General features: G+C 75.1%; 47 protein-coding genes and 1 pseudogene (1 of these 48 running past the window's edge). 28 read left to right on the top strand and 20 right to left on the bottom strand.

Features of this window, described 5'->3' with window-relative positions:
• Positions 1–264: the 5' end (the start) of an O-methyltransferase gene (locus ACFYUY_RS26975; RefSeq protein ID WP_360213813.1), read on the bottom strand. It extends 345 nt beyond the left edge of the window; the window shows 264 of its 609 coding nt (coding positions 1–264); its start codon is at positions 262–264; its stop codon lies off the left edge, out of view.
• Positions 265–576: 312 nt separating this feature from the next.
• On the opposite strand from ACFYUY_RS26975, the gene sigE reads away from it, so the two are divergent.
• The 4 genes from sigE (at position 577) to ACFYUY_RS26955 (ending at position 3,803) form a co-directional block, all read left to right on the top strand.
• Complete coding sequence (sigE, locus tag ACFYUY_RS26970) at positions 577–1,308, top strand: RNA polymerase sigma factor SigE (protein ID WP_387904530.1); 732 nt, start codon at positions 577–579, stop codon at positions 1,306–1,308.
• Complete coding sequence (locus tag ACFYUY_RS26965; protein ID WP_360213815.1) at positions 1,305–2,330, top strand: zf-HC2 domain-containing protein; 1,026 nt, start codon at positions 1,305–1,307, stop codon at positions 2,328–2,330. Before sigE ends, ACFYUY_RS26965 begins: the two co-directional genes overlap by 4 nt.
• A 156-nt stretch (positions 2,331–2,486) precedes the next feature.
• Complete coding sequence (locus tag ACFYUY_RS26960) at positions 2,487–2,924, top strand: sec-independent translocase (protein WP_387904409.1); 438 nt, start codon at positions 2,487–2,489, stop codon at positions 2,922–2,924.
• Positions 2,925–3,125: 201 nt separating this feature from the next.
• A complete protein-coding gene (locus ACFYUY_RS26955; RefSeq protein WP_360213819.1) occupies positions 3,126–3,803 on the top strand; it encodes a hypothetical protein in 678 nt (225 codons plus the stop codon).
• Between the two features lie 148 nt (positions 3,804–3,951).
• On the opposite strand, the gene ACFYUY_RS26950 is transcribed toward ACFYUY_RS26955, so the two are convergent.
• The 4 genes from ACFYUY_RS26950 to ACFYUY_RS26935 form a co-directional block, all read right to left on the bottom strand.
• Positions 3,952–5,112: an Mrp/NBP35 family ATP-binding protein gene (locus ACFYUY_RS26950; RefSeq protein WP_360213821.1), complete on the bottom strand. Its 1,161-nt coding sequence runs from the start codon at positions 5,110–5,112 to the stop codon at positions 3,952–3,954.
• A 56-nt stretch (positions 5,113–5,168) separates the two neighbouring features.
• Entirely contained in the window at positions 5,169–5,735 is a 567-nt protein-coding gene (locus tag ACFYUY_RS26945; RefSeq protein WP_360213901.1) for a DUF1003 domain-containing protein, read from the bottom strand.
• Positions 5,736–5,802: 67 nt separating this feature from the next.
• Positions 5,803–7,104 (bottom strand): magnesium transporter MgtE N-terminal domain-containing protein, encoded by a 1,302-nt coding sequence (locus ACFYUY_RS26940; RefSeq protein ID WP_360213823.1) that lies wholly within the window; start codon positions 7,102–7,104, stop codon positions 5,803–5,805.
• A gap of 130 nt (positions 7,105–7,234) precedes the next feature.
• Positions 7,235–7,774 (bottom strand): hypothetical protein, encoded by a 540-nt coding sequence (locus ACFYUY_RS26935; protein ID WP_387904406.1) that lies wholly within the window; start codon positions 7,772–7,774, stop codon positions 7,235–7,237.
• A gap of 132 nt (positions 7,775–7,906) precedes the next feature.
• Between ACFYUY_RS26935 and ACFYUY_RS26930 the strand changes: the two genes are divergently transcribed.
• Positions 7,907–8,845, top strand: a complete 939-nt coding sequence (locus ACFYUY_RS26930) for a DMT family transporter (RefSeq protein WP_387904403.1) — start codon at positions 7,907–7,909, stop codon at positions 8,843–8,845.
• Between the two features lie 62 nt (positions 8,846–8,907).
• Here the strand turns inward: ACFYUY_RS26930 and corA are convergent, their stop codons facing one another.
• Positions 8,908–10,029 carry a magnesium/cobalt transporter CorA gene (gene corA / locus ACFYUY_RS26925; protein ID WP_387904400.1) on the bottom strand — a complete coding sequence of 374 codons (1,122 nt, stop codon included), beginning with the start codon at positions 10,027–10,029 and terminating at the stop codon, positions 8,908–8,910.
• A 429-nt stretch (positions 10,030–10,458) separates the two neighbouring features.
• Here corA and ACFYUY_RS26920 point away from each other — a divergent pair, with 429 nt between their 5' ends.
• Positions 10,459–11,100, top strand: coding sequence for a suppressor of fused domain protein (locus ACFYUY_RS26920; RefSeq protein ID WP_387904397.1), 642 nt, complete (start codon positions 10,459–10,461; stop codon positions 11,098–11,100).
• Positions 11,101–11,176: 76 nt separating this feature from the next.
• On the opposite strand, the gene ACFYUY_RS26915 is transcribed toward ACFYUY_RS26920, so the two are convergent.
• From ACFYUY_RS26915 to ACFYUY_RS26895, 5 genes and pseudogenes are all read right to left on the bottom strand, one after another.
• Complete coding sequence (locus tag ACFYUY_RS26915; RefSeq protein WP_360213831.1) at positions 11,177–12,037, bottom strand: PHP domain-containing protein; 861 nt, start codon at positions 12,035–12,037, stop codon at positions 11,177–11,179.
• Between the two features lie 46 nt (positions 12,038–12,083).
• On the bottom strand, positions 12,084–12,722 hold the full coding sequence (locus ACFYUY_RS26910) for a DUF6758 family protein (protein WP_360213833.1): 639 nt from the start codon (positions 12,720–12,722) through the stop codon (positions 12,084–12,086).
• 307 nt (positions 12,723–13,029) lie between these two features.
• Complete coding sequence (locus ACFYUY_RS26905; RefSeq protein ID WP_360213911.1) at positions 13,030–13,188, bottom strand: hypothetical protein; 159 nt, start codon at positions 13,186–13,188, stop codon at positions 13,030–13,032.
• A gap of 366 nt (positions 13,189–13,554) precedes the next feature.
• A complete protein-coding gene (locus ACFYUY_RS26900) occupies positions 13,555–14,430 on the bottom strand; it encodes an alpha/beta fold hydrolase (RefSeq protein ID WP_387904394.1) in 876 nt (291 codons plus the stop codon).
• Positions 14,427–16,800: pseudogene (locus tag ACFYUY_RS26895) on the bottom strand (DEAD/DEAH box helicase). Before ACFYUY_RS26895 ends, ACFYUY_RS26900 begins: the two are co-directional and overlap by 4 nt.
• 374 nt (positions 16,801–17,174) lie before the next feature.
• Between ACFYUY_RS26895 and ACFYUY_RS26890 the strand changes: the two are divergent.
• The gene (locus ACFYUY_RS26890) at positions 17,175–17,903 is read left to right on the top strand and encodes a ferritin-like fold-containing protein (RefSeq protein WP_387904392.1); all 729 of its coding nucleotides are present in this window, start codon (positions 17,175–17,177) and stop codon (positions 17,901–17,903) included.
• A 15-nt stretch (positions 17,904–17,918) separates the two neighbouring features.
• On the opposite strand, the gene ACFYUY_RS26885 is transcribed toward ACFYUY_RS26890, so the two are convergent.
• From ACFYUY_RS26885 to ACFYUY_RS26875, 3 genes are all read right to left on the bottom strand, one after another.
• The gene (locus tag ACFYUY_RS26885) at positions 17,919–18,245 is read right to left on the bottom strand and encodes a hypothetical protein (RefSeq protein WP_360213841.1); all 327 of its coding nucleotides are present in this window, start codon (positions 18,243–18,245) and stop codon (positions 17,919–17,921) included.
• A 137-nt stretch (positions 18,246–18,382) separates the two neighbouring features.
• Positions 18,383–18,610, bottom strand: a complete 228-nt coding sequence (locus tag ACFYUY_RS26880; protein ID WP_360213843.1) for a DUF3107 domain-containing protein — start codon at positions 18,608–18,610, stop codon at positions 18,383–18,385.
• Between the two features lie 130 nt (positions 18,611–18,740).
• A complete protein-coding gene (locus ACFYUY_RS26875) occupies positions 18,741–19,400 on the bottom strand; it encodes a TetR/AcrR family transcriptional regulator (RefSeq protein ID WP_360213845.1) in 660 nt (219 codons plus the stop codon).
• A gap of 217 nt (positions 19,401–19,617) precedes the next feature.
• Between ACFYUY_RS26875 and ACFYUY_RS26870 the strand changes: the two genes are divergently transcribed.
• The 5 genes from ACFYUY_RS26870 to moeZ all read left to right on the top strand — a co-directional run bounded on the left by ACFYUY_RS26870 (position 19,618) and on the right by moeZ (position 26,190).
• Complete coding sequence (locus ACFYUY_RS26870; RefSeq protein WP_360213847.1) at positions 19,618–20,520, top strand: alpha/beta fold hydrolase; 903 nt, start codon at positions 19,618–19,620, stop codon at positions 20,518–20,520.
• Positions 20,521–20,949: 429 nt separating this feature from the next.
• Positions 20,950–22,611, top strand: coding sequence for a DUF3492 domain-containing protein (locus ACFYUY_RS26865; protein WP_387904388.1), 1,662 nt, complete (start codon positions 20,950–20,952; stop codon positions 22,609–22,611).
• Positions 22,611–23,705: a hypothetical protein gene (locus tag ACFYUY_RS26860; protein ID WP_360213851.1), complete on the top strand. Its 1,095-nt coding sequence runs from the start codon at positions 22,611–22,613 to the stop codon at positions 23,703–23,705. Before ACFYUY_RS26865 ends, ACFYUY_RS26860 begins: the two co-directional genes overlap by 1 nt.
• 86 nt (positions 23,706–23,791) lie before the next feature.
• Positions 23,792–24,781 (top strand): NAD-dependent epimerase/dehydratase family protein, encoded by a 990-nt coding sequence (locus tag ACFYUY_RS26855; RefSeq protein ID WP_360213853.1) that lies wholly within the window; start codon positions 23,792–23,794, stop codon positions 24,779–24,781.
• 230 nt (positions 24,782–25,011) lie between these two features.
• On the top strand, positions 25,012–26,190 hold the full coding sequence (gene moeZ, locus ACFYUY_RS26850; protein WP_387904386.1) for an adenylyltransferase/sulfurtransferase MoeZ: 1,179 nt from the start codon (positions 25,012–25,014) through the stop codon (positions 26,188–26,190).
• A 96-nt stretch (positions 26,191–26,286) separates the two neighbouring features.
• Here the strand turns inward: moeZ and ACFYUY_RS26845 are convergent, their stop codons facing one another.
• Positions 26,287–29,067 carry a flippase-like domain-containing protein gene (locus ACFYUY_RS26845; protein WP_387904383.1) on the bottom strand — a complete coding sequence of 927 codons (2,781 nt, stop codon included), beginning with the start codon at positions 29,065–29,067 and terminating at the stop codon, positions 26,287–26,289.
• Positions 29,068–29,201: 134 nt separating this feature from the next.
• Between ACFYUY_RS26845 and ACFYUY_RS26840 the strand changes: the two genes are divergently transcribed.
• From ACFYUY_RS26840 to ACFYUY_RS26825, 4 genes are all read left to right on the top strand, one after another.
• The gene (locus tag ACFYUY_RS26840) at positions 29,202–29,612 is read left to right on the top strand and encodes an MGMT family protein (RefSeq protein ID WP_387904380.1); all 411 of its coding nucleotides are present in this window, start codon (positions 29,202–29,204) and stop codon (positions 29,610–29,612) included.
• A 69-nt stretch (positions 29,613–29,681) separates the two neighbouring features.
• Positions 29,682–32,996 (top strand): ATP-dependent DNA helicase, encoded by a 3,315-nt coding sequence (locus ACFYUY_RS26835; protein ID WP_360213861.1) that lies wholly within the window; start codon positions 29,682–29,684, stop codon positions 32,994–32,996.
• A 121-nt stretch (positions 32,997–33,117) separates the two neighbouring features.
• Positions 33,118–36,366 (top strand): ATP-dependent DNA helicase, encoded by a 3,249-nt coding sequence (locus tag ACFYUY_RS26830; RefSeq protein ID WP_360213863.1) that lies wholly within the window; start codon positions 33,118–33,120, stop codon positions 36,364–36,366.
• A gap of 194 nt (positions 36,367–36,560) precedes the next feature.
• On the top strand, positions 36,561–37,748 hold the full coding sequence (locus tag ACFYUY_RS26825; RefSeq protein ID WP_360213865.1) for a PP2C family protein-serine/threonine phosphatase: 1,188 nt from the start codon (positions 36,561–36,563) through the stop codon (positions 37,746–37,748).
• A 14-nt stretch (positions 37,749–37,762) separates the two neighbouring features.
• Here the strand turns inward: ACFYUY_RS26825 and ACFYUY_RS26820 are convergent, their stop codons facing one another.
• Positions 37,763–38,734, bottom strand: a complete 972-nt coding sequence (locus ACFYUY_RS26820; RefSeq protein ID WP_360213867.1) for an endonuclease/exonuclease/phosphatase family protein — start codon at positions 38,732–38,734, stop codon at positions 37,763–37,765.
• Positions 38,735–38,810: 76 nt separating this feature from the next.
• Between ACFYUY_RS26820 and ACFYUY_RS26815 the strand changes: the two genes are divergently transcribed.
• From ACFYUY_RS26815 to ACFYUY_RS26790, 6 genes are all read left to right on the top strand, one after another.
• On the top strand, positions 38,811–39,461 hold the full coding sequence (locus ACFYUY_RS26815; protein WP_360213869.1) for a PadR family transcriptional regulator: 651 nt from the start codon (positions 38,811–38,813) through the stop codon (positions 39,459–39,461).
• A gap of 65 nt (positions 39,462–39,526) precedes the next feature.
• A complete protein-coding gene (locus ACFYUY_RS26810) occupies positions 39,527–40,291 on the top strand; it encodes an ABC transporter ATP-binding protein (RefSeq protein ID WP_360213871.1) in 765 nt (254 codons plus the stop codon).
• On the top strand, positions 40,288–43,158 hold the full coding sequence (locus ACFYUY_RS26805) for an FtsX-like permease family protein (protein ID WP_387904376.1): 2,871 nt from the start codon (positions 40,288–40,290) through the stop codon (positions 43,156–43,158). The genes ACFYUY_RS26810 and ACFYUY_RS26805 overlap by 4 nt, the downstream gene beginning before the upstream one ends.
• Before the next feature lie 133 nt (positions 43,159–43,291).
• Complete coding sequence (locus tag ACFYUY_RS26800) at positions 43,292–44,695, top strand: dipeptidase (protein ID WP_360213875.1); 1,404 nt, start codon at positions 43,292–43,294, stop codon at positions 44,693–44,695.
• Positions 44,696–44,833: 138 nt separating this feature from the next.
• A complete protein-coding gene (gene nudC / locus ACFYUY_RS26795; protein WP_360213877.1) occupies positions 44,834–45,775 on the top strand; it encodes an NAD(+) diphosphatase in 942 nt (313 codons plus the stop codon).
• Positions 45,776–45,984: 209 nt separating this feature from the next.
• Positions 45,985–46,824 (top strand): GntR family transcriptional regulator, encoded by an 840-nt coding sequence (locus ACFYUY_RS26790; protein ID WP_360213879.1) that lies wholly within the window; start codon positions 45,985–45,987, stop codon positions 46,822–46,824.
• 29 nt (positions 46,825–46,853) lie between these two features.
• On the opposite strand, the gene ACFYUY_RS26785 is transcribed toward ACFYUY_RS26790, so the two are convergent.
• A complete protein-coding gene (locus ACFYUY_RS26785) occupies positions 46,854–47,111 on the bottom strand; it encodes a mycoredoxin (protein WP_360213881.1) in 258 nt (85 codons plus the stop codon).
• A gap of 164 nt (positions 47,112–47,275) precedes the next feature.
• Here ACFYUY_RS26785 and ACFYUY_RS26780 point away from each other — a divergent pair, with 164 nt between their 5' ends.
• The 4 genes from ACFYUY_RS26780 to ACFYUY_RS26765 all read left to right on the top strand — a co-directional run bounded on the left by ACFYUY_RS26780 (position 47,276) and on the right by ACFYUY_RS26765 (position 51,170).
• Positions 47,276–49,543, top strand: coding sequence for an ATP-dependent DNA helicase UvrD2 (locus ACFYUY_RS26780; RefSeq protein WP_387904372.1), 2,268 nt, complete (start codon positions 47,276–47,278; stop codon positions 49,541–49,543).
• 249 nt (positions 49,544–49,792) lie between these two features.
• The gene (locus ACFYUY_RS26775) at positions 49,793–50,239 is read left to right on the top strand and encodes a hypothetical protein (protein ID WP_387904369.1); all 447 of its coding nucleotides are present in this window, start codon (positions 49,793–49,795) and stop codon (positions 50,237–50,239) included.
• 167 nt (positions 50,240–50,406) lie between these two features.
• Positions 50,407–50,775: a WhiB family transcriptional regulator gene (locus ACFYUY_RS26770; protein WP_387904367.1), complete on the top strand. Its 369-nt coding sequence runs from the start codon at positions 50,407–50,409 to the stop codon at positions 50,773–50,775.
• Between the two features lie 149 nt (positions 50,776–50,924).
• Positions 50,925–51,170 (top strand): hypothetical protein, encoded by a 246-nt coding sequence (locus ACFYUY_RS26765; RefSeq protein WP_387904527.1) that lies wholly within the window; start codon positions 50,925–50,927, stop codon positions 51,168–51,170.
• A gap of 150 nt (positions 51,171–51,320) precedes the next feature.
• Here the strand turns inward: ACFYUY_RS26765 and ACFYUY_RS26760 are convergent, their stop codons facing one another.
• The gene (locus ACFYUY_RS26760) at positions 51,321–52,712 is read right to left on the bottom strand and encodes an AarF/ABC1/UbiB kinase family protein (protein WP_360213887.1); all 1,392 of its coding nucleotides are present in this window, start codon (positions 52,710–52,712) and stop codon (positions 51,321–51,323) included.
• Positions 52,713–52,889: 177 nt separating this feature from the next.
• Positions 52,890–53,612, bottom strand: coding sequence for a TetR/AcrR family transcriptional regulator C-terminal domain-containing protein (locus tag ACFYUY_RS26755; protein ID WP_360213889.1), 723 nt, complete (start codon positions 53,610–53,612; stop codon positions 52,890–52,892).
• A 163-nt stretch (positions 53,613–53,775) separates the two neighbouring features.
• On the opposite strand from ACFYUY_RS26755, the gene ACFYUY_RS26750 reads away from it, so the two are divergent.
• A complete protein-coding gene (locus ACFYUY_RS26750; RefSeq protein ID WP_387904362.1) occupies positions 53,776–55,290 on the top strand; it encodes an MFS transporter in 1,515 nt (504 codons plus the stop codon).
• 140 nt (positions 55,291–55,430) lie between these two features.
• Here the strand turns inward: ACFYUY_RS26750 and ACFYUY_RS26745 are convergent, their stop codons facing one another.
• Entirely contained in the window at positions 55,431–56,519 is a 1,089-nt protein-coding gene (locus tag ACFYUY_RS26745) for a ThiF family adenylyltransferase (RefSeq protein ID WP_360213893.1), read from the bottom strand.
• A gap of 323 nt (positions 56,520–56,842) precedes the next feature.
• Here ACFYUY_RS26745 and ACFYUY_RS26740 point away from each other — a divergent pair, with 323 nt between their 5' ends.
• Positions 56,843–57,511: a M48 family metallopeptidase gene (locus tag ACFYUY_RS26740; protein ID WP_387904360.1), complete on the top strand. Its 669-nt coding sequence runs from the start codon at positions 56,843–56,845 to the stop codon at positions 57,509–57,511.
• The last annotated feature ends 160 nt before the right edge of the window (positions 57,512–57,671 follow it).

Genomic DNA, 57,671 nt, shown 5'->3' with positions numbered 1-57,671 from the left:
CTCGCGGGCCAGCTGCTGGTGGACCGGCTCCGAGTCCACCGTGGTGAGCACGCCGTCCGGCCGCATCCCGCGCAGCAGGTAGACGCCGGAGACGCCCGTCCCGGTGCCGATCTCGGCCACCGCCTTGGCGTCCAGCGCGGCCGCCAGCAGCCGCAGGCAGGCCCCGCCGCTGGGGCCGATCGACCGTATCCCGGTGCGCGCGGACTGCGCCCGGGCGTAGGTCAGCACCGCGTCCTCGCCGACGTAGGTGTCGGCGAGGGCCACGCGCGCGGGCCCGAAGTCGCTGATGGCTGCCTCTTTCGGAGCCCCGGGTGACGGCCCGGCGCCGGGGGAAGTCGATATTTCCTGCCACAGATTACTGGCCGACCGGGAACCGCGTACGGCGGCGGGCCGTTGTCAGGGAGGACCGGGTACGGGAGACCTCCCGGGCACTTTTATCCGGGCTTGACGGGTGAGGTGGATATGGTGGTGGCCCTGCTGGGCAGAAGAGCCGACCGAGGAGGTGTGGCCGAGGGCGACGTCCCCGTGCGGCGGCACTCCCGCGGCACCGCGTCGGCCCGTACGCCGAAGCCCGTGATGAACCAGCCTGCGCACTCCGACCTGGACCAGCCGGCCGCCGAAACGCCGGCCGCCGGGACCACCGAGGCCCCCGCCCTCGCGACCTTCACCGAGGGCCCCGACGCGCAGACCTGGACTCCGCCCACGTGGGAGGAGATCGTCGAGGCGCACAGCGCCCGCGTCTACCGCCTGGCCTACCGCCTGACGGGCAACCAGCACGACGCCGAGGACCTCACCCAGGAGGTCTTCGTCCGGGTGTTCCGCTCGCTGTCGACCTACACCCCCGGCACCTTCGAGGGCTGGCTGCACCGGATCACCACCAACCTGTTCCTGGACATGGTCCGCCGACGCCAGCGCATCCGCTTCGACGCGCTCGGCGAGGACGCGGCCGAGCGGCTCGCCTCCCGCGAGCCCAGCCCGGCCCAGCACTTCAGCGACACCCACTTCGACGCCGACGTGCAGCAGGCCCTGGACACCCTCGCCCCGGAGTTCCGGGCCGCCGTGGTGCTCTGCGACATCGAGGGCCTCTCCTACGAGGAGATCGCCGCCACGCTGGGCGTCAAGCTCGGCACCGTCCGCAGCCGCATCCACCGCGGCCGCTCCCACCTGCGCGCCGCGCTCAAGCACCGGGCCCCCGGCTCCGCCCCCGGGCGGGAGCGCCGCGGCGGCTCGGAGGAGCCGGTGCCGGTCGGCGCCGCCGCCGTCGAGGGCGCGGTCGCGCCCGGTGCGCGCGGACGGAGGCGATCGTGAGCGGAACCGGCCGGTCCGGGCCGGGCCAGTCGGACGCGTCCGGCCGGTCCGCCACCCGGCGGAGCTGGGCCCTGCCGGGCCGTCGCGGCCACGACGAGCCCGCCGAGCCGGTACCCCCCGCGGTCGCGCTGCCGGGCGAGACGGCGCTGCGCGCCGTGCCGGTGCGCCCCACCGAGCCCCCCGCCGAGGAACACCACCTCGGTGAGCGCCTCTCCTCGTTCCTGGACGGCGAGCTCGGCCACGACTCGCGCGAGCGCGTCCAGGCCCACCTGGCGACCTGCCCCCAGTGCCTCGCCGAGGCCGACGAGGGCCGCGCCGTCAAGCACCTGCTGACCCGCACCGGCACGCCCGGGCCGTCCACCGGGCTGATGGCCCGGCTGATGGCCGTCGGCGCCCTGCCGGACGGCGACCCGGCGGACACCGACTGGCCGGCCGGCCGCGGGGACGACGACGACCTGCCCGGCGGCGGTACCACGGCCCCCGGCACGCTCGGCGGCAGCCGGCTCAACGGCGGGACCTTCGGCCGCGGCGCCGGTGCCTCCTTCGGCGCGGGCGCGCTCGGCGCCGGAGCCCCGGTGCCCGGGGTCGACCCGCGGGCGTTCGGGCGCGGCGGCGCGGTGCTGCGTCCGCTGATGGGCCGGCGCTCGGCCCGCCCCGACGCCGCCGGCCACCCCGCGAGCCCCGTCCCGGCACGGGCGGCCGCCGCCCAGGTGCGCGCCGCCGCCCCGCGCGGGCGCCGCTTCGTCTTCGCCGCCGCGGGGGCCTTCTCGGTCGCCGCGGTCACGCTCGGCGGTGTCGGCGGCCTCAGCACCCAGGGCGAGGACCAGCACGGCACCTCGGTCAGCCCGGCGGGCAGCAACGGGAGCACCGGCCGCAGCGGCGGGCTGGTCCCGATGACCGGGCAGGTCCCGGTGGACTTCCCCGGCCGCCCCGTCGCGGCGACCCGCAACGCGACCCCGCCCCCGGCCCCGGAACGCCCCCCGGGCGGCCTCGTCGCCCTGCACCAGGAGACGGGCTACTAGGGCCGGACCCCGAGAGCCCGCCCATCGTCCGGACTCCGGCGCGACGGCCCCGGCCACCGGCAGGTCTTTACCACGGCTTCATCACAGCGTGGACCAGGGACCCGCCGGTGGCCATTACCCTGTAGGAACCGTCGTCCGACGAGCTAGGGAGCTTAGGTGTTCAGCGATGTAGGCGGGCTGGAGATCCTGACCCTGATCGTGATGGCGATCATCATCTTCGGCCCCGACAAGCTCCCGAAGCTGATCCAGGACACCATGGGCTTCATCCGGAAGGTCCGGTCCTTCGCGGACAACGCGAAGGAGGACATCCGCAGCGAGCTCGGCCCGGACTTCAAGGACTTCGACTTCGAGGACCTGCACCCCAAGACCTTCGTGCGCAAGCAGCTGCTGGGCGGCAACGAGGACCCGCTGGGCCTCAAGGACATGAAGGACTCGCTCGACATCCGTTCCGTGCTGGACGACAAGCCCGCGGCGCCGGTGAACGGCCGCAGCGGCAGCGTCAGCTTCGACAAGCCCGCGGCCCCGCCCGCGGCCGCCGCGGGCGCCCCGCTGCAGCCCGGCGAGCGGCCCCCGTTCGACCCCGACGCCACCTGAGCACGTACCGACCGCGCCCCGCCCGGCCGCCCGGCTGAGCCGGGCGCCGGCGTGTGCGCCGCTATTGTGCTGATTGCTCCCGATGAGCCGTCCGTCACATTCCGCCCGGTCGCGGGCCAGGAACGGCCCCCGGGAGCGCCGCGGTACGCCACGATGGGAGCGCGCCACGGCAGGCAAACGTGCGGTTGAGGAGGTCCGGGGATGGACGCGACGAGTCAGTCGGTGGGGACGACGGCCACGGCCGGCGGCCCGGTGGTCGGCGGGCAGGCCGGTCCGGCGGACCCCCTGGTGCCCTACCTGTCCGCCGACTTCCCCTGGTACGGCCTGGACGACGGCTGGACCGGCCGCCGCTACCTGATGCAGGCCGGTGCGGGCGGCCCCCGCGCCGGGGCGGCCGGCGGCGTCGACTACGGCACCCTCGGCCACGGCGAGGAGCCGGCCAGACAGTACGAGCCGCGGGACGTGCGCCGCTTCGCCGTCGTGGTCACGGTGGCCCGCCGGGACAGCCGCCGCAGCGCCGACAACACCGGCACCCTGGAGGCGACCTCCGCCTCCTCGGCGGCCTGGCTGGCCGGCTCCGGCCTGCTCGCCTCGACCTGGCCCGGCCAGCTCGACCGGGCGCTGCGCCAGGACTGGCTGGACCAGCAGAGCAGCCTCGCCTGGGACCTCGCCGACGACCTGGCCGGCCCCGGCTGGTCCACCCTGAGCCTGCCGGTCAACGGCCTCCCGCAGCCCTTCCGCTACCGCGAGTCGGAGTACGGCTGGGTGCTCGCGGGCGAGGCCCCCGGCGTCCTGCTCGGTGCGTACGGCCGTGGCGTGAGCGCCTACGGCGCCGGCTTCGCCACCGTCCCGGACCTGGCGGCCTACACCCGCCCGTAGGCCCCGCAGGCCCCGCCGGGCCGGTCCTGCCGGCCGCCCCGGGGCCCGCGCCGGCCCGCCCCGCCGCCGCGGACGCCGGAGGCCGGGTGGTGGGCACCACCCGGCCTCCGGTCCGTCGGTCCGTCAGTTCCGCCCCGTGGGCCCGGGGTCAGAACTTGTTCTTGGGCGTCAGGCCCAGGGAGAGGCCGGACAGGCCGCGCTGGCGGCCGCCGAGCTTGCCGGCGACGGCGCGCAGCGCGGCGCCGGCGGGGGAGTCGGGCGCGGCGAGCACGACCGGGCGGCCGTCGTCGCCGCCCTCGCGCAGGCGGACGTCGATCGGGATCGAGCCGAGCACCGGGACGGTCGCGCCGACGGTGCGGGTGAGCGCCTCCGCGACGACCTGGCCGCCGCCGGTGCCGAAGACGTCGATCATCTCGTCGCAGTGCGGGCACGGCATGCCGGACATGTTCTCGATCACGCCGACGATCTTCTGGTGGGTCTGCACCGCGATGGTGCCGGCCCGCTCGGCCACCTCGGCGGCGGCCATCTGCGGGGTGGTGACGATCAGGATCTCCGCGTTGGGGACCAGCTGCGCCACCGAGATCGCGATGTCGCCGGTGCCGGGCGGCAGGTCCAGCAGCAGCACGTCCAGGTCGCCCCAGTACACGTCGGCGAGGAACTGCTGCAGCGCGCGGTGCAGCATCGGGCCGCGCCAGACGACCGGGGCGTTGCCCGGGGTGAACATGCCGATCGAGATGACCTTCACGCCGTTCGCCTGCGGCGGCATGATCATGTCCTGGACCTGGGTGGGCCGGCCCTCGACGCCGAGCATGCGCGGCACGCTGTGGCCGTAGATGTCGGCGTCCACGACGGCGACCTTCAGCCCGTCGGCGGCCATCGCGGCGGCCAGGTTGACGGTCACCGAGGACTTGCCGACGCCGCCCTTGCCGGAGGCGACGGCGTAGACGCGGGTCAGCGTGCCCGGCTTGGCGAACGGGATCTCCCGCTCGGGGGCGCCGCCGCGCAGCAGCTGGGAGAGCTCCTTGCGCTGCTCGTCGCTCATCACGTCGAGCTCGACCTCGACACCGGTCACGCCCGGGACCTTGCCGACCGCCTCGCGGACCCGGGTGACGATGGTGTCGCGCATCGGGCAGCCGGAGACGGTCAGGTAGACCGCGACGTGCACGGCGCCGTCCTCGGCGATCGCGACCGATTTCACCATCCCGATCTCGGTGATCGGGCGGTTGATCTCCGGGTCGTTGACGGTCGCCAGCGCCTGGCGTACGGAATCCTCCGTGACGCCGGCCGCGACCTCTGTCTCGTTGGCCATGCCTTGATGGTACGGCGCGGGGGGTGCCCCTTAACCAGTCGGTAGCGTGCCGCCGGTCACAGCGCCTCGGCGGACTCCCGGCGCTCGTCGATCTCCTTGAGGAGCGACTGGAGTTCGGTGCGGATGCTGCCCAGCTCGGAGGAGATGAAGGCGCGGGTGGCGACCTCCCCGAGCCCGTGGCGCAGGGCCGCGACCTCGCGGGTCAGGTACTCGGTGTCGGCGATGTTGCGGTCGCTGCGGGCGCGGTCCTGCTCCATGTTGACGCGGTCCCGGTTGTCCTGGCGGTTCTGCGCGAGCAGGATCAGCGGGGCCGCGTAGGAGGCCTGGAGGGACAGGACCAGGGTCAGGAAGATGAACGGGTAGCTGTCGAACCGCACGTCCTCGGGCAGCAGGGTGTTCCAGGCCACCCAGATGATGATCACCACCGTCATCCAGACGATGAACCGGCCGGTGCCCAGGAAGCGCGCGATCCGCTCGGAGAGCTTGCCGAACGCCTCCGGGTCGTACGAGGGCAGGCTGATCAGGCCGGGCCGGGCGGTGCGCGGCTGGTCGAGCCGGCTGCGCGACGGGCCGGTGGAGGAGGTCTCGGTGCGCCGCTCCCGGCCGCCCTCGCGGTTGCGCAGCTCCCGGAGCTGGCGCAGCTCGCTCTGGAGGCGCTGGCGGGGGGACTCCTCCCGCCGTCCCTTGCGGTCAGCGTCCACCACGCACCTCTTCCCTCGTGTCGTCGTCCTGTGCATCGTCGTGGCCGTGCAGGGCGGCCTCGCGCCAGTCCTCGGGCAGCAGGTGGTCGAGCACGTCGTCGACGGTGACCGCGCCGAGCAGGTGGTCCGCCTCGTCGACGACCGGCGCCGAGACCAGGTTGTAGGTCGCCAGGTAGCTGGTGATCAGCGACAGCGGGGTGTCCGGCGGCAGCGGGTCCAGGTCGTCGTCGACGAGGGAGCCGACCAGGACGTACGGGGGTTCGCGCAGCAGCCGCTGGAAGTGCACGGTGCCCAGGTACTTGCCGGTCGGGGTCTCGTTCGGCGGCCGGCACACGTACACCTGCGCGGCCAGCGCGGGCTTGTGGTCGCGGACCCGGATCCGGGCGAGGGCCTCGGCCACCGTGGCGTCCGGCTCCAGGACGACCGGTTCGGTGGTCATCAGACCGCCGGCGGTGTTCTCCTCGTACGACAGCAGGCGGCGGACGGGCTCGGCCTCGTCCGGCTCCATCAGCTGGAGCAGGCGCTCGGCCTCGTCGCCGGGCAGTTCGGAGAGCAGGTCGGCGGCGTCGTCCGGGTCCATCGCCTCGAGGACGTCGGCGGCGCGTTCGTCCTGGAGCTTGCCGATGATCTCGATCTGGTCGTCCTCGGGCAGCTCCTCCAGGACGTCGGCGAGCCGCTCGTCGTCGAGGGCGGCGGCCACCTCGGCCCGGCGCTTGGCGGACAGGTGGTGCATCACGCTGGCGAGGTCGGCGGCGCGCAGCTGCTCGAAGGTGGCCAGCAGGTTGGCGGCGCCCTGGTCCTGTTCGGGCAGCGCGAAGCCGGTGACGTCCTGCCAGTCCAGGGTGAGCCGCTCGCCCTTGCCCTTGCGCAGCCGGCCGGCCCGGCCGATCTGGACGAAGACCTTGCTGATCTCCCACTCGCGCAGCCGGGTCTGCACCATCCCGACGTCCAGGACGGTGACCTCCTCGCCGGTCTTGGACCAGGTGACGGTGCGGTCCAGCAGCTCGGCGAGCACCATCGTCTCGGACGGGCGCTGCTCGAAGCGCCGCAGGTTGATCACGCCGGTGGTGAGCACCTGACCGGACTCCATGCTGGTGACCCTGGTCATCGGCAGGAAGATCCGGCGCCGGCCGACCACCTCGACCACCAGCCCGAGGACCCGCGGGGGGCGGCCGCCGAGCCGCAGCGAGACGACCACGTCCCGGACCCGGCCCACCTGGTCGCCGTTCGGGTCGAACACGGCGAGCGCCGAGAGGTGGGAGATGAAGACCCGGGTACCTGGCCCTGCCATGAACTCCCTCGACTCGCTCGACGCCGGTGCCTGGCACGCCGGGGCGCACCCGGGGCCTAGGCTACCCGCGCGTCGGTGCCCCGGCCCGACGAGGCACCGTACACAGCCGCGGAGGCCCGGGCGTGAACCTTTAGCGGCGCTTGAACAGCAGTTTGGGCAGACCGGCCGGGATCGGCCGGCGGGTGGTGGCCGGGGTGTCCATCGGCCGGGCGGCGTGCGAGCCGTCCGGCATGGCGTCCGGGCGTTCGGTGAGGGCGCCGGCCGGCTCCAGCCGCAGCACCCGGCACTCGCGGGCCCAGCGGTCGCCGATGGTGTCGGTGTCGGGCGCGTTCAGCCGCTTGCCCTTGAGCTCCTCGACGGCGCCCAGCCAGGCCTCGCCGTTCGGGGCGAGCTCGGACACCCGGGCGTTCCAGCCGGTCAGTCGGCCGCCCTTGTCCTTGCTGCGGACGGTCACCACCGCGTCGGAGCCGGCCACCAGGCCGTGCAGCGGCTGCTCGCCGCCGTCGCCGACCACCACCACCGCGCCGTCGTGCCAGGCGTGCCAGAGCGGGCGGGCCTGTTCCTGGCCCTCCGCGCGGACCCAGAGGAGGCTGGACTTCTTCGCGGCCTCCTCCAGCAGGGCCTGGTCGAGGAAGTCGTCGGAGGTCGCGGCGGCAGGCGTACGGTCCATGGCGGACAGCGTACGGCCTCGGGCTCGCCCGCCGTCCACGGAGTGTCTCAGCCCCCGGGCGACAGCTCCGTGCCCGGCTCACGGGCCTTACCGTAGGAGCCCCTCGTCCACGTCACCCAGCAGAGGAGCGCCGTGCCCGCCGCCCGGCCCGCGACCGCCCCCGCACCCGCCGCCGACACCGTCCGGCCGGGCCACCCCCTCCCCACCCTCGACCTGGTGCTGCTCGCCGTCTCGATCGCCGGCATCTCGCTGTCCGGCCCGCTGATCAGCGCCACCGCCGCGCCCGCGCTGGCCATCGCGTTCTGGCGCAACGTCATGTCGGTCGGCGTGCTCGGCCCCTACGCGCTGCTGCGCCACCGCGCCGAGCTGCGCGGGATCGGCCGCCGGGCGCTGCTGCTCGCGACGGCCGCCGGCGCGCTGCTCGCCGTGCACTTCGCGCTCTGGATGCCCAGCCTGCGGATGACCTCGGTGGCCTCGGCGACGGCGCTGGTCACCACCACCCCGCTGTGGACGATCCTGCTGATGCGGCTGTTCGGCGTCCGGGCGCCGCGGCTGGTGTGGCTCGGGATGTGCGTGGCCTTCGCCGGTGTGCTGGTGCTGACCGGCGTCGACCTCTCGCTCTCCTCGCGCGCCCTGCTCGGCGACGCCCTCGCGCTCGGCGCGGGCCTGGCCGCGGCGGGGTACATGCTGCTGGGCGCCGAGGTCCGCAGGACCGTCAGCACCACGGCGTACACGCTGGTCTGCTACGCCACCACGGCGGTGGGCCTGCTGGTGATCTGCCTGGTCGCCGGGACCCCGCTGGCCGGCTGGCCGGCCGGGGTGTGGTGGCAGATCGTGCTGCTGATGGTCGCCGCGCAGCTGCTGGGCCACTCGCTGAGCAACCGCGTGGTGCGCACCCTCGGCCCCTCGATCACGTCCACGGCGATCCTCCTGGAGACCCCGGGCGCGGCCCTGATCGCCGCCCTCTGGCTCGGCCAGTGGCCGCCGGTGGCGGCCTACCCGGCGGTGGTGCTGATCCTGCTCGGCCTGGTGCTGGTCGCCCGGGGCGGCCGGCGCCGGGCCGAGGGGTAGGGCCTACGGCCTGTCTTCAAACCCCCGGCGTCGCCCCGCAGACGCGGGTTCGAAGACAGGTCCTAGAGCCAGCCGTTGCGGCGGAAGCCCCGGTACATGCCGATGCAGATCAGGACGATCGCGCCGAGCACCATCGGGTAGCCGTACTCGTGGTGCAGCTCGGGCATGTAGTCGAAGTTCATGCCGTACACGCCGGTGATCATGGTGGGCACCGCGAAGATCGCCGCCCAGGCGGTGATCTTGCGCATGTCCTCGTTCTGCGCCACCGAGACCTGGGCCAGATTGGCCTGCAGCAGGGAGTTCAGCAGCTCGTCGAAGCCGTGCACCTGCTCGGTGACCCGGGCCAGGTGGTCGGCGACGTCCCGGAAGTACTTCTGGATCTCCGGGTCGACGAGGCGCTGCAGGGGCTCCGACAGCTGCTGCATGGGGCGCAGCAGCGGCACCACGGCGCGCTTGAACTCCAGTACCTCGCGCTTGAGTTGGTAGACGCGGCCGACGTCGGAGCTGCGCCCTCCCTTGGCCGAGAAGACGCCGTACTCGATCTCGTCGACGTCGTTCTGCAGCCGCTCGGCGACCAGCAGGTAGTTGTCCACGACGTGGTCGGCGATCGCGTGCAGCACCGCGGACGGGCCCTTGGCGAGCAGCCCGGACTCGTCCGCGTCGGCCTCCAGCCGGTGCCGCAGCTCCTGCAGCGAACCGTGGCCGCCGTGCCGGACGGTGATGACGAAGTCCCGCCCGGCGAAGACCATCAGCTCGCCGGTCTCCACCACCTCGCTGGTGGGCGTGAGTTGGTCGTGCTCGACGTAGCGGATGGTCTTGAAGACGGCGAACAGCACGTCGTCGTAGCGCTCGACCTTGGGGCGCTGGTGCGCGTGCACCGCGTCCTCGACCGCGAGCGGGTGCAGGCCGAAGCGCTGGGCGATGCCCTCGAACTCGTCCTCGGTCGGCTCGTGCAGCCCGATCCAGCTGAACGACCCCTTGCCCTCGGCGAGTTGGTGCGACGCCTTGACCCGGCGGGCGGCCTCGCGCGGGCTGCAGGTCTCGCCGTTGCGCTTGCCGTGCTGGTAGACCGCGCAGTCGACGACCGCCGAGCCGGCGCCCACCGGGACGGCGTCGTACACGCCGGCCGCGGAACGACGGCGGTTGGTGCGGACGGCGGCGCGCAGGCTGTTGATCATCGACATGGCAGGCTCCCTGGGACAGGAGCCGCCGCACGGCGGCGCGGGATCCCCCCGGGCCTGGGCCGGGGGAGGAACGGGTGGCCGTGGTGCGACGGCGAAGAACACCGGTGAAGGGGATGAGGGGTGCTCTCCCGGCCGGTCCGTCCCGCGTCCGGCCTTGCCCGGGCTACTTCGGCTGGTTCAGCCGGTTCAGCCTGCGTGGCGAGGGGTACGGGGAGTTCGGGGCCGGGTAGAGCTGCCGGTACTGCATGGTCGGCCGGTATCCACCGCAACCACCTCCTTCGCGCCGCCGCCCCGGGAAACGCAGCGTTTCCGGTGGCCAGTCGCTCACCCTAACATCTGACCGGTCATCGATGCCGCGGGGTTTCCCGAGTCTTTGCCCTGGCCCGCCCGCACGCGGTCGGCCGGCCCCCGCGGGTTACGCTCACCGGCATGGCGCACGACTTCCCGCTCTTCGGCGATCCCCACGGCGGCAGCTCCCCGGCGCTCTCCCGGGAGGCGGTGCTGGCGGCCGTCGAGGCCCGGCTGATCGCCACCTTCGGTGAGCCGAGCGGCCGCGCCGCGGTCACCTTCCTCGGCACCGACCGGATCGAGGTGCTGCGCTTCGGCCCCGACGCCGACGGACTGGTCCGCTACGCGACGCTCGGCATGTCCGCCGCGCCGATGGCCGACCCGACGGCGATGGTCGCCGACCAGCTGCGCGGCCCGCGCGCCGAGCTGGTGCTGACCGTCCGCGGCGGGCGCGACAGCGTGCTGCGCAGCCTGGCGACGCTGGCCGCGACGCCGCAGGTCGAGGGCCTGGTGGTGGCCCCGGGCGGCTCGCTGGACCTGGGTGCCCCGCTCTGGGAGGGCGCGCCCTTCACCTCGGTGCTGGCCGCCGAACCGGGCGGTCTGGTGCCGGACCTGGAACTGGACGAACCGGCCGATCCGGTGCGCTTCCTGCCGCTGCTGCCGATGACGCCCAACGAGGCCGGCTGGAAGCGGGTGCACGGTGCGGCCGCGCTCCAGGAGCGCTGGCTGAACCAGGGCACCGACCTGCGCGACCCGCAGCGGCGCGGCGTCCGGCTGGACTGACCGGCCGGGCCGGCCAGCCCGGCCGACGGGTCCGGCCGACGGGCCCGGCCGGCAGCGACGCCGGCCGGGCGGGGCGTCAGCCCGTGATCGGCTTCGCGCCGGTGGCCTGCGCCAGCAGCGCCTCGTACACGTCCGGGTCGGTGGTGTGCTCGCCGAGCCGGACGGTCTTGCGGCTGCCGTGGTAGTCGCTGGAGCCGGTGACCAGCAGTCCGAGCTCGCCGGCCAGTCCGCGCAGCCGCAGCCTGGTCTCCTCGTCGTGGTCGGTGTGGTCGACCTCCAGCCCGGCCAGCCCGGCGGCCGCGAGGTCGGCGATCACCTCGTCCGAGACGGTCCGCCCGCGCTTGACCGCTCCGGGGTGGGCGAAGACCGGGACGCCCCCGGCCGCCCGGACCAGTCGGACCGCCTCGACCGGGTCGGTCTCGTGCTTGCGGACGTCCGCCCGGCCGCCGTTGGCCAGCCAGTCGGCGGTGAAGGCGTCGGAGACGGTGGCCACCACCCCGGCCTCGACCAGCGCGCTGGCGATGTGCGGCCGCCCGACCGAGCCGGCCCCGGCGATCCGCTGCACCTGCTCCCAGCTGATGTCGGCGCCGAGCTCCCGGCAGCGTTCGACGATCGCCCGCCCGCGCCGGAACCGGTCGGTGCGCACCAGCTCCCGCTCGCCGGCGAAGGCCGGCTCGTCCGGGTCGAAGAGGTACGCGAGCAGGTGCATGCTGACGTCGCCCACGACGCAGGACAGTTCGGCGCCGGGGACGACGGTCAGCCGGGTGCCGGCCGGCAGCGCCCGGACGGCCTCCTCGGCCTCCCGGTGGCCCGCGACGGTGTCGTGGTCGGTGAGCGCCACGACGTCGAGCCGCGCGGCCACCGCCGCGGCGACCAGCTCGGCCGGGCTGTCGGTGCCGTCGGAGGCGTTGCTGTGGGCGTGCAGGTCGATGCGCACGGGGCGGGCTCCTGGGGGCTCGTGGGTGCGGCCCAGGATAAGCCGTTCAACCGAGGAGCCGGGGGGAGAGGGCGCCGCAGGGGAGCAGGTCCAGCTCGGCGCCGGCCTCGCGCAGGTCGGTGAGCACCAGTTCGTCGTACATCACCAGGGCGGACTGCTCGGGCCAGGCGATCGCCCAGAGCCAGAGCCCCCTGGCCTCGCCGACGAACACGGCGCGGTCGGCCGGGGCGTCCGGGACGTGGAACATCGGGGTGGGCCGGCCGGCGGCCATCAGCTTGGCGTCGGCGGGCTTGTAGAGGCCGACGGAGTCGCCCGGGTCGGGCCCGGGCATCCCGGCGTAGCGGGCGCCGAGGCCGACGCCCAGCTCCTCGGCGACCAGCACCAGTTCGCCGAAGCCGCCGAGCGGTGCCGGGCCGGCGCAGGCCACGGCGGTGGCCCGGGCGCCGGAGACGTCGTCGCCGACGTGCGAGATGCCGGTGTAGAGCCAGCCGACCGGGAGCGGCCAGGGCAGCCAGACGGGGACCTGGGAACGGGCGACGGCCACGCCGAGGGCCTCCACGCTCGGCGGCAGCACCGGCTGCATCGGGTGCACGGCTCCGTGCCGGTCGCACTGCCAGGTGTCTGAGAACAGACCGGGGGCGCGGACCCGACCGGCGCACCTCGGGCAGCTGGGCTCGCCCCTCATAGCCGACAACGCTCCTCCCTCCGGACCGCCGCGTCAAGGACGATCACCCGTACGGAGGGCTCGGCGGTACCTGTCGGTGGCGGGCCCGTCCGGCGCGCGCGGTGGGCGCGGTGCGGGCGGTTCCCGTTGGGGGATGTCCCGTGGGGGGCGGCGGCAAACGTCGGGGGCGACGGGTCCGAACGCACTGACGCCCCGTCATCGGCGATCGCGGTGACGGGGCGTCAGTCGGGTATCGGTACGTCCGGATCGGACGCTCCGGGCTCGTCGGCGGCGGGTGAGGTCTCCGGGTCGGAGGCGCCGCGCGTGGTCAGACGGTCGGGCACGGGCGGATGAGCAGTCGCTCGCCGGTGCTGGCGGCGGCCTGGACGAGCTCGCGGACGGTGTCGGCGTCGGCGATCACGCGGTCGGTGGCGGAGCCGTTGGCGTCGTCCAGTCGGACGATCTCGAAGCGCATGGTCTTCGTCATGGGCGTCTCCTTTCCTGGCCCCGCGGGGCGGGGCGGTCGCGGCTGAGTCGGTATCAGCCCTTTCGGGGTCGTGCGGGTCCGGCGGTGAGTCCGGACCGTTCGGTTCGTGCGTTCGGCTGCCTGCTGCGGCAAGGGTCCCCCTCTTGCCCGGTGCGTCTGGTGCCTCGTGAACCACGGTGTCGTGGCGGTGCTACCGGGCCGTTGCCCGTCCGTAAAGTCCAGGTTTCGGATGGTTCGCGATGACCTGGAGGCCGGTGATGATTCCCGGACAGAATCAAAGATTACCGTAACTAATGAATTTTGTCCCGTGTTGAGGACGGTCGAACTTCGAAAAGTGGTTCAGACCACTCCCGGGGGTCGGGGCGGTCAGCCCCAGAAGTCGGCCAGCGCCGCGGCCGTGGCGGCCGGACGCTCGGCGTTGGGGGAGTGACCGGCGTCCTCGACGACCACCCGGCGGGCGCCCAGCCGCCGGGCCATCGCGGACTGCTCCGGCACCGGCCAGGCGTAGTCCCGCACCCCGGACAGCACCAGCACCGGCAGGCCGGCGGTGGCCGCGGCCAGCTCTGCCACCCGGTCCGGGGCGGCGACCAGATGGCCCCCGGTGACGGTCAGCGCCAGCGGGACGTTGGCCAGCCAGCGGCGGTGCAGGAACTGCGCGACCGCCTGGTCCGGGCGCTGCCGCTGGTCCCCGGAGCCCTCCTCCATCTGCTGCATGACCTGCCAGATCTCCTCCAGGCTCAGCGCCGGGAGGGCGTCCAGCAGCAGCTTGGTGCGGGCCGCCTCGGCCGGGTCGATCGCCCCCGGGCCGGTGGACATCAGGGTCAGCGAGCGCCACGGCGACGGGCCGTCCGCCGCGGCGGCCAGCACCGCCTCCCGGACCACCTGCCCGCCGAAGGAGTGGCCCAGCAGGTGCGTCGGGACGCCCTCCGCGGCGACGGCCGCGGTGAGGGCCCGGACGTCCGCCCCCAGCGCGCCGACCGCGTAGGCGGCCGGGTCGTCCGGGCCGCCGGTCTCGTACTGGCCGCGCTGGTCCACCGCCGTCACCCGGTAGCCCGCCGCCGCCAGCGGCTCCAGCAGGGCGATGAAGTCCTCCTTGCTGCCGGTGAAGCCCGGTACCAGCAGCGCCGAGCCGCGCACCGGCCCGTCCGGCTCGGCCCGCAGCGCGGCGAACTCCCCGCGCGCGGTCGACAGCCGCAGCGCCCGGGCGCAGCGGGGGAGGGTGAGGAACGGCGGGGTGCTCATGGGCTGCTCTCCTGCGGGCGACTGGCCGGTAACCCGAGCGTATCGGGGAACCCGGGAACGCCGGAGGGGGCGGGCCGGGCCGCGATCGGCCGGGCCCGCCCCCTCCGGGGCGGGGGTGCGTCAGCTCTCCGGGGTCGCCTCCGGGGCGGCGGCGGCCTTGCGGGTGCGGGTGCGCTTGCGCGGGGCCGGAACCTCGGCGACGGCCTCGGCGGCCGGGGCCTCGGCCGCCGCCGGGGCGGTCTCGGCCTGGGCCTTCGGCTTGCGGGTCCGGGTGCGGGCGGGCTTCTTCTCCGCGGCGGCCGGGGCCTCCGCGGCGACGGCCTCGGCGGCCGGGGCCTCGGTGGCGGCCTCGACGGCCTCCGCCTTCGGCTTGCGGGTGCGCGTCCGGGCGGGCTTCTTCTCCGCGGCGGCCGGGGCCTCCGCGGCGACGGCCTCGGCGGCCGGGGCCTCGGTGGCGGCCTCGACGGCCTCCGCCTTCGGCTTGCGGGTCCGGGTGCGGCGCGCGGCCGGCTTCTCCTCGGCGACGGCCTCGGCGGCCGGAGCCTCCGCCACCGGAGCCGCCACGACGGCCTCGACGGTCTCGGTCACGGCGACGGCGGCCTCACCGGCGGCGCCGCGCGAACGGCGGCGACGGCGGCGCGGAGCCGCCTCGCCCTCGGTGCCCTCGACGGCCACGGCCGACGCGGTCTCGACGGCCGTACCGGCCTCGCCCTCGCCGACCACCGAGCCCCGCCGGGTGCGGCGGCGCTCACGGGTGCGGCGCGGCTGCTCCTCGGTCGCCACGGCGGCCTCGACGGCCTCGCGGGCCGGGCCACTGCGCCCGCCGCGGCCGCGGGCGGCGCGCGCACCGCGTCCGCCGGTCTCGCCGAGGTCCTCGACCTCCTCCGCGTTCAGCCCGGCGCGGGTCCGCTCCGAGCGCGGCAGGACGCCCTTGGTGCCCGGCGCGATCTTGAGCAGCTCGTACAGGTGCGCGGAGGTGGAGTAGGTCTCCTCCGGGTCGTTGAACGGCAGCTCGAGCGCCTTGTTGATCAGCTGCCAGCGCGGGATGTCGTCCCAGTCGACCAGCGTGACCGCGGTTCCCGAGGCGCCGGCCCGGCCGGTGCGGCCGATCCGGTGCAGGTAGGTCTTCTCGTCCTCGGGGCACTGGTAGTTGACGACGTGGGTGACGCCCTCGACGTCGATGCCGCGGGCGGCGACGTCGGTGCAGACCAGGACGTCGACCTTGCCGTTGCGGAAGGCGCGCAGCGCCTGCTCGCGGGCGCCCTGGCCGAGGTCGCCGTGGACCGCGCCGGCCGCGAAGCCGCGCTGGGTCAGCTGGTCGGAGACGTCGGCGGCGGTGCGCTTGGTCCGGCAGAAGATCATCGCCAGCCCGCGGCCGTCGGCCTGCAGGATGCGCGAGACGACCTCGACCTTGTCCAGCGAGTGGGCACGGAAGATGTGCTGCTCGATGTTGGCGACGGTGGTGCCGGTGTCGTCCGGGGCGGCGGCCCGGATGTGGGTCGGCTGGCTCATGTACCGGCGGGCGAGGCTGATGACCTGGCCCGGCATGGTGGCCGAGAACAGCAGGGTCTGCCGCTTGGCCGGCAGCATGGTGATGATCTTCTCGACGTCGGGCAGGAAGCCCAGGTCGAGCATCTCGTCGGCCTCGTCCAGGACCAGCGAGCGGACCTTGGACAGGTTCAGCTTCTTCTGGCCGGCGAGGTCCAGCAGACGGCCCGGGGTGCCGACCACGATGTCGACGCCCTTGGCGAGCGCCTCGACCTGCGGCTCGTAGGCGCGGCCGCCGTAGACGGCCAGGACGCGGACGTCACGGACCTTGCCGGCGGTCTGCAGGTCGTTGGTGACCTGGGTGCAGAGCTCGCGGGTCGGGACGACGATCAGCGCCTGCGGGGACTCGGAGAGCTGCTCCTCGGTGGCCCGGCCGGCGTCCACGTCGGCGCGCACGATGACCCGCTCGATCAGCGGGAGGCCGAAACCGAGGGTCTTGCCGGTGCCGGTCTTGGCCTGGCCGATGACGTCGTGGCCGGTCAGCGCGACCGGGAGGGTCATCTCCTGGATGGGGAAGGGATGGACGATGCCGACGGCCTCCAGGGCCTCGGCGGTCTCCGGGAGGATTCCCAGGTCCCGGAAGGTCGTCTTGATGGGTTCAGCGGTGGTGGACAGGGTGCTGCCTCTTCCGTGTGGAGGGGCCGAGAGCGAGCGGCGGGCGGGCAGCCGCGCGGCTGCGTACGGGCCGGGACGGCCCTGAGACAGCTGCGCGGACGCACAACCGCGCCGGTCCCTGCGGCCGGCCGGTGCGCGCGGCCCGGTGCGGGGCGCGTCGCCGGCGGCGTCGGGGAGGATTCCCGTGAGGGACCTGCGCGGGACCATGCGCCAGGGGGCGCGGTCTCGGCGGCCCTCGCTCGGCCACTGATGCGGTGCCAAGGCTTGAAGTCCAAGCCATGGTCGGAGCCGATCGGCTCTCCGACCGGGCATCCGCGTACGTGAGTACCCGTGCCTCCGGTGCGGACGCGTCCGGGTGGACGTCGCCGCTAGGGAGCGGGCTTGCGCGGGGCACCGAGACGGCGGTGACACCGTGCGAGCACGACGGGGCTCCGTACCACCATACAGTCAGGCGACGACTCGAACACGTGACGCGTCTGACATTGCCCCGGGCGACCACGGCCGGAACCGGGATTCCGGCCGGTCACCCGGGTGCGTCCGGTGGTGGGGGAGCCGGGCCGTCGGGACTAAGGTGACGGGTCATGGAGACCCATGGTGAGACGCAGGACGCCGCGGCCGGCTCGATCGGGGACTGGGCCGCGTGCTCGGCCGACCCGGGGTACCGGGCGGCGGTGCTGGATCTGCTCGGCGCGCTCGCGTACGGCGAGCTGAGCGCCTTCGAGCGCCTCGCCGAGGACGCCAAGCTGGCGCCGGGCCTCGCGGACAAGGCTGCCCTGGCCCGGATGGCCTCCGCGGAGTTCCAGCACTACCAGCGGCTGCACGACCGCCTCGCCGAGGTCGGTGCCGACCCGCAGGAGGCGATGCGCCCCTTCGTCGAGCCGCTGGAGCTGTTCCACCGGATGACGGCGCCCTCGGACTGGCTGGAGGGCCTGGTCAAGGCCTACGTGGGCGACGCCATCGCGACCGACTTCTACCGGGAGGTCGCCGTCCGGCTCGACGACGACACCCGCGAGCTGGTGCTCGGCGTCATGTCCGACACGGGCCACGCCCAGTTCGCCGTGGACAAGGTGCGCCAGGCCATCGAGGCCGACCCGCGGGCCGGCGGCCGGCTCGCCCTGTGGGGCCGGCGGCTGATGGGCGAGGCGCTCAGCCAGGCCCAGCGGGTGGTGGCCGAGCGGGACGCGCTGTCCAACCTGCTGGTCGGCGGCGTCCGGGTGCAGGGCTTCGACCTGGTCGAGGTCGGCAAGATGTTCAACCGCATCACCGAGGCGCACACCCGGCGGATGGCCGCCCTGGGCCTGGCCTCCTGACCCACCGGACAGGACCTACGCGGGCCGGTGCCGCCGCGGCGCGCGGTGGGCGCCGGCCCGGTGCGGGTGGTGCCGGTGCGCCGGGGCCCGCCCGGCGGCCAGGTCCGGCCGGGCCAGGGCCGAGGTGAGCACCGCCGAGGCCAGCACCGCGGCCGCCACCGCACCGACCGGGTACCGCCCGTCCAGGCAGAAGTGCGCGACCACCCCGCCCAGCAGGGCCGCCGCCAGCGCGGTGCCCATGGTGAGCGAACGGGCCGCCGGGAAGTACGCGGGCCGGGCCAGCAGCGCGGTCAGGCCCGTGACCAGGCCGACCAGGGCGAAGGCGATCGACTCGACCAGCAAGACTGCCTCCCCGGGGACGGGTGCGCGGCGCCGCCGGCCGCACTGACGCCGTACCCAGGCCCACCGGGCGGTACACGCAGCGGTGCCCCGCTCCCACGGGGGGAACGGGGCACCGGGTGCGCTGCTCGGACGTCGCCTCAGGCGGTGCCGAAACCGACCTTGCGGACGGCCTGCTCGCCGATCTCCACGTACGCCAGGCGCTCGGCCGGGACGATGACGCGGCGGCCGTGCTCGTCGGTCAGCGCGAAGAGCTTGGTGGAGCCCTCCAGCGCCTTCGCGACCGCGCTCTCGACCTCATCGGCAGTCTGCGAGCTCTCGATCACGATCTCGCGCGGCGCGTTCTGCACGCCGATCTTGACCTCCACGACTTCCGTCCCTCCGGGGTTGCAGCCTCCACGCGCGGACGACGCCCGCCTGGAACAAGCGTTCGCGGCGACCGCGCCGTACGGCTTCACCATAGAGCACGGGATCACCGCGGCGGCGAAGGTCGCCGGATCACCCCTGCTGGGAGGGTGCCTCGCCCTCGCCGGTCGGGTGCATCGGGAAGCCCTTCAGGCCGCGCCAGGCCAGGCTGGCGACCAGCCGCACCGCCTCGTCGCGGGGGATCTCCAGGCCCTGCGAGAGCCAGTAGCGGGCGGTGATCTGGGCCAGGCCGCAGACGCCGGCGGCGAGCAGCTTGGACTCCGACTCCGGCAGGTCGGTGTCCTCCTGGATCACCTTGCTGACCAGCGTCGCGCTCGCCTCGGAGGCCCGCTCGACGCGCTCGCGCACGGCCGGCTCGTTGGTCAGGTCCGACTCGAAGACCAGTCGGAACGCGCCGGACTCGCTGGAGACGTAGTTGAAGTACGCCTCCATCGTCGCGGCGACCCGGAGCTTGTTGTCGGTGGTCGTCGACAGCGCGTCCCGGGTCGACTCGACGAGGGCGTCGCAGTGCTTGTCCAGCAGCGCCAGGTAGAGCTCCAGCTTCCCGGGGAAGTGCTGGTACAGCACCGGCTTGCTGACCCCGGCGCGGTCGGCGATGTCGTCCATGGCGGCCGCGTGGTAGCCCTGGGCGACGAACACCTCCTGGGCGGCACCGAGCAGTTGTTCGCGGCGGGCGCTTCGCGGCAGGCGGGCACCGCGCGGGCGCTCCTGCGCCTCCTGGATGGCCGTCACGGCGCTCCTCACTTCGGGTTGTTCCGGGCTGGCAAGAGGGCCGATTCTACTTTTCGGTAACCGCTTCCGCGTTCGGCGGGAACGAGAAAAGGCCTCGGCCTCCTTGTCAGGAGCCCACAATACGGCGCTGACCTCGGCATCGGCAGGGGTGCGACGGGGGAGGGAACGGCCGGACCGCCCCCGCGGCCCCGGCCGGGGCTCACTACCATCGTCCACCATGAGCGGCGCTGAGCAGCAGGTGCGGACGGTCGAGGTTCCCGGCGCGGTGCTCGCGGTGCACCGCCCGGCCGCGGGCGACGGGGCGGACGGCCGGGAGCCGGGCCTGTTCGTGCACGGCCTCGGAGGCTCCGCAGCCAACTGGACGGCCCTGATGGACCGGCTCGGCGACGTGGTCGACGGCGAGGCGGTGGACCTGCCCGGCTTCGGGCGCTCCGGCCCGCCCGCCGACGGCAACCTCAGCGTCTCCGGCCACGTCCGCGCGGTGATCGGCTACCTGGAGGCCGCCGGCCGCGGGCCGGTCCACCTGTTCGGCAACTCCCTCGGGGGCGCGGTCGCCGTCCGGCTGGCGGCACTGCGCCCGGACCTCGTGCGCAGCCTCACCCTGGTCTCGCCGGCCCTGCCCGAGCTGCCGCCGCAGCGCTCCGCCTGGTCGACCGGCCTGCTCGCGCTGCCCGGGCTGCCCGTGCTGCTGCGCCGCCTGCCGGTGAACGCGCGCGGCCCCGAGCAGGCCACCGAGGACCTGCTGCGGCTGGTCTACGGGGACCCGGCCGGACTGTCCGCGGCGGCCCGTGCCGAGGCGGTGGCCGAGTACCGCCGCCGGCTGGAGGTGCCGCACGCGATGCAGGCGCTGACCGGCTCGGCCCGCGGGATCGTCTCGGCCTACACCGAGCGCGGCGACCAGGCACTGTGGCGCCAGGCCGAGAACGTGCCGGCGCCGGTGCTGCTGGTGTACGGGCTGCGCGACAAGCTGGTCGGCTACCGCTCGGCCCGGCGGGCCTGCGCGGCGTTCGCCGACGCCCGGCTGCTGGTCCTGCCGGAGTCCGGCCACGTCGCGATGATGGAGCACCCCGACCAGGTGGCCAGGGCCGTGCGCGAGCTGATCGCGGAGGCCGCCCGGTAACGGCCCCGTTCCGGGCGAGGTCACGCCGGTTCACTCGTTCAGGTGGCAACCAGGCATGTGACCGATGGATTGCCCGGGCCCGGTCCTACCTTTCTGCTGTCGGACCGAACAGGTGTGGGGGAGGCGCGGTCGCCGGAGGAGCCGGAGGACGGCCGCACCCGTCGTCCCGGCGGGTCGGGACCGACCGCCGGAACGGGCGCGGGCCCGGGGAACGGATCGCGGGAGGACCGCGGCCGGGCCGCCGCCCCGACACCACCCGGCCGTGCGGCCGGGGAGCGTCCCGGTGCCGTCGCACCCGGCCGACCGGGCCCTTCGCCCCGGCCGTCCCGCCGCCGCGCGGGGCCGCCCCGGCGACCGCCCGGGCCGCCCGGCCCATCCGTCGATCCGCCCGTGATCCGCCCGTGATCCGCTCTGTCCTGGAGGTCTCCCGTGCGCGTTGCCCTGCTCACCGAGGGTGCCCGTCCGCATCCCCAGCGTGCCGCCGGCGGCTGGTGCGACCGGCTGGCCGAGGGCCTCCCGGAGCACGGGTTCGAGCTCTACCTGCTCGCACCGCCCGGGGGCCGGGCCGCCTCGGGGCGTCCGTCGTCCGTCTGGCGCGGGGTGCACGAGCTGGCGCTGTGGGGGCGCCGGCGGGGCGGCAGAGCCCCCGGCGCGCTGCGCAGACGCCGCTACGCCGGGGCGTACGAGCAGCTCGTCCGGGCGCTGGTGATGCCGGGGGAGCGGGCGGGCTTCGGCGCCGGGTTGTACCGGCTGGCCGCGCTCGCCCGGGAGGACGGCGCGCTGCCCGCCTTCCTCTCCTCGGTGCACGCCCGGCGCACCCTGGAACGGGTCTGGCGGCTGCCGGGCGCGGACACCTCCGCCGGGCAGCCTCTGGTCTGCGACGTGCTGGTCGCGGCGGACCTGCTGGAGCAGTGCCTGCGGCCGCTCTCCGCGCCGTGGTACGGCACCGGGCCCGGCGGCCTGGGCGGTGCCGACCTCTGCCACGTGGTCGGCGGCGGCCCGGCGGCGCTGCCCGCGCTGGTCGCCCGGCAGCTGCACGGGGTGCCGTTCGTGGTCACCGAGCACGGCCTGCACCTGCGCGAGCAGTACCTCGGCTACCGCGAGGCGCCGTACCGCTGGCCGGTCCGGGCGCTGCTGCTGGCGTTCTTCCGGGCGCTCACCGAGGAGACCTACCGGCAGGCCGCCGTACTGACCCCCGGCAGCGTCCACGACCAGCAGTGGCAGCGCCGCTGCGGGGCCGATCCGGCGCGCACCCGGGTGGTGTACGAGGGCACGTCCGCGGTGTCCCGACCGGCGGCCGGGCCCGAGCCGGACGAGCCGACCCTGGTCTGGGCGGGCGCGCTGGAGCCCGGGCGGGACGCCGAACTGATGCTGCACGCCTTCGCGCAGGTGCGGGCCGAGGTGCCGCGGGCCCGGCTGGTGGTCCACGGCGAGGAGGCGGCGCCCGGCTACCGGGCGCACTGCGCGGCCGTCGCCGAGCGGCTCGGGGTGTCGGCGGCGGTCGACTTCGCCGGCCGGCCCGGCTCGCTCGCCGAGGTCTGGGAGGGCGGCACGGTGGCGGTCTTCTCCGGGCTTTCCCAGCGCAGCCCGCGGCTGCTCGCCGACGCGATGCTCAGCGGCCGCGCGGTGGTGTCCACCGACGTCGGGGTGGCCCGGGAGGTGGTCGGGCCGACCGGACTGCTGGTGCCGGCCCGGGACCCGCGCGCCCTGGCCGGCGCCTGCCTGGCGCTGCTGCGCGACGAGGAGCGGCGGGCCAGGCTCGGGCTGGCCGGGCGGCTTCGGGCGCAGGAACGCTTCGCCGTCGAGCCGGTGATAGGTGCCTTCCGGGAGATCTACCTGGAGCTGGTCTCGCAGTACCCGGCCTTCCCGGACGGCGCCGGCGGCGGCACGGCTGGGGAGCCGCCGCGCCCGTTCGCCCGGCCCGCCGAGTACTGGCTGGCCGACGGACGGCGCGGCGCGGACGCCCCGGACGGCGGCCCGCACCGCCCCGCCGACCCGAGGGCCGGCCGGCCCGGCCCGGCCGGTCCGGCCGAGGAGAGCGGTGACGCCGGCGCGCAGGAGCGCCCCGGCGCCCTCGCGGAGGCCGTCTGATGGCCGGCGGCGCGGCGGTCGGCGGCACCGGCCGCCCGGTGGGCGACCCGGTCCGCGAGGTGATGGCCGAGCACCGGACGCTGTGCGAACGGGCCGTCGACCCGCTGGAGATCGCCGCCGGGCTGGAGGAGGCCGGGTTCGGCCCGGACGCCGCCGCGCGCTGCCGGCACGCCGACCTGTTCTCGCTCGCCGAGGAGCTGTACGCCCGGGTGCCCCGGCGGCCCCCGGCCCCCGAGCCGCCGTGCGGCGGCCGGCAACGCGGCGCCGCCCGGGCGAGCCTGACCGCCGCCGGGCTGGCCGCGCTGCCCTGTGCGGCGGCCGCCGCGCTCGGCGGCCGCTGGCCGGTGCTGCTGCCGGCCGCCGTCCCGCTGCTGCTCCTGCCCGCGCTGACCGCGGACCCCGCGGTCGAGCCGGCACCGCCGTCCGGCGGCCCGGTGGGGGCGCTCGGCCCGGCCCGGCCGGTGCGCCGCCCGGCGGGCTCGCGCCGGAACCCGGCCGCGTTCGGGTACGGGCTGGGCCTGGCCGGGCTGCTGCTGCTCCCGCTGGCCGCGGCGGACGGGGACCGGCGGCTCGCGGCCGCCCTGGTGCTCGCGGCGGCGCTGTCCGCCGGGTCGGCCGAGCGGGCCGCCCGCTGGTACCGGCAGGTCGGCCGCGGGCACCTCGGGGCGGCGGGCACGCTCGCCGAGTTCCGGGCCCGGATGCGGCCGGTGCTCCCGGTGGCGGTCGCCCTGCACCTGGCGGTGCTCGCGGTGCTGACCTTCGCCGCGCTGGCCGTGCTGACCGTCGTCGCGCCGCGCCCGGGCCCCGGCCACGGCGGAGGGCTGCTCCACCTGGCGGCCGAGCGGGCCGGCGCCGCGCAGTGGGCGGCGCAGGGCGTGCTGGGACTTCTGCTGGTGCTGCCCGCGCTGCTCGCGCGCTGCGGCCGGGAGCGGGCCGCCGCGCTGGGGGCGGCGGCCGGCCCCGCGGCGACGCTCGTCCTGCTCGTGTCGGGCCGGGCCGTCCCGGTGGCCGTCCTGCTCGGGGGCGGTGCGGTCGCCGCGGTGCTGCTGGTGCACGCCTGGGCGGTGCTCGGCCGTGCGGGGTCGCACCGTTGAGCCCGGCCCGCCGTCTCCCCCGTTCCGTCTGTTGGTTTCAGTCCGCCAGGTCGTCCCCGACCTCGCTTCGTGGAAGGACGCCCCCGATGAGGGTGCTGCTGCTGGGCGCCGACGGCTTCATCGGCCGCCGGGTCACCGATCGTCTGCTGATGGACCACGAGTTGCAGGTGACGGTGCTCGGCCGGCGCGACTCGGCCGACATCCGCTTCGACCTGACCACCGGGAGCCCGGGTGCCCTGGCCCGGTTCCTGGACGCGGTCGCGCCGCAGGTGGTGATCAACTGCGCGGGCGCCACCTACGGCAGCTCGCGCACGCTGATCCGGTCGAACACGCTGGCCGTCGCCACCGTCTGCGAGGCGATCCGGCGCAGCCGGGAGCCGGCCCGGCTGGTGCACGTCGGCTCCGCCGCCGAGTACGGCCCGGTGCCCGGCGGGGTGCCGGTGTCGGAGCAGGCCGAACCGCGGCCGGTCGGCCCGTACGGGGTGTCCAAGCTGGCCGGGACGGAGCTGGTGCTGGCCTCCGGCCTGGACGCGGCGGTGCTGCGGGTGTTCGACGTGGTGGGCCCGGGCGCCCCGACCGCCTCGCTGTTCGGGCGGCTCGCGGAGGGGCTGCGGCGGGCGCTGGAGCGGGACGAGGCGCAGGTCCGGATGCCGGACCTGTCCGGATACCGGGATTTCGTGGACGTGCGGGACGTCGCGCGGGCGATCCAGGCGGCCGCGGTGTCGGCCGCCACCGGGGTGGTCAACATCGGCAGCGGGCACGCCGTCCGGGCCCGGGACGCGGCCCAGCTGCTGGTCCGGGCATCCGGCTTCGAGGGGTCGATCGTGGAGGAGAACCGGCAGGTCCTGCTGCCCGCGCAGGCCGGCGGGCCGGTCGGCGACCACCTGCCCGGCCACCATCTCCCGGGCCACCGCCCGGAGGGCCACCGGCCGGAGGGCCGGGCCGCCGCGGGGGAGCCGGTGCCGTGGCGGCAGGCGGACGTGCGGACGGCCCGGGACCGTCTCGGCTGGCGGACACAGGTGCCGCTGGAGGAGTCGCTCGGCGACGTGTGGCTGGAGACGGCCTGCCGGGTCTGACCGGCGCCCCGGGGCGCTCCGGGCCTGTCATCGCAGGCCCGGAGCGCCCTGCGGGCGGCGGCGGCCGGTTCCACGATCCGACGCCACCCGTCTCGCCCATCGGACGGGCTGTCTCGGAATACCGGAGGGACGTGACACTGTTGGCGTAAGCAGCCACCCGCGTGGCGGAGCAGAAACCCCACCAAGAGGCTGGCCCTGGCCACCTGAACCAGACACCCATCGGAGTCCCCGTGTCGTTGCCACCCCTGGTCGAGCCGGCCGACGAGCTCACCGTTGACGAGGTCCGCAGGTACTCCCGCCACCTGATCATCCCCGACGTGGGCATGGCCGGGCAGAAGCGGCTGAAGAACGCCAAGGTGCTGTGCGTCGGCGCCGGCGGCCTCGGCTCGCCCGCGCTGATGTACCTGGCCGCCGCCGGTGTCGGGACGCTGGGCATCGTCGAGTTCGACGTGGTGGACGAGTCCAACCTGCAGCGCCAGATCATCCACGGCCAGTCGGACGTGGGCCGCTCCAAGGCGGAGTCGGCGCGGGACTCGGTCAAGGAGATCAACCCCTACGTCGACGTGATCCTCCACGAGGAGCGCCTCGACAACTCCAACGTCATGGAGATCTTCTCCGGCTACGACCTGATCGTGGACGGCACGGACAACTTCGCCACCCGCTACCTGGTGAACGACGCCGCGGTGCTGCTGGGCAAGCCGTACGTGTGGGGCTCGATCTACCGCTTCGACGGCCAGGCGAGCGTGTTCTGGGCCGAGCACGGCCCCTGCTACCGCTGCCTCTACCCGGAGGCCCCGCCGCCGGGCATGGTCCCCTCCTGCGCCGAGGGCGGCGTGCTGGGCGTGCTGTGCGCGTCCATCGGCTCGATCCAGGTCACCGAGGCGATCAAGCTGCTGGCCGGCGTGGGCGACCCGCTGGTCGGCCGGCTGATGATCTACGACGCCCTGGAGATGAACTACCGCCAGGTGAAGGTCCGCAAGGACCCGAACTGCGCCGTCTGCAGCGAGAACCCGACGGTCACCGAACTGATCGACTACGAGGCCTTCTGCGGCGTCGTGTCGGAGGAGGCGCAGGCCGCCGCCGCCGGTTCGACCATCACCTCGCACCAGCTGAAGCAGTGGCAGGACGAGAAGGAGGACATCTTCCTGATCGACGTCCGCGAGCCCGGCGAGTACGAGATCGTCAACATCCCCGGCGCGGTGCTGATCCCGAAGAACGAGTTCCTCATGGGCGACGCCCTGGAGAAGCTGCCGCAGGACCGCAAGATCGTGCTGCACTGCAAGTCGGGCGTGCGCTCGGCCGAGGTGCTGGCCGTGGTGAAGGCGGCCGGCTTCGCCAACGCCGTCCACCTGGGCGGCGGCGTGCTCGGCTGGGTCAACCAGGTCGAGCCGCACAAGCCGGTCTACTAGACCCGGGCTCCGGCAGGAGCGACCACGTCTGCGAAGGGCCCGCCCCGGCGGGCCCTTCCGCGTGTCCGGGGCCCGGGCGGCGCGGCTGCGCAGGGGTCAGAGCGCGCCCCGGCGCTGCAGCACGTTGTAGGAGATCCAGCCCGGCAGCACCGGCAGCCAGAAGGTGAGCGCCCGGTAGAGGAAGACCGCCGGGGTGGCGACCGCCGGTGAGACGTCCGCGACCGTCAGGGCGCCGATCAGCGCGACCTCGACCGGGCCGATGCCACCGGGGGTCGGGATCGCCGAGCCGGCCGCGTTGGCGGTCAGGAAGACCACCGCGACCGCCGAGAAGCTGACGTTGCCGCCGAAGGCCTGCACCGAGGCGTCCAGGCAGGCGGTGAACGACAGGGTGAGCAGCAGGATGCCGCCGAAGCCGGTGACCAGCTTGCTGGGCGTCTGCATCAGGTCGAGCATCCGCGGCACGACGCCGAAGAACAGCGAGCGCAGCCGGCCCAGCACGAACCGGCGCAGCGGTGCGACGGCCGCCACCACCAGGGCGAGCACGGCGGCGGTCAGCACGCCGATGATCACCGCGCGGGAGGCCGAGAGGTCGCCGTTGGTCTGGCTGCCGGTGATCAGGCCGAAGCTGAACAGCAGCAGCAGGTGCCCGGCCAGGCCGGCCAGCTGGGAGGCGCCGACCGAGGCCACCGCCTGGCCGGAGCGGATCCCGGCCTTCTGCAGGTACCGGGTGTTGAGCGCGATGCCGCCGATCGCGGCGGGGGCGACCAGCTTCACGAAGGAGCCGGCCAGCTGTGCGGCGACGGTGCGCCGGAACGGGAGCTTCTCCGGCACGAAGCCGGTCAGGCTCATCGCGGCGGCCACGTAGCTGAAGGCCGCCGCGGCCAGCGCCGCCGCCGCCCAGGCCCAGTCCATCTGGGAGAGCTTGAGCTGGGCCGGCTTGATGGTGGTCAGCGCCAGGTAGGCGGCGAAGGTGAGCGCGATCACCATGATCAGGCTCTTCGGCTTCAGCCGTTCCAGCTTGGCCGGCTCCATCGGCGCCTCGGGGGCGATCTGCAGGATCTGTCCGCGGATGCGGCTGAGCAGGTCCTCGCCGGCCGTCGCGATGTCCTCCTCGGCCTGCTGCTGGGTGCGCTCGCCGGCGGCGACCTGCTCCAGGGCCTTCGCGCGGGCGGCGGCCTTGCGCTCCTTGCTCAGCTTGTTGAGGTCGATCCTGGTCGAGCGGCTCATCCCGACCGGCTGGAGCAGCGGCAGGGCCTGCGCCACCCGGTCGGCGCCGAGCACGGCGTTGGCGGTGGCGACGGCGCGCTCCGGGCCGATCCGCAGGGCGAAGGTGGTGACCAGCTGGGCGACGTCGATGCGCAGGGTCAGGTCGGTGGCGGCGATGTCGCCGCCGGAGAGGTTGACCAGGCAGGCCGTCTTCTCGTCCACGACGAGCAGCGACTCGCCGGTGAGCCGGCGGTGGGCGATCCGGCGCTCGTGCAGCGCGGCCACCGACTCCCAGAGCGAGGCCATCACCAGGTCGGTGACCTCCTCGTCGGCGAGCTCGTCCAGGGTCCGCCCCTCGACCTTGCCGTAGACCAGGATCGCGGCGTCCGGGCCCAGCTCGGAGGTGGCGACCAGCTGCGGTGCGCGGGCGCCCGAGGCGGCCGCCGCGTAGGCGATCAGGGCCTCCTGCTCCAGCGCCTGGCGCAGCGACTGCGGGCTGCGGCGCACCGCCACCGAGCGCAGCCGCAGCCGCCGCCAGGCGCGGTAGAAGAAGCCGGAGGCCTGCTGCTCGCGGTCGATGATGTGGACGTCCAGCGGCGGGCCGCTCTGCTGGGTCACGTAGTAGCGGCGGGTGCCGCCGGGCGCGTCCGGGGCGCGGTGGGCGCTGCGCGGGGTGAAGCCGACCTTGCGCAGGCCGATCATCAGGTGCTGGCCGGTGGGCCGGATGTTCGGGGAGCCGATCGCGTACAGCGTGCCGTAGGCGACGGACCAGCCGATCAGCACGGTGAGGAGCAGGGACAGCGGGGTGGTGTAGCCGCCGAGCAGCTCGGTGACCCCGCTGAAGACCACCACCACCCAGAGGGCGACCCGCCACCGGGGGCGGCTCGACATGCCGACCGCGGTCATGTAGGCGATCACCGGGGCCAGGTAGCCGTGCACCGGGTCGGTGAGGGTGCCGTTGCTGTTCATCGGCAGCCGGGTCAGCGCGTCCCGGATCTGCTCGGAGGCGCCTTCGGCCACCCACCAGTCGATGCCCAGCGAGACGCCGTAGGCGAGGACCGAGGCGAGCACCCCGTCGGCGACCCGCAGGCCGTCGCGTTTGATCAGCCGCTCGACCGCGAACGCCAGCGGCACGGCGAGCACCGCGACGCTGGAGAGCAGCCCGGTGACGGTGGACAGCACCGCGGAGAAGTGCGGCGCGTTGTCGGAGATGTCCTTCTCGATGCCGGTGGTGGTCGAGGTGGCGATGCCGGCCAGGACGAAGACGGCGACTATGCCGAGGACGCCGGCCAGGAAGCGGATCAGGTCGGACGGGCGGTGCGCCCGGGCGGCGAGCAGGGGCTCGTCGACGTCCAGGTACGGGGTGTCGTCCAGCGGGTCGTGCTGCTCGGGCAGCGGCCGCCGGGCCAGCGGTCCGGGTTCGGCGGCGCCGGCGGGTTCGGCGGGCCGCGGTCCGGCGGGTGCCGGTCGGGCGGGCTCGGTGGGCCCGGGTTCGACGGGCTCGACGGGTTCGACGGGGCGCGCCTGCGCGGGGGTCTTGATCGTCAGGTCCTTGATCAGGGAGACTTCCGGAGTCGGCCCTTCCGCGGGCCCGCCACCGGGAGCCGGGGGCACGGCGGCGGTGGACTCGTCGGAGTCCTCGTCCACGCCCACGTCAGCCGTCCCGGTCATCTGGTCTTGTCCTCGTATCACCACTCACCGCCCCGAAGATGGTGGCATGCCCCGGCGCCCCGTGCTGGACAGGGGGCGGATCGGGCGCGGCGGATCGTTCGTACGGGACCGCGGGTGCGCCCCCGTGCGGAAGAATGCCGCAGGTGACGGACGTAACAGACGACGGCCTCCCGGACGACCTGCCGCCCTTCGCCGAACTGGTGCTCGACCTCACCGAGCGGATTCCACCCGGCAGGGTGATGACCTACGGGGACGTTGCCGAGTACCTCGGCCAGGGCGGCCCCCGGCAGGTCGGCCGGGTGATGGCACTCTACGGCGGCTCGGTCCCCTGGTGGCGGGTGATCCGCGCCGACGGCCGCTTCCTGCCGGGGCACGAGCACCGCGCCCTCGCCCACTACGGCGAGGAGGGCACCCCGCTGCGCGAACTCGCCGACCCGCCCCGGGTCGACCTGCGCCGCGCCCGCTGGGACGGCCGGGAGGCGGCCGGCCCGGCGGAGATCCCGCGAAACGGCCGCGCCGGCGGGAATGACGGGGCAGGATCGTAGGCTCGATACGGGCGGGCCCCGGCGGGCCCGCCCGGCCACGTCTCCCGCACAACCCCCAGGACCCGCCCCTTGAGCTCCCCCTACCGGCTCGTGCGCAGCCCGCTCGTCCAGCCCGACCCGCCCGTGCTGGACGCGTACCAGCGCGCCGTGGTCGAGCACGCCGGCGGACCGCTGCTGGTGCTCGCCGGCCCGGGCACGGGCAAGACCACCACCCTCGTCGAGGCCGTCGCCCGGCGGATCGAGGACGGCACCGACCCGGAGCGGATCCTCGTCCTCACCTTCAGCCGCAAGGCCGCCATGGAGCTGCGCGACCGGATGTCCGGCCGCCTCGGCGCCTCCGCCGCCGCCCCGCAGGCCACCACCTTCCACTCGTTCTGCTACGCCCTGCTGCGCGCCCACCAGGACCCCGGGGACTACGCCGAGCCGCTGCGGCTGCTCTCCGGACCGGAGCAGGACGTCATGGTCCGCGAGCTGCTCGCCGGCGGCGCCGAGGACGCCCGGCTCGGCAGCTCCCGCATCCACTGGCCGCTCGACCTGCGGGCCTGCCTGACCACCCGCGGCTTCGCCGACGAGGTCCGTGCCGTCCTCGCCCGCAGTCGCGAGCTCGGACTCGGCGAGGCCGAACTGGAGCGCTTCGCCCAGGGCGTCCAGCGGCCCGACTGGGCCGCCGCGGCGCACTTCCTCGCCGACTACCTCGACGTGCTCGACCTGCGGGGCGTCCTCGACTACGCCGAGCTCGTCCACCGCGCCGTGCTGCTCGCCGAACGCCCCGAGGTCGGCGAGGAACTGCGCCGCCGCTACGAGGTGGTCTTCGTCGACGAGTACCAGGACACCGACCCCTCCCAGGTCCGGCTGCTGCACCGGCTCGCCGGCGGCGGCGGGGACCTCGTCGCCGTCGGCGACCCCGACCAGTCGATCTACGCCTTCCGCGGCGCCGACATCAACGGCATCCTCGACTTCCCGCAGGCGTTCCGCCGGGCCGACGGCAGCCCCGCCGAGGTCAGGGTGCTGCGGGTCTCCCGCCGCTCCGGCGCCCTGCTGCTCGCCGCCTCCCGGGAGATCGCCCGCCGGATGCCGATGGGCCGGCTGCCCGCCGACAAGCTCGCCCAGCACCGCGCCCTGCTGCCCTCCCGCGAGGGCGGCCGGGTCGAGGTGTACACCTACCCCACCCCCGGCGCCGAACTCGACTCGATCGCCGACCTGCTGCGCCGCGCCCACCTGGAGGACGGTGTCCCCTGGGGCGAGATGGCCGTCCTGGTCCGGGCCGGCGGCCGCTCCATCCCCGGCGTGCGGCGGGCGCTCAGCGCCGCCGGCGTCCCGCTGGAGATCGACGGCGACGACCTGCCGCTGCGCGAGGAGCCCGCCGTCGCCCAGCTGCTGCTCGCCCTGCGGCTCTGCGCCGAGCAAGCCGACCGCGACCGGCACGGCGACGCCGACCGGCCCGACCCGCTCACCACGGACCTCGCCCGCACCCTGCTCACCGGCCCGCTCGGCGGCCTCGACGGCTCCGACCTGCGCCGCCTCGGCCGCGCCCTGCGCGAGGAGGAGCGCGCCGCCCTGCGCGCCGACGGCGACCCGAGCGCCCCCCGCCCCGCCGACGAGCTCATCCGGGAGGCGCTCGCCGAGCCCGAGCGGCTGGTCGCCCTGGACCCCGGCCACGCCCGCCGGGCGCGCGACCTCGGCACCCTGCTGCGCAAGGTCCGCGAGGCCTTGGCCGGCGGCTGCACGGCCGAGGACGCGCTCTGGGAGCTGTGGGACGGCAGCCGCCGCTGGCGCGAACGCCTCGAACGGGCCGCCCTGCGCGGCGGCGCCGCCGGCCGCAACGCCGACCGCGACCTCGACGCGCTGTGCGCCCTGTTCGAGACCGCGGCCCGCGCCGAGGAACAGGTCACCGGCCACCGCGGCGCCCTCGACCTGCTCGCCGAGCTCGACGCCCAGGACATCGCCGCCGACACCCTCACCGTCCGCGCCGTGCGCCCCGAGGCCGTCCGCCTGATGACCGCCCACCGCTCCAAGGGCCTGGAGTGGCGCCTCGTCGTCGTCGCCGGGGTCCAGGACGGCCTCTGGCCCGACCTGCGCCGCCGCGGCTCCCTGCTGGAGGCCGACCGGATCGGCCGCGACGGCCTCGCCGAGCCGCTCTCCCCGGCCGCCCTGCTCGGCGAGGAGCGCCGCCTCTTCTACGTCGCCGCCACCCGCGCCAGGGAGCGGCTGATCGTCACCGCCGTCAAGGCGCCCGCCGACGACGGCGACGAACCCTCCCGCTTCCTGCGCGAGCTCTACCGCGAGGACGTCGACCCCCGGACCGGCAAGGTGGTGCGCCGCACCCCGCCCGTCACCGTCGAGGACGTCACCCACCGCCCGCGCCGCCCGCTGTCCGTCCCCGCGCTGGTCGCCGAACTGCGCGCGGTCACCGTCGACCCGTCCCGCTCGCCCGAGCTGCGCCGGGCAGCCGCCGAACGGCTCGCCCGCCTGGCCGCGGCCACCGACGACGAGGGCCTGCCGCTGGTGCCCGTCGCCCACCCCGACCGCTGGTGGGGGCTGGACGACGCCACCGCCGCCCCAGACCCGTTGCGCAGCCCCGACCTGCCGGTGCGGCTGTCCGGCAGCGGCCTGGAGCAGCTGGAGAGCTGCTCGCTGCAGTGGTTCCTGGAGAAGGAGGTCAAGGCCCAGGGCCCCGGCTCCGCCGCCCAGGGCTTCGGCAACGTCGTGCACGCCCTCGCCGACGAGGTCGGCTCCGGGCGCGCGCCCGCCGACCTCGCCGTCCTGATGGAACGCCTGGACACGGTCTGGGACGCGCTGGCCTTCGACGCGCCCTGGAAGTCCCACCAGGAGAAGACCGAGGCCCGGGCCGCCCTGGAGCGCTTCCTCAACTGGCACGTGCTGGAGCGGGGGCGCGACGTCGTCGCCACCGAGCACGGCTTCGACGTCACCCTCGACGTCGGCGGCGTCTCGGTGCGCATCCGCGGCTCGATGGACCGGGTCGAGAAGGACCGGGCCGGACGCGCCTACGTGGTCGACTTCAAGACCGGCAAGCAGATCCCCACCGAGAAGTCGCTGCCCGAGCACAAGCAGCTCGCCGTCTACCAGCTCGCCGTCCGGGCCGGGGCGCTCAACGCCCTGCCCGGGTTCGACGAGCGGCCCCCGGCCGCCGGCGGCGCCGAACTCGTCCACCTGCGCGAACCCGCCGCCAAGGCCGTCCAGGACGTCCCCAGGGTGCAGCGGCAGGAGCCGCCGGAGGGCGAGCCGTGGATCGAGAACCTGCTCGCCGACGCGGCCGGCAAGGTCCTCGCGGAGCGCTTCGTCCCGCAGACCGGCGGCGGCTGCGACCGCTGCTCGTTCCGCCGCAGCTGCTCCGCCCAGCGCGACGGGGCGCAGCTGCTGTAGGGCCTGCCCGGCGAGCCCGTCCTTCGGGCCGGGCGCCGGGCCCGGGTGCGGGGGGCCGGAGTAGCCAGGGTCACTCCGGCCGGGCGTCCGGAGTGTCGGTCCGGCCCGTTAACGTTGCGGGGTGACAGCCGTGCTCAGCCATCCCGACCAGCTCAAGGAGCTGTTGGGCATCCCGTTCAACCGGGAGCAGATGGCGGCCATCGGCGCACCCCTGGAGCCGGCCGTGATCGTGGCCGGCGCCGGCTCCGGCAAGACCACGGTGATGGCCGCCCGGGTGGTCTGGCTGGTCGGCTCCGGCGCCGTGCGGCCCGAGGAGGTCCTCGGCCTCACCTTCACCAACAAGGCCGCCGGGGAGCTCGCCGAACGCGTGCGCACCGCGCTGCGGGTCTGCGGGCTCGGGCTCCCCCCGGCCGAGGGCTGGGGGAGGGGCGCCGACCAGGACGACGCCGAGTCGCTCGGCGAGCCGGAGATCTCGACCTACCACGCCTTCGCCGGCCGATTGCTCAAGGAGCACGGCCTGCGCATCGGCATCGAGCCGGACGTGCGGCTGCTGGCCGACGCCACCCGCTTCCAGCTCGCCGCCAAGGTGCTGCGCACCGCCCGCGGCCCGTTCCCCGCACTGACCGGCACCTTCGCCAACCTGGTCGCCGACCTGATCGCGCTGGACGGCGAGCTCGCCGAGCACCTGGTCGAGCCGGCCGCCCTGCGCACCCACGACGAGGAGCTGCTGGACGCCCTCGCCACCGTCAAGCTGACCAACGACGACCTGCGGGCCGTCCCGGCCACCGCACGGGCCCGGCTGGAGCTGTTGCGCCTGGTCGAGGAGTACCGGCGGCGCAAGCGGGCCGCCGGGCTGATGGACTTCGGCGACCAGATAGCCGCCGCCGCCCGGCTCGCCCAGGACCGGGCCGAGGTCGGCGAGCTGCTGCGCGGCCAGTTCCGGGTCGTGCTGCTCGACGAGTACCAGGACACCTCGGTCGCCCAGCGGCTGATGCTCGCCGGCCTCTTCGGCGCGGGCCCCGACGGCCGGGGCGGCGGGCACCCCGTCACCGCCGTCGGCGACCCCTGCCAGGCGATCTACGGCTGGCGCGGTGCCTCGGTCGCCAACCTCGACGAGTTCCCCCGGCACTTCCCGCGGGCCACCGGCGGGCCCGCCGCCCGCTACGCGCTCAGCGAGAACCGCCGCAGCGGCGGGCGCCTGCTCGCCTTCGCCAACGAGCTCGCCGCCCCGCTGCGGGCCATGCACGAGGGCGTCGAGGCGCTGCGCCCGGCGCCCGGCGCCGAGCAGGAGGGCTACGTGCGGGCCGCGCTGCTGCCCACGCACGCCGAGGAGGTCGACTGGCTCGCCGACTCGATCGCCCACCTGGTGCGCACCGGCACCGCGCCGGGCCGGATCGCGGTGCTCTGCCGGGGCGGCGCGGCCTTCCCGGACATCCACGCGGCGCTGGTCGCCCGGGAGGTCCCGGTCGAGGTGGTGGGCCTGGGCGGACTGCTGCAACTGCCCGAGGTGGCCGACCTGGTGGCGGTCTGCGAGGTGCTCCAGGACCCGACCGCCAACGCCGCGCTGGTGCGGCTGCTGATCGGTCCGCGCTGGCGGATCGGCCCGCGCGACCTCGCGCTGCTCGGGCGCCGCGCCGCCGAGCTGGTGCGCACCGACCGGCCGGAGGGCGTGGAGGCGCTGACGGCGGCCGTCGCCGAGGCCGACCCCACCGAGGTGGTGTCGCTGGCCGACGCGGTGGAGACCTTCCTCGACGCGGACCAGCCCGACGAGCTCCCCTTCTCCGCCGAGGCCCGGGTCCGCCTGGCCCGCCTCGCCCAGGAGCTGCGCGACCTGCGCCGCTCGCTCGCCGACCCGCTGATGGACGTGCTGCACCGGGTGCTGACCGTCACCGGCCTGGAGGTCGAACTCGCCGCCTCCCCGCTGGCGCTGGCCGCCCGGCGGCGGGAGACCCTGCACGCCTTCCTGGACGTCGCCGCCTCCTTCGCCGACCTCGACGGGGACCCGGGCCTGGCCGCCTTCCTCGCCTTCCTGCGCGCCGCCCAGGAGTACGAGCGCGGCCTGGACAGCAGCCTGCCCGGCGGCGAGGACACCGTGAAGGTGCTCACCGCGCACAAGTCCAAGGGCCTGGAGTGGGACGTGGTCGCCGTCCCCGGGCTGGTGAAGGGCGCGTTCCCCTCCGGCAGCCCGCGCGAGCGCTGGACCAGCACCAAGCGGGTGCTCCCGCACGCCCTGCGCGGCGACGCGGCCACCCTGCCGGACGTGCGCGGCGGCTGGAACGGCAAGTCGATGACGGCCTTCCGGCAGCAGCTGGCCGAGCACGCCGGGATCGAGGAACTGCGCCTGGGCTACGTCGCTTTCACCCGCCCGCGCGCCCTGCTGCTGGCCTCCGGGCACTGGTGGGGCCCGAGCCAGAAGACCGTCCGCGGTCCGTCCGCCTTCCTGGAGAAGCTGCGCGAGCACTGCGAGCTGCCCGGCGCCGGCGAGGTGGAGTGCTGGGCCGAGCAGCCGGAGAAGGGCGCCGAGAACCCGGCGCTGGCCGCGGTGGTGGACCGCCCGTGGCCGCTGCCGCTGGACCCGGCCGCCCAGCACGCCCGCCGCCGGGTCGCCGCGGTGGTCCGCGCCCGGGTGGCCGGGCTGGGGGCCGAGCCGGTGCCCGTCGAGCCGATGGCCGTCGAGGACCAGCGCCAGTTGGCCTCCTGGGACCGCGACCTCACCTCCCTGCTGGGCGAGTTGGAGCGCTCCCGGCGCACCGCCCGCGACGTTCCGCTGCCCGCCGCGCTGTCGGCCACCCAGCTCCTGCGGCTGGCCGCCGACCCGGACGGCTTCGCCCGCGACCTGGCGCGGCCGATGCCGCGCCCGCCGCAGCCGGCCGCCCGGCGCGGCACCCGCTTCCACGCCTGGCTGCAGTCCCGGATCGAGCCGCTGATGCTGATCGAGCCGGGCGCGCTGCCCGGTGCGGACGACGACGGGATCGAGGACGAGCAGGACCTGGAGCGGCTCAAGGAGGCGTTCCTGCGCACCCCGTACGCCCAGCGCCGGCCGCACCGGGTGGAGGCGCCGTTCCACCTGGTGCTCGGGGGGCGGGTGGTGCGCGGCCGGATCGACGCGGTCTACCGGGACGGTGACGGGGAGTCGGAATCCGGTGGTGCGTCACGCTACGAAGTGGTGGACTGGAAGACCCACCGCGAGGAGACCGCCGATCCGTTGCAGCTCGCGGTGTACCGGATCGCCTGGGCGGAGCAGGCGGGCGTTCCGCCCGAGCAGGTCACGGCTTCGTTCCTGTACGTCCGCAGCGGGCGGATCGTCCGCCCGACAGGACTTCCCGACCGAAAAGAGTTGGAACGGCTCCTGATCGGGAACAGTGAATAATGAGTCACGCAGAGCATCCAAGTCATCACGGCAACGCCCGAAACCTGTGCGTCATGCACGTTTCGCGCCTATTGTGGGGTCGGTAACCGGTCAACCCCCGTGCTCCGGCCGCCAGCGAGGCCCGCATTCCCTAACCCTCAGTCATCACCGCAGGTGCCCCAGGGCATCGGCGTCTTCTGCTGGAGAGATCGACGTTGAGCGCGACCGGATGGATCAGAGAGCGGTTCACCGGGCCGACCCCGGGACCCGCTCCGGGCGCGACCGGCACCTGGCCGAGGACGGCGCTCGCGCTGCCCTTCCTCGGCATGGCGCTGATCGTCGCCCTCGACTACGTCAGCAACACCGAGGTGACGGTCGAACCGGCCCTCACCGCCGTCCCCGCGCTGGCCGCCGTGGTCAGCCGCCGCACCTGGTACCCGCTCGCCATCGGTCTGTGCACCGAGACCGTGGCCTTCCTGATGGCCCTGCGCAGCGACGCGCTCGACCAGTCCGTGCACGCCGCCAGCGTCTTCGCGATCCTGCTGGTCGCCACCATCGGCTGGGTCAGCGCGACCCTGCGGCTGCGCCAGGAGCGGGCGCTGGCCGACGCCCAGCTCGTCGCCTCGATCGCCCGCCGGGTGCTGCTGCGGCCCGTCCCCGAGCGGGTCGGCACCGTCCGGGCGGCCGTCCACTACGAGGCCGCCGCCGCGCACGCCAGGATCGGCGGCGACCTGTACGAGGTGGTCAACACCCGCCACGGCGTGCGGGCCGTGGTCGGCGACGTCCGCGGCAAGGGCCTCGGCGCGGTCGAGACGGCCGCCGCGGTGCTGGGCGCCTTCCGTGAGGCCGCTCACCAGGAGGGCGCGCTGGACCGGGTGGCCGGCTGGCTGGCCGTCAGCCTCGACCGGGCCCTGCACGAGAACGACCACCCGGGCGTGGAGGAGGAGTTCGTCACCCTGGTGCTGATCGGCGTCGGGCCGGACGGCACCGCGGAGCTCGTCAACTGCGGCCACCCCGCCCCGCTGCTGCTGCGCGGCGGGGAGGTCAGGCCGCTCGAACTCGCCGAGACCGTCCCGCCGCTGGGGGTCCTCGACCCCGCCGACGTCCGGCCGCCGGTGCACCGGGTGCCGCTGCGTTCCGGCGACCGCGTGCTGCTGTTCACCGACGGGGTGATCGAGGCCCGGGACCGCTCGGGCGCCTTCTACCCGCTCGCCGAGCGCCTCCCGCGCTGCGCCGACGGCCGCCCGGCCGAGGTCCTGCAGCGCCTGCACGAGGACGTGGTCCGCCACGTCGGCCGCCAGCTCGGCGACGACGCGGCGATGCTGCTCCTCCAGTACGAGCCCCCGTCCGTCCAGGGCGCCCGACTGCCCCACCAGAACGGAGTCCTGGCCCACCGGACGTAGGGCCCGTCCACTTCCTAGAGCGAGACCTCCACCAGCAGCGGCCGGTGGTCGGAGACGGCCGCGCGCGGTGCCGCGGCCGGGCCGACGGCCGTGCGCGGCACGCCGATCGCCAGCACGTGGTCGAACTGCACCGCCGGCCGGTGCGAGGGGTAGGTGGGCGTGCGGGCCAGGTCGTACCAGCCCTGCAGCCGGGCCCGGGGTTCGCGCACCCGGCGTCGGCGCGGCTCGGCCAGGGCGGGCCGCGCCCGCCGGGCCGCCCGCAGTTCGCGCACCCGGGCGCGCGGCGCGGTGCGCTCCAGCGCGGTCGCGCCGCCGAGGACGGTGCGCGGCACCGCGCCGACCAGGTTGAAGTCGCCGAGCACCAGGTAGGGCTGCGGCAGGTCGGCGATCCAGCGCCGGATGCCGGCCAGTTGCGCCATGTTCCACCCGGGGACGAAGGAGAGGTGCGCGGCGACCACGGTGAACGGCCCGCGGTCGCCCTCGAGCACCGCGGCCAGCGCCGCCCGCGGTTCGTCCGGCACGGGGGTGAGACCGCGCCGGCCGGCCACCCGCAGGGGCAGCCCGAACGGTGCCGGGGCGAACCGGCGGGCGCGCCAGTGCCGCACCGGCAGCCGGGTCAGCAGCGCGGTGCCGTAGGACGGAGGGGCACCGTCGCCGACGTCGCCGGGGCCGTAGACCCGCAGGCCGCCGGGCACGGACGGCTCCGGCACCCAGCCGGCCACCGGTGCGGGCCGGCCGTGCAGGGCGGCGGCGAAGCGCCAGTCGGCGGCGCCCATGGCCTTGGCGGCCACCGCGGTCTGGTCGGTCCCGCCGGAGCGGGACTGGTGGCGGTCCACCTCCTGCAGGGCGAGCACGTCGGCGTCGAGGGCGGCCACCGCGTCCGCCAGCGGGCCGCCGGCGTCGGCCGGGTAGGGCCGCGGGGCGCCGTCGGGGGCGAGCGGCTGACCGTGCAACAGGTTGAAGGTGGCGATGCGCAACTGGCTCACACCGCACGACGGTACCCGCTCGACGGGGGAGGGGGCGGCTTGAGCCGGTAGGGCATACCGGGTATACATACTCGGTATGTCCATCCGTCACGGTCTGCTCGCCCTGCTCGACCAGGGCCCGCGCTACGGCTACCAACTGCGCACCGAGTTCGAGGCGCGCACCGGCGCCACCTGGCCCCTCAACGTCGGGCAGGTCTACACCACGCTGTCCCGCCTGGAGCGCGACGGCCTGGTCGAGTCCGCGGGGGAGGACGAGGAGGGGCACCAGTTCTACGCCGTCACCGATGCGGGACGCGCCGAACTGCGGGCCTGGTTCGACACCCCGGTGCCCCGGACCAACCCCCCGCGCGACGAGCTGGCGATCAAGCTCGCCATGGCCGTCACCGTCCCGGGCGTGGACGTCGGCGCCGTCGTCCAGGGCCAGCGCCGGCACAGCATCAAGGCGCTGCAGGACTACACCCGGCTCAAGGGCCGCGCCCTGGCCGGCGGCGCCGCGCCGGGGGAGAAGGGCCGGCCGGGTGCGGTGCCCACCGAGGGCAACGACCTCGCCTGGCTGCTCGTCCTCGACCAGCTGATCTTCCAGACCGAGGCGGAGATCCGCTGGCTCGACCACTGCGAGACCCGGCTCGCCCAGCACGCGCAGACCCTGCAGGCCCGCGCCGCCGAGGCCGCCCGCGACGGCGGGGCCACCGCCACCGCACCCGGCCGCCGCCGCTCACGGACCTGAGCCCGGCCACAAGGAACCACCGGCTCGGCCCCGACACCGAGCCCACGACCAGCAAGGGGGGAATCGTGTCCCACTCGGACCCGACCCGGCACACACCGGTGCTGCACCTGGAGAACGTCACCCGCGTCCACGGACAGGGCGCCGCGGAGGTGCAGGCGCTGCGCGGCATCGACCTGAAGGTCCACCCCGGCGAGTTCGTCGCCGTCATGGGCCCGTCCGGCTCCGGCAAGTCGACCCTGCTCACCCTGGCCGGCGGCCTGGACAGCCCCAGCAGCGGCCAGGTCCTCGTCGAGGGCGTCGCCCTCGGCGGACTCACCCGCAAGCGGCTCGCCCAGGTCCGTCGCCGCGCCGTCGGCTACGTCTTCCAGGACTACAACCTGATCCCGGCGCTCACCGCCGCGGAGAACATCTCGCTGCCCCGCGAACTCGACGGCCTCTCCGCCCGCGCCGCCCGCCGCGAGGCGCACGCCGCCCTGGAGGAGCTCGGCATCCCCGAGCTCGCCGACCGCTTCCCCGACGACATGTCCGGCGGCCAGCAGCAGCGCGTCGCCATCGCCCGCGCCCTGATCGGCGACCGCCGCCTCGTCCTCGCCGACGAACCCACCGGCGCCCTCGACTCCACCACCGGCGAGGCCGTCCTCGCCGTGCTGCGCGCCCGCTGCGACGCCGGCGCCGCCGCCATGATGGTCACCCACGAGGCCCGGCACGCGGCCTGGGCCGACCGCGTCGTCTTCCTGCGGGACGGCCGGATGGTCGACGAGAGCGCCAGCCAGGACGCCGCCAGCCTGCTCGTCACCGCCGCCACCAACAGCCTGAAGGTGGACGAGTGAAGCTCAGCGCCTGGCGGGTCGCCCTGCGCATCGCCCGCCGTGACGCGCTGCGCGCCAAGGGCCGCAGCGCCCTCGTCATCGCCATGGTCGCGCTGCCGGTCCTCGGCGTCGCGGGCGCCGACGTGGTGTTCCGCAGCGCCGAGCTCGACCCGGGCGAACGCGTCGTGCGGATCATGGGGCAGTCCGCCGGCGAGCTCCAGATGATCGAACGCGGCTCCACCGTCCTGCAGGCGCCCGACCCCGACACGGGCGTGTACGTCCAGAACCCCAAGGACGACGCCAAGAAGGGCGCGCCCCCGCAGTACACCCCGGCCCAGCGCCGCAGCCTGGACACCGAACCGGCCGACCTGGCGAAGCAGCTGCTCCCGGCCGGCGCCACCCTCGTGCCCGAGCGGCAGGGGCCCTACACCTCGGCCAGCAGCGCCGAGGGCCTGCTCAGCACCCAGACCACCGAGGCCGACCTGACCGACCCGGTGTGGCGCGGCCGGCTCGACCGGGTCAAGGGCCGCGCCCCCGAGCGGGACGGTGAGGTCGCGGTGACCACGGCGTTCCTCGCCCGCTCCGGCCTCAAGGTCGGCGACCGGACCACCGTCCGGGGCCTGGAGGCCACGCCGTTCACCATCACCGGCGTCTACGAGTACCCGGGCGAGCTCACCGCCACCGAGATCATCGCCCGGCCCGGCACCCTGATCGACCCGCTCGCCAAGCTCCCCGGTGCCGTCCAGAGCCGCAGCGCCGGCACCGGCGCGCCCACCCGCTGGCTGGTCGAGCTCCCGGCCGGGGCCGTCCTCGACTGGCCCAAGGTCACCGAGCTGGGCGGCTACGGCTTCACCCTCGCCTCGCGGGCCGTCCTGCTCGACCCGCCGGCCCGCGCCGACGTGCCCTACTACACCCAGGCCGACAAGCAGCGGGTCACCGAGACCTCCTACTTCGACCGGACCTCCGTCGTCATGCTCGCCACCGTGGTCGGCATGGCCCTGCTGGAGATCGTGCTGCTCGCGGGCCCCGCCTTCGCCGTCGGGGCCAGGCGCTCCCGGCGGCAGCTCGGCCTGCTCGCCGCCGGCGGCGGTGACCGGGCGCAGGTCCGGGCCGTCGTGCTCGGCGGCGGCGTCGTCCTCGGCGTCACCGGCGCCGTGGTCGGCCTCGCCCTCGGCGTCGGCCTGGTCGCCCTGCTGCGCACCCAGGCCGAGGAGTACTCGGGCAGCCGCTTCGGCCACTTCGACCTGCAGCCGCTCGACCTCGTCGGCGTGCTCCTGGTCGGCCTGGTCACCGGCCTGCTCGCCGCCGTCGTCCCCGCCGTCCAGGCCTCCCGCCAGGACGTCGTCGCCGCCCTCACCGGGCGCGACTCGCTCAAGCCGCCGAACCGCAAGCTCGCCGTCCTCGGCCTGCTGATGGTCGCCGGCGGTGCGGCGCTCGCCCTGCTCGGCGCCACCAGCGGCTTCGCCAGCCGGAGCCTGGCCGTCCTCGGCGGCTCCGTGATCGCCGAGCTCGGCATGGTCGCCCTCACCCCCTACCTGGTCGGGCTGTTCGGGAAGCTCGGACGCTGGCTCTCGCTCGGCCCCCGGCTCGCCCTGCGCGACTCGGTGCGTCACCGCGGCCGGACGGCTCCCGCCGTCGCCGCCGTGATGGCCGCCGTCGCCGGCTCGGTCGCGGTCGGCGTCTACCTCGCCAGCTACGAGGAGCAGGGCCGCCGCGAGTACGTGGCCTCCGGCCCCTCGGGCGCCGTCATGCTCGGCGGCGGGTACGCCTCCAACGGCCAGGAGAAGCTGCTGCCGCAGATGCGCGACGCCGTCGAGCGCAACATCCCCGGCCTCGGCCAGCGCGCCGACGTCCTGCGGATCAACTACAAGGGCGACTGCTCCGACGGGAACAGCTGCGGCTACGCCCGGATCGAACTGCCCAAGGACCTGCGCTGCCCCGCCTACGAGGGCGACGACCAGCGCGACCCGGAGGAGATCGAGCGCATCGTCCGCTCCGACCCGCGCTGCCAGACGGGCGGCCGCCGCGCCAGCCACTTCGGCGACCTCTCCGCCGGCGACGCCACCCTGCTGCGCAACCTCTACGGCGTCACCGCCCCGGCCGCCGGCGAGGCCCTCGCCGCGGGGCGGGCGGTGGTCTTCGACGCCCGCTACATCAAGGACGGCAAGGTCGTCGTCGAGCTCAACGAGCCCTCGGACGAGGCCGCCGACGGCTCGGTCAGGACCCGGCCCAAGCGCACCGAGGTCGCCGTCGACGCCGTCCTCGCACCGGCCGCGATCCCGGGCGCCGGCCAGGCCGTGATCAGTCCGCAGACCGCCGCGCGCCTCGGCCTCACCACCTCCCCGGCCGGGTCGGTCTGGCTGCCCGACGCCGTCCCCTCGGACGGCGCCGAGCAGAAGGCCAACGGCGCGCTGTCCAGGCTCACCGACCAGCAGGGCCTCACGGTCGAGCGCGGCTACCAGTCCAAGACCGGGCTGATCGGCCTGGGCCTGTCGGTCTTCGCCGCCATCGTCGCCCTGGGCGCGGCCGGCATCGCCACCGGTCTCGCCGCCGCCGACTCCCAGCGCGACCTGACCACCCTCGCGGCGGTCGGCGCCGAGCCCCGGATCCGGCGCTCGCTGTCGGGCTTCCAGTGCGGGGTCATCGCGGCGATGGGCACCCTGCTGGGCATCGTCTCCGGGGTCGTGCCCGGGGTGGCCCTGCGCAAGGTCGAGGCCGCCGCGCACAGCTATCCCGGGATGAGCCCCGAGGCGGTCGCGAACCAGGGGATCGTGGTCTTCCCGTGGCCCACCATCACCGTCACCGTGGTGGTGCTGCCGCTGCTCGCGGCCGGGCTGGCGGCGCTGCTCACCCGTTCGCGGATCTCGCTGCTGCGCCGCTCCGGCTGAGGCCCGCGCGTCGCCCCGTCACCCCCGGCAGCCCTCGGCGGCGGCCGGGGGTGACGGATGTTACAGCTCCCGCGGCGCCCGGCAGCCGGACGGCCGGGGCGGGCACCCGCACGGGCGAACTAAAGTCGTCCGTATGACGAGAACCCCGGACAGCGTCGTCCGCTCCTTCATCGACCAGCACTGGTCCGAATTCCTCGCGGACCTCTCCGAGTGGCTGACCATCCCCTCGGTCTCCGCCGACCCGGCCCGGGCCGGCGACGTGCGGCGCTCCGCCGAGTGGCTGGCCGCCAAGCTGCGCGACACCGGCTTCCCGGTGGCCGAGGTGTGGGAGACCGACGGCCTGCCGGCGGTGTTCGCCGAGTGGCCCTCCGGGGACGACTCCGCCCCGACCGTCCTGGTCTACGGGCACCACGACGTGCAGCCGGCCGCCAGGGAGGACGGCTGGGACACCGAGCCGTTCACCCCGACCGTGGTCGACGGGCGGCTGTTCGCCCGCGGTGCGGCCGACGACAAGGGCCAGGTGTTCTTCCACACCCTGGGCCTGCGCGCCCACCTGGAGGCCACCGGCCGCACCGCGCCGGCCGTCAACCTCAAGCTGCTGATCGAGGGCGAGGAGGAGTCCGGCTCGCCGCACTTCGCCGACCTCGTCCGGCGGGAGGCCGAGCGGCTGGCCGCCGACGTGGTCGTCATCTCGGACACCGGCATGTGGTCCGAGACCACGCCGACCGTCTGCACCGGCATGCGCGGCCTGGCCGACGCCCAGATCGACCTGTACGGCCCGGACGCCGACATCCACTCCGGCTCCTTCGGCGGTGCGGTGCCCAACCCGGCCGAGGTCGCCGCGGAGCTGGCCGCCGGCCTGCACGACGCCGACCGCCGGGTGGCCGTCCCGGGCTTCTACGACGGTGTGGTCGAGCTGACGGAGCGCGAGCGCGAGCTCTTCGCCGAGCTGCCCTTCGACGAGGAGCAGTGGCTGCGGGTCGCGAAGTCGTACGGCACCCGCGGCGAGGCCGGCTACACCACCCTGGAGCGGGTCTGGGCCCGTCCGACCGCCGAGGTCAACGGCCTGTGGGGCGGCTACACCGGCCCCGGCGGCAAGACGATCGTGCCGTCCTCGGCGCACCTCAAGCTCTCCTTCCGGCTGGTCGCCGGGCAGGAGGTGGAGAAGGTCCGGGAGGCCGTCCGCGCGTGGGTGGCCGAGCGGGTGCCCGAGGGCATCCGCCACGAGCTGGTCTTCCCGGGCGCGACCCGGGCCTGCCTGACCCCGCTGGACCACCCGGCGCTGCAGTCCACCGTCCGGGCGATGGGCCGGGCCTTCGGACAGCGGATCCTCTTCACCCGCGAGGGCGGCTCCGGCCCCGCCGCGGACCTGCAGGACGTGCTCGGTGCGCCGGTGCTGTTCCTCGGCATCTCGGTGCCCTCGGACGGCTGGCACTCGATCAACGAGAAGGTCGAGCTGGACCTGCTCGCCAAGGGCGTGGAGACCGCCGCGTACCTGTGGGGCGACCTGGCCGAGAACTTCCGGCCCGGCGCGTGAGCGCACCGCGGGACGGGCGACCCGGCGTGCCCGTCACGCCGGGGCACGCCGGCCCGGTCCCGGCGCGGGCGGCCTCCGGGCGCGCCACGGCCGGCAGATCACTCATCCGGATGATTCACCACGTGGGGATGGAACGAAGTGAGCACCGTGCCTGAGACCGAACCCCGGCTGCCCCTGGCACTGGCCCGGGCCGGAGTGGACCGGGCGGCCGAGCACCGGTTCGACGAGCCCTGGCTGGCGGCGGCCTGGAGCCACCCGGCGACCCGGGTGCTGCCCATCGCCGGCGGCGAGGCGTTCGTCGTCGACACCGCGCAGGGCACCGAACTCGTGCTGCTGCCCTCCTTCGAGGCGCCGCAGACCGGGGACCGGTACTTCCTCGGCACCGACGAGGACGGCGTCTCCTACTTCGCACTGGCCGGCGAGAGCCTGCCCGGCCGGCTGGACGGCGACGCCCGCCCGGCCGGGCTGCGCGAGGTCGGCGCGCTGCTGTCGGACCGGGACGCCGGACTGCTGGTGCACGCCGTGGCGCTGGAGCACTGGCACCGGCTGCACAGCTTCTGCTCCCGCTGCGGGCACCCGACGGAGAAGGCCGGCGCCGGGCACGTGCGGCGCTGCACCTCCTGCGCGGCCGAGCACTACCCGCGCACCGACCCGGCGGTGATCATGGTGATCACCGACGAGCAGGACCGCTGCCTGCTCGGCCGCCAGGCGCTGTGGCCGGAGGGCCGCTGGTCGACCCTGGCCGGGTTCGTCGAGCCGGGGGAGTCGATCGAGCAGGCCGTGGTGCGCGAGGTGCAGGAGGAGGCCGGCGTCCGGGTCGGCGAGGTGCACTACGTGGCCAGCCAGCCCTGGCCGTTCCCGTCCAGCCTGATGCTCGGCTTCACCGGCCGGGCGCTGCCGGACGGCACGGCGATCACCGTGGACGGCGAGGAGCTGGCCGAGGCGCGCTGGTTCTCCCGCGAGGAGCTGCGGGCCGGGATGGCGGCGGGGGAGATCCTGCCGCCGTCCGGGATCTCGATCGCCCGCCACCTGGTGGAACTCTGGTACGGCGAACCGCTGCCGTCGTCGGCGCGCTGGTAATTCCGGCCGAATGGGGGCGCGTGGCTTATGCCGCGCGCCCCCATTCGTCTTTGCAATCCCTTCCCGATTCCGACACGAGCGGATGTTCGTAGTCGGACGGGCCAGTTCTGCTACCGCCCGGTGCCGCCCGGCGTGCGGGCCCCACCCGGGCGGACGACATTGCCGGAAACGGCTGAAAACGCGTCACCGCGCTCGCTAGATTCACTCGGGTGACAATCCCCCGGGGCACCGCCCAATCCCCCAAATACCAGCGACTCGCCGCCGACCTGCGCCGCCGGATCGCCGAGGGCGAGTTCACCGCCGACGCCGCCCTGCCGGTCGAGAGCGAACTGGAGCGCCAGTACGGAGTCGCCCGCAACACCGTCCGGCTCGCCGTCGACGTCCTGGTCAACGAGGGCCGCCTGGTCCGCCTCCAGGGCAAGGGCACCTACCTGCGGGAGCACCCCGTCCTGGACCACCGCGCGTACGGGCCGACGCTCGCCCCGGCCGCCCGCGACTGCCTGGCCCTGCCCTCCGCCGTCTACCTCGGCGAGGCCGCCGAGGCCGGCCGCGAGCTCACCACCGACTTCGAGATGATGATCGTCCGGGCCCGGGTCGACATCGCCGAGCGGCTCGGGCTGCGCCCCGGCGAGGCCATCGTGGTCCGCCGCCAGCTGCGGCTGCTCGACCGCGAGCCCTACTCGATCGAGGAGAGCCACTACCGCGCCGGGCTCGCCGCCGGCACCCCGTTGATGGAGCCGGACCCGGTCGAGGGCGGCGACGAGGCCGTCCTCGAGGGGCTCGGCCGCACCGAGATCGGCGCCGTCGACCACCTGGTCGCCCGGATGCCCGGCCCCGAGGAGGCCCAGTGGTTCCAGGGCGGCCCCGGTGTGCCCCTGGTGGTGCAGACCCGCGTCACCTACGACCGGCGCGGGCCCGTCCGGGTCATCGAGACCCGGTACTCGGCCGACCGCAGCCGGCTCGTCTACGGCGTCGGCGACCTCGGCGCGCGGGTCACCCTGCCGGCGCCCGCCGCACCCGTCGACCCCGCCCGGGCCGACGCGCCGTGACGCGCGCCGGCCCGGCCGTCCGGGCCGGCTCAGGCCGCCAGGGCCTTCTTGACCTGCAGCAGGCTCGGGTTGGTCATGACGACCTGCTCGCCGCCGCCGGCCGGCTTCACCAGCACCGTCGGGACCGTCTGGTTGCCGTTGTTCACGGACTCGACGAAGGACGCCGACGCCGGGTCCTCCTCGATGTTGATCTCGGTGTAGCCGATGCCTTCACGGTCCAGCTGGCTCTTGAGCCGGTTGCAGTAACCACACCAGGTCGTGCTGTACATCGTCACGGTGCCGGACATCGAGGGGACTCCTTCGGGAGGGGGGTGCGTACGGTCTCTGGACCGAACGTCCACCGGGCGGCGGGCATTCCGACACCCTGTCGACCGCACTGCGGAGCGATCATCCTCCGATCGCACCGGCCCTGTGGACAACCCCGCCACCGTTGTCCCACCGGGCTGAGAGGATGGAACGCATGCAGGAAGACCTCTTGAGCGGCAGCCCGTCCGACGGCCCCCACGGCTCCCCCTGGGCCGACCCCGGGGCCGCCACGGGCCCCGACGCCGTGCTCGCCGGGCTCGACCCCGAGCAGCGCGCCGTCGCCACCGCCCTGCAGGGCCCCGTCTGCGTGCTGGCCGGGGCCGGCACCGGCAAGACCCGGGCCATCACCCACCGGATCGCCTACGGCGTGCGCAGCGGCGTGTACCAGCCCCAGCAGGTGCTCGCCGTCACCTTCACCGCCCGCGCCGCCGGCGAGATGCGCGGCCGCCTGCGCGAGCTCGGAGCGGACGGCGTCCAGGCCCGCACCTTCCACGCCGCCGCCCTGCGCCAGCTCCAGTACTTCTGGCCGCGCGCCGTCGGCGGGCCGGTGCCCCAGCTGCTCGAACGCAAGGTCCAGCTCGTCGCCGAGTCCGCCGGTCGCTGCGGACTGCGCGTCCAGCGCACCGAACTGCGCGACCTCACCGCCGAGATCGAATGGGCCAAGGTCACCCAGACCGGCCCCGACGACTACCCGGCCGCCGTCCAGAAGTCCGGCCGCGAGGCCCCGCGCGACCCGGCCGAGACCGCCCAGGTCTACCGCGTCTACGAGGAGGCCAAGAGCCGCCGCGGCGTCATCGACTTCGAGGACGTCCTGCTGCTCACCGCGGCCATCCTGGAGGACCGCCCCGACATCGCCGACCAGGTCCGCGCCCAGTACCGGCACTTCACCGTCGACGAGTACCAGGACGTCTCCCCGCTCCAGCAGCGCCTGCTCGACCAGTGGACCGGCCCCGGCGGCGGCGCCAGCCTCTGCGTCGTCGGTGACGCCAGCCAGACCATCTACTCCTTCACCGGCGCCACCCCCGACTACCTGCTCGGCTTCCGCGGCCGGCACCCCGGGGCCACCGTCGTGAAGCTCGTCCGCGACTACCGCTCCACCCCGCAGGTCGTCCACCTCGCCAACGGCCTGCTCTCCCAGGCCCGCGGGGAGGCCGCCCGGCACCGGCTCGAACTCGTCTCCCAGCGCGAGGCCGGCCCCGAACCGGTCTACACCGAGTACGAGGACGAGCCCACCGAGGCCGAGACCACCGCCCGCCGGATCAAGGACCTGCTCGCCGCCGGCGTGCGGGCCAGCGAGGTCGCCGTCCTGTTCCGCACCAACGGCCAGTCCGAGGTCTACGAGCAGGCCCTCGCCGACCTCGGCGTCCCCTACCAGCTCAAGGGCGCCGAGCGGTTCTTCGAACGCCCCGAGGTCCGCGACGCCGGCGTCCTGCTGCGCGGCGCCGCCCGGGCCGCCGCCGACCCGCTCACCGCCGGCGCCCCCGACCTCGCCGGACAGGTCCGCGCCGTGCTGGCCAGCCGCGGCTTCACCGCCGAGCCGCCGGCCGGCTCCGGCGCCGTCCGCGACCGCTGGGAGTCCCTCGCCGCCCTCGTCCGGCTCGCCGAGGAGTTCGAGCGGACCAGGGCCGCCGCCGGCCAGGACGCCGACCTCGCGGCCTACGTCGCCGAGCTCGACGCCCGCGCCGCCGCCCAGCACGCGCCCGCCGTCGAGGGCGTCACCCTCGCCTCGCTGCACGCCGCCAAGGGCCTCGAGTGGGACGCGGTCTTCCTGGTCGGGCTCACCGAGGGCACCCTGCCGATCATCTACGCCAAGACCGACGAGCAGGTCGAGGAGGAGCGCCGGCTCCTCTACGTCGGCGTCACCCGCGCCCGTCGGCACCTCTCGCTCTCCTGGGCCCTCAGCCGCTCCCCGGGCGGCCGGGCCAGCCGCAAGCCCAGCCGCTTCCTCGACGGGCTGCGCCCCGGCTCCAGCGCTCCCGGCGCGCGCACCGGCGGGCGCGGCGGGCGCGGGGGCGTCGAGCCCGGCGAGCGCTCCGCCGGTCGGCGGGTCCGCGGGCCGGTCAAGTGCCGGGTCTGCGACCGGGTGCTGACCGAGGCGGTCGAGCGCAAGCTGCGCCGCTGCGAGAGCTGCCCGTCCACCATGGACGAGGCGCTGTACGAGCGGCTGCGCGACTGGCGCGCCGGGCAGGCCAGGAAGCAGGGGGCGCCGGCCTACGTGGTGTTCACGGACGCGACGCTGATGGCGATCGCCGAGGACGTCCCGGCCAGCCGCCAGGAGCTGGCCGCGATCTCCGGGGTCGGTGCGATGAAGCTGGACAAGTACGGGGCGGCCGTGCTCTCGTTGTGTGCGGGGGAGGAGCCCGAGGAGGATCCGGACGGCGTCGGGGACGGCGAGCCGGTCGATCCGGCGTGAGCCGGTCCGGGCGCGGTCGAGGGGACTGCTCGGGGGACTTCGCAACCCGCCGCGAAAAATAGTTTGCGCCGCGTGCCGGGAGCGCAATAGCCTGCCGGAGCGGTCAAGGGGACGCGGTCGCACGGGGTGACACCTGTGCCGAATCCCCCACACGCAACAGCTTCACCGAGACAGACATCCGAACATTCGGAGCCTGGGGAACCGGGCTCCGCGAGACGCCGAGAGGAGGCGAAGACAGTGGGAAACATCATGATCACCAAAATGACTGGCCAGACCGTTGTCGCTGCCTCCCTGCGTGCCGCCCGTCTGCGGGCGCTCGCCGAGCTCGGTGGAACCGGTCTGGGTCTCGACACCACCGGTGTCTCCGTCGTCCCCGCTGTCAGTGGGCTTGGCCACACTGATCTCTGCGTCGCGGGCGGCAGGGGCGCCGAAGGCACCTCCGTCGAGACCGGTCTGTCCCGCGACTGGGCCTCGGTCGGCACGCCGCGCTCCCCGCGCGACGAGCGACCGATCCAGGCACCGAAGGCAGCCGTAGCCGCCGCCATGCATGGCGGCTATGCGCAGGTCATCGGTGCCGGAAACACCCAGAAGCAGAACGAGCAGCAGATCAACCTGGCCCTGGCCGCCCTCACGGGCGCCGAGGCCATCCGGATGCGGGCCTTCCGCGGGCCTGAACCCTGGAGAGAACGAACCTGAGCAAGCTTCAGGTCGGCACCTCCAGGGCCGCGGAACCCGTCACACCGGGATCCGCGGCCCTTCTGTTTTGTCCGGTACGCAAGACCACCCAGGCCCCTCGGGGCCTCCGGCCCAGACCACCAGTCATCCGGGCCGGAACCACTGAGAAGACGAGGAAGACGCCCACAGTGTCCACGGTCATCACGCCGCCCATCCCGTCCGTACCGCCGACAAGCCAGATCACCAAGGCCGACCAGGCCGACCCCCCGGAGGTTCCTTCCATGCAGCTCAGCTCCATCGAGCAGGCCGAGGCTCTCGGTCTCCCCATCCCCTGCCGCGCCTTCGACCCCGAGGTCTTCTTCGCCGAGACGCCCGCCGACGTCGAGTACGCGAAGTCCCTCTGCGGCACCTGCCCGGTCAAGGACGTCTGTCTGACCGGTGCGCTCGAGCGGCGCGAGCCGTGGGGCGTCTGGGGTGGCGAGCTCTTCGTCCAGGGTGTCGTCGTGGCCCGCAAGCGGCCGCGTGGCCGTCCGCGCAAGACCGAGGTCATGGCGTGAACCGCGAACACGGTGCCAGGGCCGTCCGCCGGGGAGAGCAGCCCCTGTCGGAAACCTCCCTCCGCCGCTCCGTCCGCATCGCCGCCGCCAAGGCCGACGCAGTCCGACCCGCCCACTTCCCGAGCACGCACCCCGAGCAGGACCACCACATGACCGCCGCCGCCATCGATCCGACCGTCCGCTCCGAGCAGACCACCGAACTTCAGATCCAGAACAGGACCCTCGAGATGCAACTCCTCCACGAATCCCTGGCCCGGGCCCATATGCAGGAGCGCCTGCACGAGGCCGAGCACCAACGCCTCGTCACCCGGGTCGCCAGGGCCCGCAGGCTCAAGCAGCGGGCCGAGCGCGCCTCGCTGCGGGCCCGCAAGGCCCTCGCCGTCGCGCTGATGTAATCGCGCCGGTGTCGTCGAGGCCGCCCGGGGACGCCCGGTGCCGCCCCACCCCCGTCGTGCCGCAGGCCGCCCCCCCGTCATGGGGGGCGGCCTGCGGTCGTCGGGGTTCCGGGTCCGGTGCGCGCCCTCGCGCGCCCAGCCCGGCCCGGGTCAGTCCTTGCCGAGTCGGGCGCGGGTGCCGGACGTGCGGGGCGCGGCGGCGGGGGGCGCCCCCTCGTCGGCGAACCGGGGGAGCCACTGCAGCATCTCCGCCCGGAACGGGGCCTTGGCGCCCAGCTGGCAGAGCACCCCGATCGTGCTCAGCGTGACCCGGTGGATCAGCAGGTACGCCGGCGGGAGGTTCAGCTGCTTGCCCAGGTTGTAGGCGGGCGAGCGGGGATCGGCGATCCTGGCCGCCTGGGCGCGCATCCAGGCCCGGGTGAAGTGGAAGTCGTCCACGGCGGCCGGCTCGATGATCGGCAGCAGGTAGTCCAGCACCGCGTCCGGGTCCAGCTCGATCGACGGCTTGACGAAGCCCTCCTCGCGCAGCATCGTCAGCACGCCTGCGGCGTCGCCCGCCAGGGCCATCCGCAGCGACGCCCCGATCGGCGCGGGCAGCCCGCCCGGCAGCCGGTCCACCGTGCCGAAGTCCAGCACCCCCAGCCGCCAGCCGGACGCCGGGCCGTCATCCTTCAGCAGCCGGAAGTTGCCCGGGTGCGGGTCCGCGTGCAGCAGACCCGTCCGGGACGGGCCGGCGAACAGGAACCGGGCCAGCAGCTGCCCGGCGCGGTCACGCTCCTCCTGGGTGCCGTCGGCGATCACCTCGGCCAGCGGGGTGCCGTCCATCCACTCGGTCACCAGCACCTGGTCCGCCTGTGCCACCACACCGGGCACCACGATGTCCGGGTCGTCGGCGAACTCCTCGGCATGCAGGCGCTGGGCCTGCGCCTCCAGCTCGTAGTCCAGCTCCTCCGACACCCGCTCGCGCAGCTCGGTGATCAGCGGCTTGATGTCCAGCCCGGGGATCAGCGGCCCCACCAGCCAGGCCACCCGGCTCAGTTGCGTCAGGTCTGCCAGCAGGGCGTCCCCGGCGCCGGGGTACTGCACCTTGACGGCGACCGGGCGCCCGTCGTGCCAGACCGCCCGGTGCACCTGCCCGATCGAGGCGGCGGCCGCCGGCCGGTCGTCGAACTCCTGGAAGAGCCCGCGCCAGTCCTCGCCGAGCCGCTGGGCCAGCGCGGTGTGGACCTTGGCGGCGGGCATCGGGGGAGCGGCGTCCTGCAGTTTGGTGAGCGCGGCCCGGTACGGCCCGGCGACCTCCTCGGGCAGTGCGGCCTCGAAGACGGACAGCACCTGTCCGAACTTCATGGCTCCGCCCTTGAGTTCACCCAGGACTTTGAACAGCTGGTCGGCGGTGGCCTGCTGCAGCTCGGCCGTGACCACCTCGGCCGAGCGGCCGCCGATGCGCCTGCCGAGTCCGAGCGTGGCGCGACCGGCTATCCCCAGGGGCAGGGCGGCGAGCCGTGCCGTGCGGGTCACTGCCTTGCGCGGAAGATCGCTCACCCGGGCCTCCAATCCCTGGCCCCCCGACACCGGACGGCCCACCATCACTAGGCCATTGTGCCCGCTCCCCGACCCGCCCCCGGCGGAATTTCGTCGGCGCGGAGCGGGGAGTGCCGCACGCCGGCCGGGTCCGACCGGCCGGGCCGGCCACCGTGGCGGCGGTCGGCGTGGCGGTGGTCAGCGTGGCAGGCGGAGGGCGAGGCCGTCCAGGACCACGTCGAGGCCGTACGCGAACTTGGCGTCGCGGAGGGCCGCCGGGTCCGGGGCGGCCGCGGCGGCCGCGTAGGCCTCCGGGAGGAGGTCGAGGCCGGCGATGGCCTCCTGGGCGGCGGGCATCAGCCGGGCGATGAAGTCGACCTCGCTCTGGCCGGAGCGGGCGATGGTGGTGAGCCAGGCCGCCTCGGTGGTGCTCATGCCGACGACGTACGCGATGACGGCGTCGATCGCCCGGGAGGGTTCGGGGAAGCCGGCCGAGGTGAAGAGGACGGCCATCCGCTCGCCGAAGGCCATCAGGTTGGGGCCCAGGTAGGCGAGGCCGGCCTGGCCGAGGACGGCCGACAGCCAGGGGTGGCGCAGTGCCGTCGCCCGGAACGCCCCGGCGGCGTCGGTGGCGGCGGCGCGCCAGTCGGGGCTCTCGGCGGGCGGCAGGGCGATCTCGCCGAAGACCTCGTCCACCGCGAGCTCCATCAGCTCGTCCTTGGTCGCCACGTGCCGGTAGAGGGAGGTGGCGCCGGCGTTCAGCCGGGTGGCGAGCTTGCGCATGCTCAGGGCCTCTATGCCCTCGGCGTCCAGCACGGCGATCGCCTCGCGGACGATCCCGGCCCGGCTGAGCGCCGGCTGGTCGGGCTCGCGCTGCGGACGGGCCCACACGGACGGGATCGGGTTGGTGCGGGCGGCCATGGCGGCACCCCTCCCTCTTCTCTGCTTCGGTGCGTACAGCGTTCGCATCGAGCGTACAGCAGTCGGTTATTGCGCACACCGTTCCGCTGTGCGTACAGTGTTCGCAACGCAGGAACGGAGTGCGCACCGGGGGAACGGTGTGCGCAGACTGGAGGGGTGGCAGATGTCAGCGTCAGAGGTGGCCGGGGGCCGCAATCCGCACCGCTGGTGGATCCTGATCGTGCTGTGCCTGAGCTCGCTCGTCCTGGTGGTCGACAGCATGGCGCTGACGGTCGCGGTGCCCTCGATGACGGCCGACCTGGGGGCCAGTGCCCAGGACACCCAGTGGATCCTCGACTCCTACGTCCTGGTCTTCGCCGGACTGCTGCTGACCTCCGGGAGCCTCGGCGACCGGTTCGGCCGCCGGAGGATCATGATCATCGGGCTGTTGCTGTTCGGTGCGGCATCGCTCGCGGCCACCTTCTGCACCAGCCCCGGTGAGGTCATCGCGGCACGCGTCGCGATGGGGGTCGGCGGCTCGCTGATCATGCCCTCGACCCTGTCGATCCTCATCACCGTCTTCGACGAGGACGAGCGCAACAAGGCGATGGCCGCCTGGAGCTCGGTGGCGATGCTGGGGCTGGTCGGCAGCCCCGTCCTCGGCGGCGTGCTGATCAACCACTTCTCGTGGCACTCGATCTTCTTCATCAACGTCCCGGTCGTGGCGCTGGCGATCCTCGCGGGCCTGCTGCTGATGCCGGAGTCCAAGGGCCCGTGGCAGAAGCCCGACCCGCTCGGTGCGGTGCTCTCCGCCGTCGGCATGACCGCGCTGGTCTGGTGGATCATCGAGATCCCGCAGCACGGCGCCTTCGGCGGTCAGGCCCTGGTCACCCTGGCCGTCGCCGTCCTCTCCCTCGGCGGGTTCGCGGTCTGGGAGAACGTCACCTCCGCGCCGATGGTGCCGCTGGTCCTCTTCCGGCACCGCAACTTCAGCGGGGGCTCGCTGTCGCTGACCCTGGTGCAGATCGGCAACGGCGGCCTGCTGCTGGTGCTCACCCAGTACCTGCAGTCCGTGCTCGGGTACTCCCCGGTCAAGGCGGGCCTCGCCTTCGTCCCGCTGGCCGTCGCCGCGCTGCTGGGCAACGGGGTCGGCGCCAAGCTCGCCGCCACCATCGGCAACCGTCTGCTGATCCTGGCCGGCATGCTCGTCATGGCCTCCTCCTTCCTCCTGCTGACCACCGTCACGGCGGACGGCGGCTTCACCGTCCCGGCCGTCGCCCTGGGGCTGCTCGGGCTCGGCGCCGGCCTGGCGATGCCGGCCGCGGTCGGTGCGCTGATGGGCACCATCCCGCCGGAGCAGGCGGGCGTCGGCTCCGCGCTGAACGACACCATCCAGCAGGCCGGCACGGCGCTCGGCATCGCGATCCTGGGCTCGCTGCTGTCGAGCGGCTTCGCCGACGAGATGCCGGCCGGGCTGCCGGAGGAGGCGAAGCACTCCATCGGCGGGGCGCTGGCGACGGCCGGCGGGGACGCCGGGCTGATCCGGACCGCCCGGGAGGCGTTCACCTCCGCGATGTCGACGACTTTCACGGTCAGCGCCGTCGGCGTGCTGGCGGCGGCCCTGGTGGCCACCCTGGTGATGCGGGACCGCAAGGCGGACGCGGCCGCCGTCGGTGAGCCCGCCGAGAACGCCGCCTGACACCGGCGGACGGCCCGCCCCCACCGAGAAGGCCGGTACCCCTCCGGGGCGCCGGCCTTCGGCGTGCCCGGAGCTCGCCCGGTGAACCCGGTCGACCCGGTGGGTCCGGGCGCCGCCCGCGCGCCCGGCGGCCCGCGCCCTCATCGCGGTGGCTGCGGCTGCCACAGGCAACCGCAGTGCGGATGGCCGCGCAGCCGCAGCCGGCGGGGCATCCCGTCGCCGGCCGACACCTCGCACCAGCCGTCCACGCTCGGCGGCCGCCCGCCGTCCAGCTGCACCTGGACGTGCAGCGCGGCGAGGCCGGCCACCGCCGTGGCCAGCGCCGAGTCGCAGGCCGGGGCGTGCGCCCGCCCCGGCCCGCCGTCGGCCAGCTGGGCGAGCACCCGGGGCCAGGCCGCGTCCTCGTCCTCCCGGCGCAGCACCAGGCAGTGCCCGCAGGCCGACACCCCGGGCAGGACCAGCGGCCCGACCACGCCGAACTCCTCGACCACGCCGACGTAGAGGTGCGGCACCCCGGCCCGGAGCAGCAGGCGGGCCTCGTACGCCCCGCCGGCGAACGCCGCGCTGCCGTCCCGCGGTGCGAGCACGACGAAGTCGGGCGGCTGCTCGCCGCCGCCGCGCCGGGGCGCCGGAGCCGGGGGCCGGGCCGCCGCCCGCTGCACCGCCTCCCGAGCGGCCGTCGTGCGCAGGCGCCCGACGTCCCCGGGCGGCAGCCCGGCCGGGGAGCAGTCCTCCGGGCGGACCCGCCCGGAGTCCACCACGGTGACCCGGCCCGCGCCGCCGGCTGCGAGGACGGCCGCCACCGCGGCCCCGACCCGCCCGGCGCCGCGGACCTCGATCCGGGCGTCGGCCCGCCGGGCCAGGACGGCCGGTGCCGCGCCCGGGCCGGAGTGGACCAGGGAGAGCGAGGAGAAGTCGGGCCCGAGCACGCCCCGGTGGGGCTGCGGGAAGCGGGCCAGGGCCGCCGCGGTGGCGTCCGCGTCGTCCAGCAGGCCGGTCTCCGCGAGGTCGGTCAACAGGGCGTCGGCGGGATCACGGCCGAGACCGATCCGCTCGCCGGCGTCGAGCAGCTCGGCCCGCCCGCGCGTCCCGTCGAGCAGGGCGAGGAAGTCGCAGAGGGTCTTGTCGGCCTGGCCGAGCACGCCGGCGTGGCGGGTGACGGTCCCGAACTGCAGGGTCTCGGCGTCCCGCCAGCTGCGGGACAGGGCGGGCTTCAGCTGGAGGCGCACGGCGGCTCCCCTCCGATCGATTCCGGACGGCTGACCGCAGCATGCCCCACCGGGCCGACACCGTGCTCCGGGTTATCCACAGGCGCGGGCCCATGATCACATCAGCTGTTCGCGGTCCCTGTGGATAACTGCCCGGCCCCTCCGGCGTCGATTTCCGGACACCCGCCGTCGGCCTTTCGTTCCCGATCACTCCACGAAACATTTCGGCCACGGCAGCGGACTTCTGTCAGGGGTTCCGGGTAACGTCGTGTGCCATGGCAGCCGAGCGGGACTCCCATCCATCGGCGTCGCGTCGGCGTGCCCGTGCAGCGTCCGGGTCGCAAGTGGCGGCGCCGAGCACGCGTGGACGGCCGGACGAGCAGCAGCCGAGGTCCGCACATCCGCAGCACCCGTCCGTCGCGGGCGCACCCCCGGAGCCGCACGACCGCGGCCGGGTGGAGGTGCGCCGCAGCGCCCGCCGCAGCCGCACCGTCTCCGCCTACCGCGAGGGCGACCGCACCGTCGTCCTGATCCCGGCCCGGATGTCGCACGCCGAGGAGCAGCGCTGGGTCGCGCAGATGCTGGAGAAGCTCGCCGCCCAGGAGAGCCGCCGGATCCCCGGGGACGACGCGCTGGCGGCCCGGGCCCGCGAGCTCTCGGCCGCCTACCTGGACGGCCGGGCCCGGCCCACCCAGGTCCGCTGGGTCACCAACCAGAACTCGCGCTGGGGCTCCTGCACCCCCAGCGAGGGCACCATCCGGCTCTCGCACCGCCTCCAGGGCATGCCGGAGTACGTGCTGGACTACGTGCTGCTGCACGAGCTCGCCCACCTGCTGGTGCCGGACCACGGCCCGGCGTTCTGGGCCCTGCTGGAGGCCTACCCCCGGACGGAGCGGGCCCGCGGGTACCTGGAGGGCGTGGTGTCGGCGGCCCGGCTGCCGCACATCCCGGGTGCCCGGCACGCGGACCGGGGGCCCGAGCGCGGCGTCGACCCGGCCGGCTCCTGCGGCTGAGCCGGGCCGCCGGCCCACCGGCGGGGACGCTGCCGGGAACGCGGACGACGTCGGGGGGGGGGGGGGGCCGGGGGGGGCCGCCCCCCCCCCCCGGCCCCCCCCCCCCCCACCACCCCCCCCCCCCCCCCCCCCCCCCCCCCCCGCGGCCCCCCCCCGGGCG

This window comes from Kitasatospora sp. NPDC004745, assembly GCF_042873275.1.
In the GTDB taxonomy this organism is placed as follows: Bacteria; Actinomycetota; Actinomycetes; order Streptomycetales; family Streptomycetaceae; genus Kitasatospora.
Note: the sequence above shows the minus strand (reverse complement) of the source record. Positions and strands in the feature narration are given on the sequence as shown.

What these genes read in the sequence shown, in the direction of transcription:
- ACFYUY_RS26765 (WP_387904527.1), top strand. Translation starts at nt 50,925, where the DNA reads ATGACCGCCGCCGCCATCGATCCGACCGTCCGCTCCGAGCAGACCACC.
- ACFYUY_RS26800 (WP_360213875.1), top strand. Translation starts at nt 43,292, where the DNA reads ATGACGAGAACCCCGGACAGCGTCGTCCGCTCCTTCATCGACCAGCAC.
- ACFYUY_RS26870 (WP_360213847.1), top strand. Translation starts at nt 19,618, where the DNA reads ATGAGCGGCGCTGAGCAGCAGGTGCGGACGGTCGAGGTTCCCGGCGCG.
- ACFYUY_RS26750 (WP_387904362.1), top strand. Translation starts at nt 53,776, where the DNA reads ATGTCAGCGTCAGAGGTGGCCGGGGGCCGCAATCCGCACCGCTGGTGG.
- ACFYUY_RS26785 (WP_360213881.1), bottom strand. Translation starts at nt 47,111, where the DNA reads ATGTCCGGCACCGTGACGATGTACAGCACGACCTGGTGTGGTTACTGC.
- ACFYUY_RS26890 (WP_387904392.1), top strand. Translation starts at nt 17,175, where the DNA reads ATGGAGACCCATGGTGAGACGCAGGACGCCGCGGCCGGCTCGATCGGG.
- ACFYUY_RS26955 (WP_360213819.1), top strand. Translation starts at nt 3,126, where the DNA reads ATGGACGCGACGAGTCAGTCGGTGGGGACGACGGCCACGGCCGGCGGC.
- ACFYUY_RS26950 (WP_360213821.1), bottom strand. Translation starts at nt 5,112, where the DNA reads ATGGCCAACGAGACAGAGGTCGCGGCCGGCGTCACGGAGGATTCCGTA.
- ACFYUY_RS26775 (WP_387904369.1), top strand. Translation starts at nt 49,793, where the DNA reads ATGATCACCAAAATGACTGGCCAGACCGTTGTCGCTGCCTCCCTGCGT.
- ACFYUY_RS26845 (WP_387904383.1), bottom strand. Translation starts at nt 29,067, where the DNA reads ATGACCGGGACGGCTGACGTGGGCGTGGACGAGGACTCCGACGAGTCC.
- ACFYUY_RS26900 (WP_387904394.1), bottom strand. Translation starts at nt 14,430, where the DNA reads ATGAGCACCCCGCCGTTCCTCACCCTCCCCCGCTGCGCCCGGGCGCTG.
- ACFYUY_RS26940 (WP_360213823.1), bottom strand. Translation starts at nt 7,104, where the DNA reads ATGGCAGGGCCAGGTACCCGGGTCTTCATCTCCCACCTCTCGGCGCTC.
- ACFYUY_RS26920 (WP_387904397.1), top strand. Translation starts at nt 10,459, where the DNA reads ATGGCGCACGACTTCCCGCTCTTCGGCGATCCCCACGGCGGCAGCTCC.
- ACFYUY_RS26935 (WP_387904406.1), bottom strand. Translation starts at nt 7,774, where the DNA reads ATGGACCGTACGCCTGCCGCCGCGACCTCCGACGACTTCCTCGACCAG.
- ACFYUY_RS26855 (WP_360213853.1), top strand. Translation starts at nt 23,792, where the DNA reads ATGAGGGTGCTGCTGCTGGGCGCCGACGGCTTCATCGGCCGCCGGGTC.
- ACFYUY_RS26815 (WP_360213869.1), top strand. Translation starts at nt 38,811, where the DNA reads ATGTCCATCCGTCACGGTCTGCTCGCCCTGCTCGACCAGGGCCCGCGC.
- sigE (WP_387904530.1), top strand. Translation starts at nt 577, where the DNA reads ATGAACCAGCCTGCGCACTCCGACCTGGACCAGCCGGCCGCCGAAACG.
- ACFYUY_RS26910 (WP_360213833.1), bottom strand. Translation starts at nt 12,722, where the DNA reads ATGAGGGGCGAGCCCAGCTGCCCGAGGTGCGCCGGTCGGGTCCGCGCC.
- ACFYUY_RS26840 (WP_387904380.1), top strand. Translation starts at nt 29,202, where the DNA reads ATGCCGCAGGTGACGGACGTAACAGACGACGGCCTCCCGGACGACCTG.
- corA (WP_387904400.1), bottom strand. Translation starts at nt 10,029, where the DNA reads ATGTCGATGATCAACAGCCTGCGCGCCGCCGTCCGCACCAACCGCCGT.
- ACFYUY_RS26755 (WP_360213889.1), bottom strand. Translation starts at nt 53,612, where the DNA reads ATGGCCGCCCGCACCAACCCGATCCCGTCCGTGTGGGCCCGTCCGCAG.
- ACFYUY_RS26860 (WP_360213851.1), top strand. Translation starts at nt 22,611, where the DNA reads ATGGCCGGCGGCGCGGCGGTCGGCGGCACCGGCCGCCCGGTGGGCGAC.
- ACFYUY_RS26780 (WP_387904372.1), top strand. Translation starts at nt 47,276, where the DNA reads ATGGAACGCATGCAGGAAGACCTCTTGAGCGGCAGCCCGTCCGACGGC.
- ACFYUY_RS26905 (WP_360213911.1), bottom strand. Translation starts at nt 13,188, where the DNA reads ATGACGAAGACCATGCGCTTCGAGATCGTCCGACTGGACGACGCCAAC.